This window comes from Streptomyces sp. NPDC013157 (assembly GCF_042899865.1).
Taxonomy (GTDB): Bacteria; Actinomycetota; Actinomycetes; order Streptomycetales; family Streptomycetaceae; genus Streptomyces.
Genome location: NZ_JBIBAK010000012.1, coordinates 204390 through 261487 on the forward strand (window position 1 = coordinate 204390; position 57098 = coordinate 261487).

Annotated in this window: 54 protein-coding genes, 1 tRNA gene and 1 riboswitch (2 of these 56 cut by a window edge); of the genes, 32 read left to right on the forward strand and 23 right to left on the reverse strand. The window is 70.1% G+C overall.

Annotated elements, in window-relative coordinates; genetic code table 11:
* On the forward strand, positions 1 to 737 hold the 3' portion of the coding sequence (locus ACFY6U_RS32090) for an aminopeptidase P family protein (protein ID WP_390043794.1). 733 nt of this gene lie to the left of the window's left edge; the window shows 737 of its 1470 coding nt (coding positions 734-1470); its start codon lies beyond the left edge, outside the window; it ends in the stop codon at positions 735 to 737.
* A gap of 117 nt (positions 738 to 854) precedes the next feature.
* On the opposite strand, the gene ACFY6U_RS32095 is transcribed toward ACFY6U_RS32090, so the two are convergent.
* From ACFY6U_RS32095 to ACFY6U_RS32110, 4 genes are all read right to left on the reverse strand, one after another.
* Complete coding sequence (locus tag ACFY6U_RS32095) at positions 855 to 1676, reverse strand: triphosphoribosyl-dephospho-CoA synthase (RefSeq protein WP_390043796.1); 822 nt, start codon at positions 1674 to 1676, stop codon at positions 855 to 857.
* 10 nt (positions 1677 to 1686) lie between these two features.
* The gene (locus ACFY6U_RS32100; protein ID WP_390043798.1) at positions 1687 to 2604 is read right to left on the reverse strand and encodes an intradiol ring-cleavage dioxygenase; all 918 of its coding nucleotides are present in this window, start codon (positions 2602 to 2604) and stop codon (positions 1687 to 1689) included.
* A 99-nt stretch (positions 2605 to 2703) separates the two neighbouring features.
* Positions 2704 to 3279: a GNAT family protein gene (locus ACFY6U_RS32105; protein WP_351494749.1), complete on the reverse strand. Its 576-nt coding sequence runs from the start codon at positions 3277 to 3279 to the stop codon at positions 2704 to 2706.
* A 38-nt stretch (positions 3280 to 3317) separates the two neighbouring features.
* Positions 3318 to 3767, reverse strand: a complete 450-nt coding sequence (locus ACFY6U_RS32110; RefSeq protein WP_390043800.1) for an ATP-binding protein — start codon at positions 3765 to 3767, stop codon at positions 3318 to 3320.
* Positions 3768 to 4014: 247 nt separating this feature from the next.
* Here ACFY6U_RS32110 and ACFY6U_RS32115 point away from each other — a divergent pair, with 247 nt between their 5' ends.
* The 9 genes from ACFY6U_RS32115 (at position 4015) to ACFY6U_RS32155 (ending at position 14126) form a co-directional block, all read left to right on the forward strand.
* Complete coding sequence (locus ACFY6U_RS32115) at positions 4015 to 4875, forward strand: hypothetical protein (protein WP_390043802.1); 861 nt, start codon at positions 4015 to 4017, stop codon at positions 4873 to 4875.
* Between the two features lie 232 nt (positions 4876 to 5107).
* Positions 5108 to 5857: a YcnI family protein gene (locus ACFY6U_RS32120; protein ID WP_390043984.1), complete on the forward strand. Its 750-nt coding sequence runs from the start codon at positions 5108 to 5110 to the stop codon at positions 5855 to 5857.
* Positions 5858 to 5970: 113 nt separating this feature from the next.
* Complete coding sequence (locus ACFY6U_RS32125) at positions 5971 to 6624, forward strand: SCO family protein (protein WP_390043804.1); 654 nt, start codon at positions 5971 to 5973, stop codon at positions 6622 to 6624.
* A 5-nt stretch (positions 6625 to 6629) separates the two neighbouring features.
* Positions 6630 to 7118: a copper chaperone PCu(A)C gene (locus ACFY6U_RS32130; RefSeq protein ID WP_390043986.1), complete on the forward strand. Its 489-nt coding sequence runs from the start codon at positions 6630 to 6632 to the stop codon at positions 7116 to 7118.
* A 13-nt stretch (positions 7119 to 7131) separates the two neighbouring features.
* On the forward strand, positions 7132 to 9144 hold the full coding sequence (locus ACFY6U_RS32135; protein WP_390043806.1) for a copper resistance CopC/CopD family protein: 2013 nt from the start codon (positions 7132 to 7134) through the stop codon (positions 9142 to 9144).
* Between the two features lie 8 nt (positions 9145 to 9152).
* Positions 9153 to 10433, forward strand: coding sequence for an iron uptake transporter deferrochelatase/peroxidase subunit (efeB, locus tag ACFY6U_RS32140; protein ID WP_390043808.1), 1281 nt, complete (start codon positions 9153 to 9155; stop codon positions 10431 to 10433).
* A 155-nt stretch (positions 10434 to 10588) separates the two neighbouring features.
* Entirely contained in the window at positions 10589 to 11524 is a 936-nt protein-coding gene (pheA, locus tag ACFY6U_RS32145; RefSeq protein WP_351494739.1) for a prephenate dehydratase, read from the forward strand.
* 530 nt (positions 11525 to 12054) lie between these two features.
* Positions 12055 to 13332 carry a serine--tRNA ligase gene (gene serS, locus ACFY6U_RS32150; protein ID WP_351494737.1) on the forward strand — a complete coding sequence of 426 codons (1278 nt, stop codon included), beginning with the start codon at positions 12055 to 12057 and terminating at the stop codon, positions 13330 to 13332.
* Positions 13329 to 14126, forward strand: coding sequence for an HAD family hydrolase (locus tag ACFY6U_RS32155; RefSeq protein WP_390043811.1), 798 nt, complete (start codon positions 13329 to 13331; stop codon positions 14124 to 14126). Before serS ends, ACFY6U_RS32155 begins: the two co-directional genes overlap by 4 nt.
* A gap of 144 nt (positions 14127 to 14270) precedes the next feature.
* Here the strand turns inward: ACFY6U_RS32155 and ACFY6U_RS32160 are convergent.
* From ACFY6U_RS32160 to ACFY6U_RS32185, 6 genes are all read right to left on the reverse strand, one after another.
* Positions 14271 to 14358: transfer RNA gene (locus ACFY6U_RS32160), tRNA-Ser, on the reverse strand.
* A gap of 291 nt (positions 14359 to 14649) precedes the next feature.
* Positions 14650 to 14862, reverse strand: a complete 213-nt coding sequence (locus ACFY6U_RS32165) for a hypothetical protein (RefSeq protein WP_390043813.1) — start codon at positions 14860 to 14862, stop codon at positions 14650 to 14652.
* 81 nt (positions 14863 to 14943) lie between these two features.
* Complete coding sequence (locus ACFY6U_RS32170) at positions 14944 to 15663, reverse strand: ABC transporter permease (RefSeq protein WP_351494732.1); 720 nt, start codon at positions 15661 to 15663, stop codon at positions 14944 to 14946.
* Positions 15664 to 15673: 10 nt separating this feature from the next.
* Positions 15674 to 16585, reverse strand: coding sequence for an ABC transporter ATP-binding protein (locus tag ACFY6U_RS32175; protein WP_351706188.1), 912 nt, complete (start codon positions 16583 to 16585; stop codon positions 15674 to 15676).
* Positions 16582 to 17487: an ABC transporter permease gene (locus tag ACFY6U_RS32180; protein WP_351494728.1), complete on the reverse strand. Its 906-nt coding sequence runs from the start codon at positions 17485 to 17487 to the stop codon at positions 16582 to 16584. The genes ACFY6U_RS32175 and ACFY6U_RS32180 overlap by 4 nt, the downstream gene beginning before the upstream one ends.
* The gene (locus ACFY6U_RS32185) at positions 17477 to 18442 is read right to left on the reverse strand and encodes an ABC transporter ATP-binding protein (protein WP_351494797.1); all 966 of its coding nucleotides are present in this window, start codon (positions 18440 to 18442) and stop codon (positions 17477 to 17479) included. Before ACFY6U_RS32185 ends, ACFY6U_RS32180 begins: the two co-directional genes overlap by 11 nt.
* A 242-nt stretch (positions 18443 to 18684) precedes the next feature.
* On the opposite strand from ACFY6U_RS32185, the gene ACFY6U_RS32190 reads away from it, so the two are divergent.
* The 7 genes from ACFY6U_RS32190 (at position 18685) to ACFY6U_RS32220 (ending at position 25561) form a co-directional block, all read left to right on the forward strand.
* A complete protein-coding gene (locus tag ACFY6U_RS32190; RefSeq protein WP_390043816.1) occupies positions 18685 to 19533 on the forward strand; it encodes a M24 family metallopeptidase in 849 nt (282 codons plus the stop codon).
* A complete protein-coding gene (locus ACFY6U_RS32195) occupies positions 19530 to 21290 on the forward strand; it encodes an SDR family oxidoreductase (RefSeq protein WP_390043818.1) in 1761 nt (586 codons plus the stop codon). Before ACFY6U_RS32190 ends, ACFY6U_RS32195 begins: the two co-directional genes overlap by 4 nt.
* 231 nt (positions 21291 to 21521) lie before the next feature.
* Positions 21522 to 22469 carry a MerR family transcriptional regulator gene (locus ACFY6U_RS32200; protein WP_390043819.1) on the forward strand — a complete coding sequence of 316 codons (948 nt, stop codon included), beginning with the start codon at positions 21522 to 21524 and terminating at the stop codon, positions 22467 to 22469.
* Positions 22470 to 22590: 121 nt separating this feature from the next.
* Entirely contained in the window at positions 22591 to 23166 is a 576-nt protein-coding gene (locus ACFY6U_RS32205) for an RNA 2'-phosphotransferase (RefSeq protein ID WP_390043821.1), read from the forward strand.
* A gap of 7 nt (positions 23167 to 23173) precedes the next feature.
* Positions 23174 to 23659 carry a hypothetical protein gene (locus ACFY6U_RS32210; protein ID WP_390043823.1) on the forward strand — a complete coding sequence of 162 codons (486 nt, stop codon included), beginning with the start codon at positions 23174 to 23176 and terminating at the stop codon, positions 23657 to 23659.
* A 42-nt stretch (positions 23660 to 23701) separates the two neighbouring features.
* Positions 23702 to 24604, forward strand: coding sequence for an LLM class flavin-dependent oxidoreductase (locus ACFY6U_RS32215; RefSeq protein WP_390043825.1), 903 nt, complete (start codon positions 23702 to 23704; stop codon positions 24602 to 24604).
* Between the two features lie 69 nt (positions 24605 to 24673).
* The gene (locus ACFY6U_RS32220; RefSeq protein WP_390043827.1) at positions 24674 to 25561 is read left to right on the forward strand and encodes an HAD-IIB family hydrolase; all 888 of its coding nucleotides are present in this window, start codon (positions 24674 to 24676) and stop codon (positions 25559 to 25561) included.
* A 19-nt stretch (positions 25562 to 25580) separates the two neighbouring features.
* Here the strand turns inward: ACFY6U_RS32220 and cydD are convergent, their stop codons facing one another.
* From cydD to hisC, 4 genes are all read right to left on the reverse strand, one after another.
* Positions 25581 to 29201: a thiol reductant ABC exporter subunit CydD gene (cydD, locus tag ACFY6U_RS32225; protein WP_390043829.1), complete on the reverse strand. Its 3621-nt coding sequence runs from the start codon at positions 29199 to 29201 to the stop codon at positions 25581 to 25583.
* A 59-nt stretch (positions 29202 to 29260) separates the two neighbouring features.
* Positions 29261 to 30268, reverse strand: a complete 1008-nt coding sequence (gene cydB / locus ACFY6U_RS32230) for a cytochrome d ubiquinol oxidase subunit II (protein ID WP_390043831.1) — start codon at positions 30266 to 30268, stop codon at positions 29261 to 29263.
* 18 nt (positions 30269 to 30286) lie between these two features.
* Complete coding sequence (locus ACFY6U_RS32235; RefSeq protein WP_390043833.1) at positions 30287 to 31795, reverse strand: cytochrome ubiquinol oxidase subunit I; 1509 nt, start codon at positions 31793 to 31795, stop codon at positions 30287 to 30289.
* 269 nt (positions 31796 to 32064) lie between these two features.
* Positions 32065 to 33144, reverse strand: a complete 1080-nt coding sequence (hisC, locus tag ACFY6U_RS32240; protein WP_390043835.1) for a histidinol-phosphate transaminase — start codon at positions 33142 to 33144, stop codon at positions 32065 to 32067.
* Positions 33145 to 33615: 471 nt separating this feature from the next.
* Here hisC and ACFY6U_RS32245 point away from each other — a divergent pair, with 471 nt between their 5' ends.
* From ACFY6U_RS32245 to ACFY6U_RS32270, 6 genes are all read left to right on the forward strand, one after another.
* Positions 33616 to 34728, forward strand: coding sequence for a LacI family DNA-binding transcriptional regulator (locus tag ACFY6U_RS32245; protein ID WP_390043837.1), 1113 nt, complete (start codon positions 33616 to 33618; stop codon positions 34726 to 34728).
* A 253-nt stretch (positions 34729 to 34981) separates the two neighbouring features.
* Positions 34982 to 36070, forward strand: coding sequence for a metallophosphoesterase (locus ACFY6U_RS32250; RefSeq protein WP_390043839.1), 1089 nt, complete (start codon positions 34982 to 34984; stop codon positions 36068 to 36070).
* Between the two features lie 181 nt (positions 36071 to 36251).
* Positions 36252 to 37121: a hypothetical protein gene (locus tag ACFY6U_RS32255; RefSeq protein WP_390043841.1), complete on the forward strand. Its 870-nt coding sequence runs from the start codon at positions 36252 to 36254 to the stop codon at positions 37119 to 37121.
* Between the two features lie 405 nt (positions 37122 to 37526).
* Positions 37527 to 39977, forward strand: a complete 2451-nt coding sequence (locus ACFY6U_RS32260; RefSeq protein WP_390043843.1) for an SIR2 family protein — start codon at positions 37527 to 37529, stop codon at positions 39975 to 39977.
* A 236-nt stretch (positions 39978 to 40213) separates the two neighbouring features.
* Positions 40214 to 40537 carry a hypothetical protein gene (locus ACFY6U_RS32265; protein WP_390043845.1) on the forward strand — a complete coding sequence of 108 codons (324 nt, stop codon included), beginning with the start codon at positions 40214 to 40216 and terminating at the stop codon, positions 40535 to 40537.
* Between the two features lie 259 nt (positions 40538 to 40796).
* A complete protein-coding gene (locus tag ACFY6U_RS32270) occupies positions 40797 to 41081 on the forward strand; it encodes a hypothetical protein (protein WP_390043847.1) in 285 nt (94 codons plus the stop codon).
* Positions 41082 to 41240: 159 nt separating this feature from the next.
* Here the strand turns inward: ACFY6U_RS32270 and thiC are convergent, their stop codons facing one another.
* Positions 41241 to 43061 (reverse strand): phosphomethylpyrimidine synthase ThiC, encoded by a 1821-nt coding sequence (thiC, locus tag ACFY6U_RS32275; RefSeq protein ID WP_390043849.1) that lies wholly within the window; start codon positions 43059 to 43061, stop codon positions 41241 to 41243.
* A riboswitch (TPP riboswitch) is annotated at positions 43054 to 43231 on the reverse strand. Its footprint overlaps the gene before it by 8 nt.
* Before the next feature lie 71 nt (positions 43232 to 43302).
* Here thiC and ACFY6U_RS32280 point away from each other — a divergent pair.
* On the forward strand, positions 43303 to 44826 hold the full coding sequence (locus ACFY6U_RS32280; RefSeq protein WP_390043851.1) for a YibE/F family protein: 1524 nt from the start codon (positions 43303 to 43305) through the stop codon (positions 44824 to 44826).
* A gap of 172 nt (positions 44827 to 44998) precedes the next feature.
* On the opposite strand, the gene ACFY6U_RS32285 is transcribed toward ACFY6U_RS32280, so the two are convergent.
* The 4 genes from ACFY6U_RS32285 to ACFY6U_RS32300 form a co-directional block, all read right to left on the reverse strand.
* Positions 44999 to 45436: an SsgA family sporulation/cell division regulator gene (locus tag ACFY6U_RS32285; protein ID WP_093500910.1), complete on the reverse strand. Its 438-nt coding sequence runs from the start codon at positions 45434 to 45436 to the stop codon at positions 44999 to 45001.
* Positions 45437 to 45534: 98 nt separating this feature from the next.
* Complete coding sequence (locus ACFY6U_RS32290; protein WP_390043853.1) at positions 45535 to 46323, reverse strand: IclR family transcriptional regulator; 789 nt, start codon at positions 46321 to 46323, stop codon at positions 45535 to 45537.
* A 211-nt stretch (positions 46324 to 46534) separates the two neighbouring features.
* On the reverse strand, positions 46535 to 46747 hold the full coding sequence (locus ACFY6U_RS32295; protein ID WP_089100495.1) for a DUF5326 family protein: 213 nt from the start codon (positions 46745 to 46747) through the stop codon (positions 46535 to 46537).
* A 165-nt stretch (positions 46748 to 46912) separates the two neighbouring features.
* Positions 46913 to 47230, reverse strand: coding sequence for a cupin domain-containing protein (locus ACFY6U_RS32300; RefSeq protein WP_089100494.1), 318 nt, complete (start codon positions 47228 to 47230; stop codon positions 46913 to 46915).
* A gap of 59 nt (positions 47231 to 47289) precedes the next feature.
* Here ACFY6U_RS32300 and ACFY6U_RS32305 point away from each other — a divergent pair, with 59 nt between their 5' ends.
* The 5 genes from ACFY6U_RS32305 (at position 47290) to ACFY6U_RS32325 (ending at position 51001) form a co-directional block, all read left to right on the forward strand.
* Complete coding sequence (locus ACFY6U_RS32305) at positions 47290 to 47667, forward strand: phage holin family protein (protein ID WP_390043856.1); 378 nt, start codon at positions 47290 to 47292, stop codon at positions 47665 to 47667.
* Between the two features lie 7 nt (positions 47668 to 47674).
* The gene (locus tag ACFY6U_RS32310; RefSeq protein ID WP_390043858.1) at positions 47675 to 48166 is read left to right on the forward strand and encodes a low molecular weight protein-tyrosine-phosphatase; all 492 of its coding nucleotides are present in this window, start codon (positions 47675 to 47677) and stop codon (positions 48164 to 48166) included.
* Entirely contained in the window at positions 48163 to 49296 is a 1134-nt protein-coding gene (locus tag ACFY6U_RS32315) for a cystathionine gamma-lyase (protein ID WP_390043860.1), read from the forward strand. Before ACFY6U_RS32310 ends, ACFY6U_RS32315 begins: the two co-directional genes overlap by 4 nt.
* A 228-nt stretch (positions 49297 to 49524) precedes the next feature.
* Positions 49525 to 50430: a LysR family transcriptional regulator gene (locus tag ACFY6U_RS32320; protein ID WP_390043862.1), complete on the forward strand. Its 906-nt coding sequence runs from the start codon at positions 49525 to 49527 to the stop codon at positions 50428 to 50430.
* A gap of 88 nt (positions 50431 to 50518) precedes the next feature.
* Positions 50519 to 51001 (forward strand): NUDIX domain-containing protein, encoded by a 483-nt coding sequence (locus ACFY6U_RS32325; protein WP_294011603.1) that lies wholly within the window; start codon positions 50519 to 50521, stop codon positions 50999 to 51001.
* Between the two features lie 4 nt (positions 51002 to 51005).
* Here the strand turns inward: ACFY6U_RS32325 and ACFY6U_RS32330 are convergent, their stop codons facing one another.
* Together ACFY6U_RS32330 and ACFY6U_RS32335 are read right to left on the reverse strand one after the other, a co-directional pair.
* Entirely contained in the window at positions 51006 to 52463 is a 1458-nt protein-coding gene (locus ACFY6U_RS32330; protein ID WP_390043865.1) for a globin domain-containing protein, read from the reverse strand.
* A 307-nt stretch (positions 52464 to 52770) separates the two neighbouring features.
* Positions 52771 to 53403 (reverse strand): HAD family hydrolase, encoded by a 633-nt coding sequence (locus ACFY6U_RS32335; RefSeq protein WP_390043867.1) that lies wholly within the window; start codon positions 53401 to 53403, stop codon positions 52771 to 52773.
* Positions 53404 to 53594: 191 nt separating this feature from the next.
* Between ACFY6U_RS32335 and ACFY6U_RS32340 the strand changes: the two genes are divergently transcribed.
* Positions 53595 to 54461 carry a GNAT family N-acetyltransferase gene (locus tag ACFY6U_RS32340; RefSeq protein WP_390043869.1) on the forward strand — a complete coding sequence of 289 codons (867 nt, stop codon included), beginning with the start codon at positions 53595 to 53597 and terminating at the stop codon, positions 54459 to 54461.
* Positions 54462 to 54530: 69 nt separating this feature from the next.
* Here ACFY6U_RS32340 and ACFY6U_RS32345 read toward each other — a convergent pair whose 3' ends face one another.
* Positions 54531 to 54950, reverse strand: a complete 420-nt coding sequence (locus ACFY6U_RS32345) for a heme-binding protein (RefSeq protein WP_390043870.1) — start codon at positions 54948 to 54950, stop codon at positions 54531 to 54533.
* Between the two features lie 45 nt (positions 54951 to 54995).
* Entirely contained in the window at positions 54996 to 56204 is a 1209-nt protein-coding gene (locus ACFY6U_RS32350; RefSeq protein ID WP_390043872.1) for an MFS transporter, read from the reverse strand.
* A gap of 142 nt (positions 56205 to 56346) precedes the next feature.
* Between ACFY6U_RS32350 and ACFY6U_RS32355 the strand changes: the two genes are divergently transcribed.
* Complete coding sequence (locus ACFY6U_RS32355; RefSeq protein ID WP_351491775.1) at positions 56347 to 56805, forward strand: MarR family transcriptional regulator; 459 nt, start codon at positions 56347 to 56349, stop codon at positions 56803 to 56805.
* Between the two features lie 9 nt (positions 56806 to 56814).
* A protein-coding gene (locus ACFY6U_RS32360; RefSeq protein WP_390043874.1) for a GNAT family N-acetyltransferase crosses the window boundary here: on the forward strand, positions 56815 to 57098 show its 5' portion. 169 nt of this gene lie beyond the right edge of the window; only the first 284 of its 453 coding nucleotides appear in the window; its start codon is at positions 56815 to 56817; its stop codon lies beyond the right edge, outside the window.

Consider the following 57098-nt stretch of genomic DNA (forward strand, 5'->3'; position numbering starts at 1 on the left):
AGGTCCTCGACAAGGCCGAGGCCACGAGCGAGCGCTACATCGAGGGCACGTTCTTCCTTCGCGCGCGCGTGGAGGGCAACGACATCGGCTACGGCTCCATCTGCGCGGCCGGCCCGCACGCCTGCACGCTGCACTGGGTCCGCAACGACGGCCCGGTGCGCTCGGGCGACCTGCTCCTCCTGGACGCCGGCGTCGAGACGCACAGCCTCTACACCGCCGACGTCACGCGGACGCTGCCCGTCAACGGCACGTACAGCGAGATCCAGAAGAAGATCTACGACGCCGTGTACGACGCCCAGGAGGCCGGCATCGCGGCGGTGCAGCCGGGTGCCAAGTACCGCGACTTCCACGATGCCGCGCAGCGGGTGCTGGCCGAGCGGCTCGTCGAGTGGGGACTCGTGGAGGGGCCCGTGGAGCGGGTGCTGGAGCTCGGCCTGCAGCGCCGGTGGACGCTGCACGGGACGGGGCACATGCTCGGGCTCGACGTCCACGACTGTGCTGCCGCGCGGACCGAGACGTATGTGGAGGGCGTCCTGGAGGCGGGGATGGTGCTGACCGTCGAGCCGGGGCTGTACTTCCAGGCCGACGACCTCACCGTGCCGGAGGAGTACCGGGGGATCGGGGTCCGGATCGAGGACGACATCCTGGTGACGGCCGACGGGAACCGGAACCTCAGCGCGGGGCTGCCTCGGCGGTCTGACGAGGTCGAGGCGTGGATGGGTTCCCTGAAGGGCTGACGGATGTGAAATGGCCGGGTACCGAGTGGGTGCCCGGCCATTCGTCGGTCTGCGGGTTGTGTGTGGTTGCCCGCGCCCACGCGGCGGCAGCCGCACATCGCATACAGCCCCGCGCCCCTAAAGGGGCGCTCCAGAGAGGCCATCCAGGAACAGTGCGCCGGCCAGGAGGCCCGCGCTGCCCCTCGGGCTCCAGCCGCGTTCGTGCAAGTCGGCGTCCATGGCCGCCAAGGCCTCCGCGCCCGCCTCCGTCGCCGTACCGCCCGCCTCCAGTACCTTCCGCGCCCCTGCCTGGACCTGGCGCAGGCCGAACGGGCCCGCGGTGTAGAGGAGTTCGGTGTCCTGGAGGGTGGATATCACGGTCAGTAAGGCGTCCAAGCGGGCCTGGTTCTCGGTGGCGCCCGCCTTGCGGGCCGTGGCCAGCGTGTCCAGCGCCCTGCGTACGTGCGGAAATCCGGCCCTTGCCTCGCCCCGGGCACCGGCCGCGCCGTACTTGGCGGAGATCGTCGAGCCCCGGGAGGGGCGCTTGGGGGCGCCCTTGTCGGTGAACGCGGCGATCTTCCGCGCGTTCGCGGCGGTCTCGCGGGCCTTGGCCCGGGGGTCCAGGGCGACCGCGGCGACCAGGAAGCCGAGGGCCCACAGGGCGCCCTTGTGGCCGCCGCCGGCCAGGCCGACCGAGTGCTCGGTGCACCGGCCGATCGCGCCGAGTTCCGCCCGCAGCACCGGCGTGGCTTCGCCGGTACGGCGGGCGGAGGCGGCCATTGCCGCGAGGCCGGGCGCCAGCGCCCTGGCCGACCAGCGCAGACTGTCGTGCTCCCGGCGCGTACTGCGGGCGTCCAGGTCACGCGGGTCGGGCAGGCCCGGCTTGGGGGCCAGTGCCAGCTGACCGGTGAGCGCGGTCACGGCGGCCTGCGCCAGCGCGTCGTCCTCGCGACTTGTCATGTCCCTTACCTTATGAGGAGGCGGAGGCCGAAGGGGAGGCGCTGCCGCTCGGGGCACCGCTCGGCGGGGTACCGCCGCCACCGCTGCCGGCGCCCGTGTTCTCCGCGTCCGGGTCGATGCCCAGCGTCAGGAAGCCCTTGTAGCCCTTCGAGGGATCCTTCTTGTGCACGGCCTTCAGGGTCAGCAGGCCGCTGGCGGCGCCACCGCCGTCGTACACCATGTCGTCGGCGAGGACGGTGTAGTCGCCGGTGTGCTTCGAGTAGGGCTCCAGCGTGAAGATCTCCTCGGCGATGTCGTCGGCGAAGAACAGCTGGCCGGTGTAGTTGACCTTGCCGCCCTCGTAGGTGCCGTCCTCCTTCTCGCCGCCCGTGTGCACCTTCACGTGAATGTGGCAGGTGCGCGGGGTGTACCAGCCCGGGAAGATCGTCTCGAACTTGACGACCCCGTTGCCGTTGGCGATCTGGTAGCCGCGCAGGTAGGTGTTGTCGTTGGCGGAGTCGCCCTCCTCGCTCTCCGCGGGGGCGGAGCCGCCGGGGTTGGCGGTGGTGTAGCCGGAGTAGTAACCCCAGGCGTCGCAGTGCCAGATCTCGACCGCCGCGCCCTTGACCGGGGTGCAGCCGTCGGTGGCGTCCACGACGGTCAGGCGCAGGGTCAGCGGAACGCCGGCCTTGCCCTCGGTGATGTCCTTGCGCACCAAGGCACCATCGAGGTAGTACGGCCCTTCCGTGACGCTGCTCATCAGCGTCATGCACTCACTGCTGGTCGAACTCGCGGAGGCGGTGGCGTCCGCGTCGGCGCTGGTGTCGGTCGTGTCGGCGAAGGCCGACTGGAAGCCGGCGACCGCGAGGCCGCCGGCCGCCACCGTGCCGCCGGAGACCGCGAGGGCACGGCGGCGGGTGATCGACGTGTTTTTGTGGTTTCCCGTCATGGCCGACGAAGCTAGGAACGCCGTTTGTCAGGGGCATGGGCGAGAGCTGGCAACGGCCTGTGAACGCCCAGGAAACTGAACCCGTCGGGAAGCCGCTGGTCACAGAGCCGGGGCGCGGTCGTGCAGGATCCGCTGGAACAGCCGGCTGTCCCGCCATTCTCCATTGATGTGCAGATACTGCGGAGCATCGCCGATCGTCTCGAACCCGCATTTCTTCAGCACCCGTTGGGACGTCGTGTTCTCGATCAGAGTGGACGCCTCGATCCGGTGAAGTCCCACCACCTCCCGGGCGATCTCGCAGACCCGCTCCAGGGCGGCGGTGGCCAGACCGCGGCCCTGCTGATCACCGGCCACCCAATAGCCGACGTAGGAACTGCAGAAAGGGCCCAGGGAAATTCCGGAAAGGGTGATCGCCCCGACGATACGGCCGTCCTCGGCCGACTCCATGAGCCAGGGGGCCACGAGACCGTCGGCAGCCTGTCCCAGCAGGCCTTCGATGCGCTCGGTCTGGCCCTCGACGGTGAAGAAGGAATCGGGTCTGACCGGTTCCCAGGGTTCGAGATGGCTTCGGTTGCCGACGTATGCGGCGCACAGCGCTCTGGCATCGCCGACGGCTATGGGACGCAATATCACGCCTGGGATGAGCAGGCATTCTTTAATCTTCCTGAGAATCATGCGCGCACCCTAGCGCGGGTGTTATGCAGGTGCGAGTGTCATGCCGAAAGCAGGGAAGGATCTTTCTTCCACTTGAGGATCTTGTCGAAGCTGACCACGGTGCCGCCGCGGCCCGGCTTGTTGCCGATCTGGACGTGGTCCGCGAGTTCTCTGATGAGACAGAGGCCCCTCCCGTGCTCGGCGTCGGGACGGGCCGGTCTGATGTCCTGGGTACGGGCGAATCCCGGAGCGAGCCCCGGGCCCGAATCGGCCACTTCGATACGGCACTTCTCGCCGTCCAGGTAGGCGGTGACCCGGTACGCCTCCGAGTTAGGTCCGGCCCCGCCGTGCTCGACGGCGTTCGCACAGGCCTCACTGAGGGCGACGGAGAGGTCGTAGGAGATGTCGGGGTCGACGCCCGCCGTCTCCATCGTGCCGATCAGCAGTCGGCGGGCGAGCGGCACGCTCGCGGCCTCACGCCGCAGATGGAGTGACCACCAGATGCTCATGCTCCAGCCTCCCGGCCGCGGCTCGACATACCGATACCTATTGCCACCCGTGCGCGGGTGTAAGCACTCCGTTCATGTGAGAACGCCCATCCGGGGGATGCGCGGGTGGAGGTTTCGGTGTATGAGGGGTGGTTCGGCACAAGAATGATCTTTCGGTTCTTTCTCTCGATCACCGTCCTCGGGCGTAACGGAATCTTCTGGACCTGACGTCAAAGGGGCCCGGGCCCAGTGCGATGATGAGCGCGCCATGACTGCCCCCCACCCGCGCGCGGCGCGCACCGGAAGCGGACTGCGGCTCCTGCGGGCCGCGGTGTTCGCCGCGCTCTGCGTCGTGCTGGCGGCGGCGGGGCACACCCTGGCCTCCTGCGCGGCCGTTCCGCTGTGGACGCTCGGCGCGGGCTTCCTGGGCACCCTGGCGCTCGCCGCCCCGCTGGCAGGCCGGGCCCGCTCGCTGCCGGGGATCGTGGCCCTGCTCGCGGTGGTGCAGACCGTCCTCCACACGCTGTTCGGGCTCGGTCAGCACGGTGGCTCCGCGATGTCCGGCGGCTCGATGTCCGCGTCGTCCATGGCATCCATGTCGTCGATGTCCATGAGCGACGCCTCGCTGGTGGAGCGGGCGGCACGGCTGGTGTGCGGGGCCGGGGCGGCGCAGATCAGTCCCGCCCACGCGTACAAGATCCTCACGGACGCGCATCTCAGCACCTCCGGGGCGGCCACCGGCACGAGCGGGGCGGCCCGTGCCGCGGACGCCACCGGGGCCTCCGGCTCGCTGCTGCCCTCCGTACCCATGCTGCTCGGGCACGTTCTCGCGGCCGTCGTGGCCGGGTGGCTGCTGCGCCGGGGCGATCTGGCGCTGCTGCGGCTGATCCAGTTGTCGGCCGATTCGGCGCACGGGGTCGCCGAGGGGGCGCTGATCCGTTCCCTGCGCGGGGCGCTCGCGCTGGCGCGCGCCCTGTGCGCCGGGCTCGTTGCCGTGCCCGAGGCACCCGCGCGTGGCCGTCGTAGCACCTGGGACATACCGCCGGCCCCGCGCACCGTCGCACTCCAGCACTCCGTGATCCGGCGCGGGCCGCCCGCGGCCGCCGCCGTACTCGTTCTCGCCGCCTGACACGACGCGACCAGAGCACTCCCCGGGGTCTGCCCGGATCGGAGGGGCCTGCCGCCGTCGTGCGGCACGCGCGCGTGCGCTTTCCGACGGACCCTTTCCCGATGGCCCCTTTCGGCTTTCGGCTTCGGGTATCCGGCTTTCCACGCGCCCCTCAACGACAGAACTAACTCGGAGTGGAGTGCTCCCTGCCATGAAGGCTTCCGCCATGTCCGCCGTGTCCGCCGTGTCCGCCATGAAGGCCTCTCGGGTCGCCGCCGTCGCCGCCGTCGCGGGTACGGCCGTACTGGCCGTCTCCTCGCCCGCGTTCGCGCACGTCAGCGTGCAGCCCGAGGGCACCGCCGCCAAGGGCGGTTACGCGGTCATCGACTTCAAGGTCCCCAACGAGCGCGACGACGCCTCGACCACCGAGGTCGAGGTCAACTTCCCCGCCGACCACCCGATCGCGTCCGTGATGCCGCAGCCGCTGGCCGGCTGGAAGATCGACGTCACCAAGTCCAAGCTGGCCAAGCCGCTGGAGATGCACGGCGAGAAGATCGACCACGCGGTCACCAAGGTCACCTGGACCGCCGAGGACAAGGGCATCGAGCCGGGCTACTTCCAGAAGTTCCCGCTCTCCGTGGGCGCCCTGCCCGAGAACACCGACGAACTGGTCTTCAAGGCGGTCCAGACGTACTCCAACAAGGAGGTCGTCCGCTGGATCGAGGTCCAGCAGGAGGGCCAGGACGAGCCGGAGAACCCGGCCCCGGTCCTCGCGCTGTCCGCCGCCACGGACGACCACCACGGGTCCGCCACGGCCGAGGACACGGCCGAGGAGACCTCGGCCAAGACCGAGACCACCGCCTCCGACGAATCCGGCTCCGCCGGCGGCACCGACACCACCGCCCGCGTCCTCGGCGTCGTCGGCATCGTCGTCGGCGCGGCCGGGGTCGCCTACGGCGTCCTCGCCGGCCGCCGCCGGTCCACCACCGGCACCGAGGCCTGAGTTCCGCGTCCGTAACGCGCACAGGGGGCCGTGCGACGCTGTCACGGCTGTCGTACGGCTGTCGTACGGCCCCCCGGTGCGCGCCGGATCTCTCACATCTGGGACATTTTCGTATGCGCAAGAAGACGTTCGCCGCGGCCGCGCTGCTCGCCGCCGCCACCCTGACCCTCTCCGCCTGCGGCAGCGGCGACGACGCGAAGTCACCCGTCACCGTGGTCGCCGGAGACACCTCGAACAAGGCCGCGACCATCCTGGACACGCCGTTCGAAAAGCCGGACCTGGTACTCACCGACACCCAGGGCAAGAAGTACGACCTGCGCGCGGAGACCAAGGGCAGGCCGACGCTGATCTACTTCGGCTACACGCACTGCCCCGACGTCTGCCCGCTGACCATGAACAACCTCGCGGTCGCCAAGAAGGCACTGTCCAAGGCCGACCAGGCGAAGCTGCGGGTCGTGTTCGTCACCACCGACCCGGCCCGTGACACCCCGTCCGAGCTCGGCAAGTGGCTCAAGGGCATCGACCCGAGGTTCGTCGGGCTGACCGGTGACTTTGCCACCATCCAGGCCGGCGCCCGCACCCTCGGCATCTCCATCGAGCCGACCCACAAGGACAAGAAGACCGGCAAGGTCGTCTCGGTGCACGGCACCCAGGTCATCGCGTTCTCGCCGAAGACCGACGGCGGATACGTCCTCTACGGCGAGGACGCCACCGTCGACGACTACACCAAGGACCTCCCCAAGCTGATCAAGGGGGAGAACCCGTGAAGCCCATGACGCCCATAAAGCCCGGAAGGCCCCTCGCCCTGACCGGGATAGCGGTCGCGGGGGCTCTTGCCCTCGCGGGCTGCGGCGGCTCGGGCTCCTCAGGAGCCTCAGGAGCCTCGGGGGCCGAGCTGTCCGTCGGCGCCTCCTACATGCCGCAGCCGGTCTCCGCCGACATGGCCGCCGGGTTCCTGACGATCACCAACAAGGGCGGCACGAAGGACGAGCTGACCTCCGTCACCAGCGACTCCGCCGGTGAGATCACCATGCACGAGACCAACGGCGGGGCGATGGAGGAGGTCACCTCCTTCAAGGTGCCCGCACACGGTCAACTCGTGTTCAAAAGTGGTGGCAACCATCTGATGTTCGAGAAGCTGAAGCGCCGCCCGGAACAGGGCGACACGATCACGTTGAAACTCAAGTTCGCCGAATCCGGTCCGCTCACCGTCGAGATGCCGGTGAAGTCCGCCACGTACAACCCGTCGACCGGACACTGAGGGAGGACCGACCTTGACGCGGACCATCACCCCCCGCCTGCGCACCCTGGTGCTGCTGTTCCTCGCCGTCACCGGCGCGCTGCTGGCCGGTGCCGGGCCGGCCTCGGCGCACGCGGCGCTGACCGGCAGCGACCCCTCCCAGGGGGTGGTGGTCACCAAGGCGCCCGACCAGGTCTCGCTCACGTTCTCCGAGAACGTGTCGCTGAACAACAACTCGATCCGGGTCCTCGACCCCAAGGGCAAGCGGGTCGACCTGGCCAAGCCGGACAACCTGAGCGGCACGACCTACGGCGTGCAGCTCAAGAGCGGACTGGGCAAGGGCACGTACACCGTCGCCTGGCAGGTCGTCTCGGCGGACAGCCACCCCGTTGCCGGCGCCTTCACCTTCTCCGTCGGCGCGCCCTCCAGGACCGTCGCCTCGGTCGGGGACCAGGAGGCGGGCGGCGGTGTCGTCGGCTGGTTCTACGGCTTCGGGCGGTACATGTCGTACGCCGGGTACATCGTGCTCGTCGGCGGCGCCGCCTTCGTCCTCGCCTGCTGGCAGCGCGGCTCCGGGGTGCGGGCCATGCAGCGCCTGGTCGTCGGCGGCTGGCTGACGCTCACCGCCGCCACGTTGTGGCTGCTGCTCCTGCGCGGCTCCTACACGACCTCCGGCAGCGTCGGCGACATCTTCGACCTGAACCTCCTCGGCCAGGTGCTGCAGACCAAGACCGGCGCGGCGCTGGTCTCCCGGTTGCTGCTGCTCGCGGCGGCCGCACTGTTCATCGCCGTCCTCTTCGGCGCCTACGACAAGCGGGAGGACGAGGAGAAGCGCGACCTGACCTTCGGGCTCGCGATCGGCGGGACCGTCGTGGCCGCCGGGCTCGCGGCGAGCTGGGCCATGGCCGAGCACGCCTCCACCGGACTCCAGCCGGGCATCGCGATGCCGGTCGACGTCATCCACCTGCTCGCCGTCGCCGCCTGGCTGGGCGGCCTCACCGCCCTGCTGGTCGCCCTCTACCGGGCGCCCGCCGACACCCCGGTCGAGTCCACCGCCGTACAGCGTTTCTCCCGCGTCGCCTTCGGGTCGGTGCTCGCGCTGGTCGCCACCGGCATCTACCAGTCCTGGCGCCAGCTCGGCTCCTGGTCGGCGTTCACCGACACGGCGTACGGCGAGCTGCTGCTGGTCAAGATCGGGCTCGTGGCGCTGCTCGTCGGCATCGCGGCCATCTCGCGACGGTGGACGGGACGGCTCGCGGATGCGGCGGTGACGGGGACGGAGACGGCCGAAGAGGCGCAGGAAGAAGCGGCGGAGGAAGCGGCGCAGGAGAAGGTGGCGGTCAAGGCGTCCGCCGCCACGAAGGAGGCCTCCGTCAAGGCGGCCAAGTCCGGCACCGGTGTCTCCGGTGTCGCAGGTGTCTCCGGCGGCTCCGACAAGGCCGGGGCCGCCGCCGACGGCTCCGAGCGTGCCGCCCAGCTCGCCCGGCAGCAGTCCGCCATGGACACCGCCCGGCAGAAGCGTCTCCGGGACGCCGACCCGCACCGCTTCGGTCTGCGACGCTCGGTGCTGGCCGAGGCCGGGGTCGCCGTCGCCCTGCTCGCGGTCACGACCGTGCTGACGCAGACCGAGCCCGGCCGTACCGAGCAGGACGCCAAGGCCGCCACCGCGGCCGCCTCGTCCTCCTCCACGTCGAACTCGTCCTCGGGCGCGCTGACCCTCGACATGTCCTTCGACACCGGCGGCAAGGACGGCAAGGGCGTCGTCCGCGTCGACCTGGACCCCGCGGCGGTGGGCAGCAACGAGATGCACGTCTACGTCCAGCGGCCCAACGGCCGGGCCTTCGACATCCCCGAGGTGAAGGTCGCCTTCACCCTCGACGCCAAGAAACTCGGGCCGATTCCCGTGAACCCCGACCACGTCACCACCGGGCACTGGGCGGCCAACGGCGTGCAGATCCCCATCGCCGGCGACTGGAAGGTCTCCGTGACCGTGCGGACCTCCGACATCGACCAGGTGACCGTCTCCAAGAACGCGCAGATCGGCTGAACCGCACCATGCCCGAACAGTCCCAGTCCGTCACCGAGGCCCGTACCGCAGCCGCCGAGGCTCCCCCGGCCGGGGGCGTCAGCCGGCGCGCGCTGCTCAGCACCGCCGGGGCCACCGGGCTCGTACTCGGCGCGGCGGGCGCGGGCGTCGGCTACGCGGCCGCCCCCGCCCAGGCCACCCCGCTCAGCTCGGTGGGCTCCGACCGGGCGATGTTTCACGGGAAACATCAGCCGGGCATCACCGAGGGCCTCCAGGCGCGCGGCCATCTCGTCGCCTTCGACCTGGCGGCGGGCGCGGGCCGCAGCGAGGCCGCCGCGCTGCTGCGCCGCTGGTCGACGACGGCCCAGCGGCTGATGGCGGGCGAGCCGATGACGCAGGACGACACGGACGTGGCCCGGGACGCGGGTCCCTCGGCGCTGACGGTCACCTTCGGCTTCGGCAACAGCTTCTTCGCCCGTACCGGCCTGGAGAAGCAGCGCCCCTCCGCGCTGGACCCGCTGCCCGACTTCTCCTCCGACCACCTCGACAGGTCGCGCAGCAACGGCGACCTCTGGGTACAGATCGGCGCCGACGACGCCCTGGTCGCCTTCCACGCCCTGCGGGCGATCCAGAAGGACGCGGGCAGCGCGGCGAAGGTCCGCTGGCAGATGAACGGCTTCAACCGCACCCCGGGCGCCACCGCGCACCCCATGACGGCCCGCAACCTGATGGGCCAGCTGGACGGCACGCGGAACCCGAAGCCGACGGACTCGGACTTCGACCAGCGGATCTTCGTACCGGCGAGCGGTTCGAGCGACCCCGCGTGGATGGCGAACGGCTCCTACGCCGTCGTACGCCGGATCCGCATGCTCCTCGACGACTGGGAGAAGCTGTCGCTCACGGCCCAGGAGAACGTGATCGGGCGGAAGAAGTCGAACGGGGCGCCGCTGACCGGGGGCACCGAGACGACGGCGATGGACCTGGAGAAGGCCAAGGCGGACGGGGAGTACGTCGTTCCGATCAACGCCCATGCCCGAATCACCCGGCCCGACCAGAACGGGGGCGCGGCCATCCTGCGGCGCCCGTTCTCGTACCACGACGGCATCGAAGCGGACGGGACACCGGACGCGGGGCTGCTCTTCGTCTGCTGGCAGGCGGATCCGCTGCGTGGGTTCGTGCCGCTGCAGCGGAAGCTGGACCGCGGGGACGCGCTGTCGCAGTACATCCGGCACGAGGCGAGCGGCCTGTTCGCGGTGCCGGGCGGTGCGGCCGCCGGGGAGTATGTGGGGCAGCGGCTGCTGGAGGGCTGATAACCGGGTGATATCCATGCGCCCTCCACGTCATTCCGGTTACCACAGTGGTTTCTGATCACTATTGGTGCGTTTCCGCGCTTCAAACCACCCGGTCGAGTGGATCCGATGAGACGAGTGAGCCGCACCTCTCTGCGCCCATTAGGGTGAGGGACATGCCAGCGAGCTATGCGTATCTCGGCCCCGAAGGCACCTTCACCGAAGTCGCCCTGCGCACGCTTCCGGAGGCCGCCACCCGGGAGCTCATCCCATACGTCTCCGTGCAGTCCGCGCTGGACGCCGTGCGCAACGGCGAGGCCGAGGCCGCGTTCGTGCCGATCGAGAACTCCGTCGAGGGCGGGGTCACCACGACCCTCGACGAGCTGGTCGCCGGCAAGCCGCTGATGATCTACCGCGAGGTGCTGCTGTCGATCACCTTCGCGCTGCTGGTCCGCCCCGGCACCAAACTCTCCGAGATCAAGACGGTGACCGCCCATCCGGTCGCCCAGCCGCAGGTCCGCAACTGGCTGCGGGCCCACCTCCCGGAGGCCGTCTGGGAGTCCGCCGCCTCGAACGCGGACGGCGCCCGCCTGGTCCAGGAGGGCCGTTACGACGCCGCCTTCGCGGGCGAGTTCGCGGCCGAGCGGTACGGTCTGGAGGCCCTGGAGACCGGGATCCACGACGCGGAGAACGCGCAGACCCGGTTCGTCCTGGTCGGCCGCCCGGCCCGGCCCGCGGCCCCGACCGGTGCGGACAAGACCTCGGTCGTGCTCTGGCAGAACGACGACCACCCCGGCGGGCTGCGCGACCTGCTCGGCGAGTTCGCCACCCGGGGCATCAACCTCATGCTGCTGCAGTCCCGGCCGACCGGCGCCGGCATCGGCAACTACTGCTTCTGCATCGACGCCGAGGGCCACATCTCCGACCGGCGGGTGGCGGAGGCCCTGATGGGGCTGAAGCGGATCTGCCGCCAGGTGCGGTTCCTGGGCTCCTACCCGCGGGCGGACGTCAGGCCGGGCGAGACCGTGAGGCCCACGCTGCCAGGGACGTCGGACGAGGAGTTCGTGGCGGCCTCGGACTGGGTGGCGCGCTGCCAGGACGGCCGCTTCTAGCCGGTCGTACTCTCATATCTTCGTTATCCACAGGAGTTATCCACAGGTGCCCATCTCGACCTGGGGACAAGTCGACAGCGACGCATGAGCCTGTCGACAAATCGCCCTACGGGCCTTCGGTGCGACCCCGCCCGCCCACATCACCCTTCGTCCACCCGTTTCCCATGGTTCATCTTTTGGAGCGACGCCTTTCCACTCGAAAGAGGGTGTTGTCCCGGTTTGGCGTGGGAATTCCTCTCTTCACACGCCGCTCGCGGAGTGATCGATTCCGGAGTCCACACCCCTTCCACACACCCTGTGGATAACTCTCGGGTGGGTGTGGATTCCTGTGGACAACCGCACCCCCAAGTCCCGCTCTCCACAAGGGATTCCAGTCAACCGCAGGCCGCAGGCGTGCCCCGTCTCGGGGAGTGAGACACTTTTTATTGACACGCTCGGCAATTCCCCCATAACGGAACGTAAGTCGCGATTCGGAACACGTGTCAATAGTGATTCGTGGGGGGCAACCCCGCACCGGTAGCCTTGGCTTCGTGATTGACCTTCGCCTGCTCCGTGAGGACCCCGACCGTGTGCGCGCGTCCCAGCGCGCCCGTGGAGAGGACGTCGCGCTCGTCGACGCCCTCCTCTCTGCCGACGAGCGGCGCAGGTCCTCCGGCGTCCGCTTCGACGAGCTGCGCAACGAACAGAAGCAGCTCGGCAAGCTCATCCCCAAGGCCTCCGCCGACGAGAAGGCCGAGCTGCTGAAGAAGGCCGAGCAGCTGAAAGCCGACGTCAAGACCGCCGACGCCGAGCGCGACGCGGCCGACGCCGAGGCCCATGAGCTGCTGCTCCGGCTCGGCAACCTCGTCCACCCCGACGTGCCCGTCGGGGGCGAAGAGGACTTCGTCACCCTGGAGACGCACGGCACGATCCGCGACTTCGGTGCCGAGGGCTTCGAGCCCAAGGACCACCTGGAGCTGGGCCAGCTGCTCGGCGCGATCGACGTCGAGCGCGGCGCCAAGGTCTCCGGCTCCCGCTTCTACTTCCTGACCGGTGTCGGCGCGCTCCTGGAGCTCGCGCTCGTCAACGCGGCGATCGCCCAGGCCACCGAGGCCGGCTTCACGCCGATGCTGACCCCAGCGCTGGTCCGCCCCCAGTCCATGGCGGGCACCGGCTTCCTCGGCCAGGCGGCCCAGGACGTCTACCACCTCGACAAGGACGACCTCTACCTGGTCGGCACGTCCGAGGTGCCGCTCGCCGCGTACCACATGGACGAGATCATCGAAGCGGAGCGCCTGCCCCTCCGCTACGCCGGTTTCTCGCCCTGCTTCCGCCGCGAGGCCGGTTCGCACGGCAAGGACACCAAGGGCATCTTCCGCGTCCACCAGTTCGACAAGGTGGAGATGTTCTCCTACGTCGCCCCCGAGGACTCGGAGGCGGAGCACCAGCGTCTGCTGGCCTGGGAGAAGCAGTGGCTGACCTCGCTGGAGCTGCCGTTCCGGGTGATCGACGTCGCCACCGGTGACCTCGGCGCCTCGGCCGCCCGCAAGTTCGACTGCGAGGCGTGGATCCCGACCCAGGGCAAGTACCGCGAGCTGACCTCGACGTCGGACTGCACCGAGTTCCAGTCCCGCCGGCTGTCCATCCGGGTCCGCGACGGCAAGCAGGTCAAGCCGCTGGCCACGCTCAACGGCACGCTGTGTGCCGTACCGCGCACCATCGTGGCGATCCTGGAGAACCACCAGCAGGCCGACGGCTCGGTGTACGTGCCCGAGGTGCTGCGCCCGTACCTGGGCGGCCGGGAGGTCCTGGAGCCGGTGTCCCGGTGAGCTTCCCCTACGGGCTCATCGCCACCGACCTCGACGGGACGCTGCTGCGCTCCGACGAGTCCGTCTCCCCGCGCACCCGTGAAGCGCTCGCCGCGGCCACCGCGGCGGGCGCCGCACACATCGTCGTGACCGGCCGGGGGGTCCCCTGGACCCGGCACATCCTCGACAACCTCGGGTACGACGGTCTCGCCGTGTGCGGCCAGGGGGCGCAGGTGTACGACGCCGGCGCGCACCGCCTCCTCACCTCCGTGACGCTGGACCGGCAGCTGGCCGGGGTCGCCCTCGCGAAGATCGAGGCGGAGGTCGGCCCGCTGTACCTGGCGGCGAGCCGTGACGGACTCGACGGCGACGTCCTGGTGGGGCCGGGGTACGCCGCGAAGGGGCACCTGCCGTCGACCCCCTTCACGGACGCGGCCGATCTCTGGTCGGCGCCGCTGAACAAGATCTACATACAGCACCCGGAGCTGTCCGACGACGAGCTCGCGGAAGCGGCCCGGCAGGCGGCCGGGGGCTTCGTCACGGTCGCCATGGCGGGCGAGGGCATCGTGGAGCTGCTGCCTCTGGGGCTGTCGAAGGCGACCGGTCTCTCGCTGGCCGCGCGCCGGCTGGGCCTCAAGTCCGCCGACACGATCGCCTTCGGCGACATGCCGAACGACATCCCGATGTTCGCCTGGGCGGCTCGGGGAGTGGCCATGGCCAACGCGCATGAAGAGCTTCGCGCGGTGGCCGACGAGGTGACGTCCTCCAACGAGGAGGACGGGATCGCGGTGGTCGTGGAGCGTCTGCTCGGCTGAGCCTGTCGGTTTGCTGCGGGCCCGGTGGGGGCTGAGCGCGCAGTTCCTCCCCCAGCCTTCGGCCGGGGGTACCCCCAGCGCCCCTTAAGTGGGACCACTCGCCGGCGCGTGCAAGTTCAGCTCAGTCACAGTGACAACGTCTTGCGGAGGATGCACGGATCGAACGTGCGCGGGCTTTCCAGGCCCGACCACGGCTTAGCAAACCGGTGCCTTACCACTCGGCCAATCCTCCGGGTGGGCGGCCCACGCGAGAGCGACATCGCGTGTTCGAAGCGGCCGCCCCGGGCAGCTACACGGCGATCCGCCGACGGCTGCCCTGACGGGAGCGGGACGTACTGTCGTGCATGGACATCGTCCGGCTCCTCTCCCGGCTCGTGGGCTACACAACAACTGTGCCTGTAAGCCGAGTTGGGTGCCACTCAATTAGCGCGAGGTGGGCGCCCCGCCAGGGGCGCCGGGGGTACCCCCAGCCTTCGGCTGGGGGAGGAACTGCGCGACCGGCCCCCCGCAGCCGAAGAAGCACCTACCGGCGCCACCAACGCCGCCGGCCCTTGCTGAAGAACCACCCCGCCGGCGGCTCGTCCGACCGCCACGGCTGAGGTTCCGGCGCCTCCGCCCGCCACTTCGCGGCCAGCATCCGCGCTCGCGCGGAAGGCTCCGAAGTCCCCGCGGACCGTATGAAGTCCTCGTCCAGGACGACCCCGTCCCAGTCGCCGTCTCCGACAAGCTCAGCCATCCCCGCGCCTCCCGCACAATGCATCCCCTTTGGCCCAGTCTGCCCGGCCCCAGGTGAAGTCCCCGTCAGTAAAGCGGGCGTCTACTCCTCGCCCGCCAGCGTCAGCGAACGCAGCTTCTGGCCCGCGTACCAGGTGGCCAGGACGGTCACCGCGACCAGCAGCACCGTGCCCGTCGTCAGGGACACGTCGGACGTGATCAGGTCGCCGCCGGTCACCTTGTGGGCGACCGCCAGGGACCACTGCTGGACGCTCAGCGTCCGCGCTCCGGGGACCAGGGAGCCGAACAGGGCCTCCCAGACCAGGGCGTAGACGAGCCCGAAGACCACCGCATGCCGCGACACCGTGCCGAGAAGCAGGAAGAGCGCGGCGTAGGCGATGGAGGCGACCAGCGCGGCGACCGTGTAGGCGACGGCGACCTGCTGCCCGTTGCCGTTGAGGATGAAGCCCGCGATCAGGGTCGGCAGGGCGGAGAAGACCATGGTCACGGCGATCGCCACGATCAGCTTGGTGAAGATGATCGTCGGCCGTTTGATCGGCTTGGACAGCAGGTACACCACCGAGCCGTCGTCGATCTCCGGGCCGATCGCGCCCGTGCCGGCGATGACGCCGATGATCGGCACCATGGTGGCGAGCCCGAGGCCGCCGAGCAGGTCGGCGGCCGTCTGGTCGTCGGCGCCCGCGAGGCCGCGGACGACGACGGAGATCGCGATCAGCAGCAGCGGCAGGGCGCCCAGGATGAGGGCCCGACGGCGGCCGAGCAGGGCCCGGTAGGTGAGCCGGGCGACTGTGGGGTCGTACATCTTCGGCCTCCTACGCCGCGACCAGATACGAGAACACGGATTCGAGGGACTCGTCGGACGGCGAGACCGTGTGCAGCCGGATGCCGTGGTCGCGGGCGACCTTGGGCAGCAGGGCGGTGAATCGGCCGAAGTCGACGGCCTGGATGCGCAACGCGCCCTCGGCGAGGTCGACTTCGATGCCCGAGGTGGAGGGGTCGGCGATAAGGGCGGCCGCGAGGGCGCGATCGTCGCTGGAGCGGACCAGGTAGCGGTGCGGGCGGTCGGTCATCAGGCGACGGATCTTGCGGAAGTCGCCGCTGGCCGCGTGCCGTCCGGCGACCACGACCTCGATGTGCCAGGCGAGTTGCTCGACCTCTTCGAGGATGTGCGAGGAGAAGAGGACGGTGCGGCCCTCGTCGCCCATGCGGCGCAGCAGCTCCATGAGCTGCATGCGCTGGCGCGGGTCCATGCCGTTGAAGGGCTCGTCGAGGAGGAGCAGCGACGGGTCGTGGACCAGGGCGGACGCCATCTTCACGCGCTGGCGCATGCCCTTGGAGTACGTCGAGATCTTGCGGTCCTGCGCGTACTCCATCTCGACCGTGGCGAGGGCCTTCTGGGCGGCCTTGGCACCGAGGCCGTGCAACTCGGCGTTGGCGACGACGAATTCGCGGCCGGTGAGGAAGTCGTACATCGCCTCGCGCTCGGGGACGATGCCGATGTGCTTGTAGATCGCCTCGTTGCGCCAGGTCGGCTGCCCGTCGAGGGTGACCGTGCCGGTGGAGGGGGCGAGGAAGCCGCCCATCATGTTGATGAGGGTGGACTTGCCGGCGCCGTTGGGGCCGAGGAGGCCGGTGACGCCGGGCCCGATGGTCATGGTGATGTCGTTGACGGCGACCACGTTGCCGAACCAGCGGGAGACATGGTCGATGGAGAGCGTGGTCACAGTCCCACCTTCTTGTAGCGGCGCAGCAGAAGGCCGTAGCTCGCGGCGATGAGCCCGAGGACGACGAGCAGGTACACCGCCCCCTGGGCGTGGGAGGGGCCGTCGCCGCCCGGGAAGGTGTTGGTGCCGCCGAGGAGGGCGGTGCTCAGGCCGCCGATCAGGGTGACCGGCGAGAACAGGCCGATCCACGCGATGGCACCGGCGCTGCCCTGCGCGTCGGCGATGGCCTGGAGGGTGGAGACCGCGCCGTAGGAGATGGTCAGCACGGCGATCACGGCGGCGATGCCGAAGCCGCGGCGCGGGGTGACCGACGCGATGACCAGGCCGATGCCGGCGAAGAGGAGGGAGAGCAGGGCGACCGAGACCAGTCCCTGGCCGAACCCCTTGCTCTGGTGGGCGAAGTCCATCTTGGCGAGCAGGGCACCCACGTACAGCACGAGCAGCGGGGCGCCGGTCAGGATGAACATCGCGGAGGCCAGGGCAGCGAACTTGGCCTGGACGTAGTCGGCGGTCTCGATGGGCCGCGAGAAGTACAGCGGGATGGTCTTGAAGCGCAGGTCGCGGGAGACGGCCTGGGGCGCCTGCGAGGCGACGTACAGGCTGATGACGGCCTGCATGATGATCGCGTACCGCGTGTAGGTCACCGGCAGGTCGTGCGCCTTGGTGGCGACGGCCACGGCGACCATGATGGCCGCCGGCACGCACATCACCGCGAACAGCAGCATCGGCAGCACCTTGGACTTCACCGAGCGGCCGAGGCCGTAGGAGCCGCGCAGGGTCTGCGAGTAGAGGGACAGGCGGGCGTACGCGCGGCCGAGGCGGGGGCCGTCGTAGCCGCGGTAGCCGATGTCGTGGATGCGGGACTGGTCGCCCGGTCCCGCGATGGGCTGGTCAACCGCCATGGACGGTCGCCTCCTTCCGCTGCTCGTCGTCGCTGGTGAAGACCTCGGAGATGTGGTGCCTGCGCTGTTCCATGCGCACCAGGCCGAGGCCGAGGTCGGCGACGACGTCGCGGACGAGGTCGTACGTCTCCTCGCCCTGGGCGGTGAGCAGCAGGATGTGGCCGGCGCCGGGGAGGCCGCCGCCCTCGTTGTCCGTCTCCACCCCGCGCGCGTGGAGCGCGTCGCGCACCGCACGGGTGCCGTCCGGGTGCTCGTCGCTGTCGGTGACCTCGATGGCGAGGGTGGTCGTGGACTGCGTGAAGTCGGTGGTGGAGCTGGACCGCAGCAGTTTGCCGCCGTCGACCACGACCACGTGGTCGCAGGTGCGTTCCAGTTCGCCGAGCAGGTGCGAGGTGACCAGGACCGAGATGCCGAAGTCGGTGTGGATGCGGCGGATCAGGCCGAGCATCTCGTCCCGGCCGACCGGGTCGAGGCCGTTGGTCGGCTCGTCGAGGAAGACCAGCTGCGGGTCGTGCACCAGGGCCTGGGCGAGCTTCACGCGCTGCTTCATGCCCGTCGAGTAGCCGCCGATGGGGCGGTACCGCTCCTCGTAGAGCCCGACGTGACGCAGGGTGTCGGCGGTGCGCTCGCGGGCGGCGGCGGGCGGCAGGCCTGACATGCGGGCCATGTGCACGACGAACTCGGTGGCCGAGACGTCGGGCGGCAGGCAGTCGTGCTCCGGCATGTAGCCCACGCGCTCGCGGATGGCGGCGCCCTTGGTCGCGACGTCGAGGCCGAGCACTTCGGCGCGGCCCTCGGTCGCGGGGGACAGACCCAGCAGGATCTTGATCAGGGTGGACTTGCCGGCGCCGTTGGCTCCGACGAGTCCGGTCACACCGGGTCCGATGTCCACGGACAGCCGGTCGAGCGCGGTCACCCGGGGGAACCGCTTGCTCAGGCTTTCGGTCGCGATCACAGTCACGCCATAGAAGGTAGTGACCCGCGCCACTGCGGTCGTCAGACCTCGGAGCCGTCTTCACATCACTCTGGAGTATTACGGGGCCCTAGGGGATCCCCTGCTTGAGAGCTACGCAGAGTTATCCACAGGCCTCGGTCCTCCTATTGACGTCGCCTCTAACAACTGTCACATTCACCAGTGTCAAGTTACGGGCACGTACCGCAGTCGACGGAGACGCGGGCGGGGACGGGGCGGGGCGGATGACGACGGCAGTGGCATCGAAGGAAGAACGCACCACGGAGCTCCAGGGTTTCCGGCGGGTGCAGCGGCTCGCGTACGAGTGCGCGGAGGCGGTCGCGGCCAGGCTGGAGCCGGGGATCACCGAGCGCGAGGCGGCCCGGATGCAGCGCGAGTGGCTGCGCGCGCGGGGCGTGCGGGACTGGTTCCACCTCCCCTTCGCCTGGTTCGGCGACCGCACGGCGTTCACGGACTTCCGCATACCGCTGCAGTTCTTCCCGACCGACCGCCGACTGGCGCCCGGCATGCCGTTCATCCTGGACCTGGCTCCCGTGTACGAGGGCTGCACGGCCGACATCGGCTACTCGGGCTCCCTCGGGCCCAACCCCGTGCAGGACCGGCTGATGGACGACCTGGAGGCGCACCGCGAGCTGATCCTGCGCGAGGTACGCGAGCGCCGCCCGCTGCGCGAGATCTACGAGGACGTGGACCGCCTCATGGTCCGCCAGGGCTACGCCAACCGGCACCGCGCGTACCCCTTCGGGGTGATCGCCCACAAGGTGGACCGGGTGAAGCAGCGCCGCTGGTCACCGCACCTCTTCGGGTTCGGCGCCCAGTCCCTGAAGGGCCTCGCGGCCGACGCGCTGCACGGCCACCGCGAGGGCTGGTCGCCCCTGTGGTCGCCGTACCGCTTCTCCGACCACCCGCCCACGCCGGGCCTGTGGGCGGTCGAACCGCACCTCGGTTTCCGGGGCACGGGCGCCAAGTTCGAGGAGATCCTCGTGGTCACCGACTCCCGGGACCCCGAGCAGAGCGCCTACTGGCTGGACGACGATCTGCCGCACGTGCGGCGCTGGGCGGAGGACAAGTGACCGAGATCGAAGGCGCGCGCGAGCGCCGGGTGCGTACCGGCGGCGTCGACCTGTGCGTGGCGGAGCTGGGCGACCCGGCGGACCCGACGGTCGTCCTCGTCCACGGCTACCCGGACAGCAAGGAGGTCTGGTCCGAGGTCGCGACCCGTCTCGCCGGCCGCTTCCACGTCGTCCTGTACGACGTCCGCGGCCACGGCCGCTCCACCGCCCCGAAACCCCTGCGTGGCGGCTTCACCCTCGCCAAGCTCACGGACGACTTCCTGGCCGTGATCGACGCGGTCAGCCCGGACCGCCCGGTGCACCTCGTCGGCCACGACTGGGGCTCGGTGCAGTCCTGGGAGTTCGCCACGGTGGGGCGCACGGAGGGCCGCATCGCCTCCTTCACGTCGATGTCCGGGCCGTCCCTGGACCACTTCGGGCACTGGATCAACGCGCGCGTGCAGCGCCCGACCCCCCGCCGGGTGGGCCAGCTCCTCGGCCAGGGCGCCAAGTCCTGGTACGTGTACCTGCTGCACACCCCCGCCCTGCCCGAACTGGCCTGGCGGGGCCCCCTCGGCAAGGCTTGGCCGAGAATCCTGCAACGGGCGGAGAGGCTCCCCGCGGGGGACTACCCCACGTCCTCCCTGCCCTCCGACGCGGCACACGGCGCCTGGCTGTACCGCGACAACGTACGGGCCCGGCTGCGCCGCCCGCGCGAGGACGCATACGCGCACGCGCCCGTGCAGCTCATCACGCCTCTCGGCGACGCGTTCCTCTCCGAGCGGCTCTACGACGACCTGGAGCGCTGGGCGCCCCGGCTCACCCGCCGCACCCTGCCTGACAAGCACTGGATCCCGCGCACCCGGCCGGACCAGGTGGCGGCCTGGATCGAGGAGTTCGCGAGGTCGGTGGAGGACGGCCGGGGGGCGGAGCAGAAGCCCGCCGACCGCCATGCCCAGCGGTTCGGAGGCCAGTTGGTGCTGGTCACCGGGGCGGGCAGCGGCATCGGACGGGCGACGGCGTTCGCGTTCGCGGAGGCGGGCGCGCGGGTGGTGGCGGTGGACCGGGACGCGGAGGCGGCGGCCCGCACCGCCGAGCTCTCCCGACTGGTCGGCGCGGCGGACGCGTGGGCGGAGACGGCCGACGTCTCCGACGAACAGGCCATGGAGAAGCTCGCGGAGAAGGTCCACCGCGATTACGGCGTCCTGGACGTGCTGGTCAACAACGCGGGCATCGGGCTGTCGGGCTCCTTCTTCACGACGACGACGGAGGACTGGCGGCGGGTCCTGGACGTCAACCTCTGGGGCGTGATCCACGGTTGCCGCCTCTTCGGGGCCCGGATGGCGGACCGCGCCCAGGGCGGCCACATCGTGAACGTCGCGTCGGCAGCGGCCTACCAGCCCTCCCGCGCCCTGCCGGCCTACAGCACCTCCAAGGCGGCGGTCCTGATGCTGTCCGAGTGCCTGCGCGCCGAACTGGCAGGCCGGCGCATCGGGGTGACGGCGATCTGCCCCGGCTTCGTCAACACCAACATCACCTCGACGGCGCGCTTCACAGGTGTCGACGAGGAGGAGCAGCGCCGCCGGCAGAAGCGCTCGGCCCGGCTGTACGGCATGCGCAACTACCCGTCGGAGAAGGTGGCTTCGGCAATCCTGGAGGCGGTGGAGCACAACCGCGCGGTGGTACCGGTGACGCCGGAGGCACGGGGGATGCGGTTGCTTTCGCGGGTGGCGCCGGGGGTGCTGAGGACGCTCGCAAGAGTGGAGCCGAAGTTGTAGAGGGTCGTCGTCCAACCGCGGGCCGGTAGGGGCTCCCCGCGCCCCTTACGGGGCTGCATAGCTGCGGGCAGTCGTGCCTCCCCCAGTGCCTCAAGGGCCTGGGAGGTGCCCCCAGGGCGGCACGGGTGGGCGCTGGGGGTCCCCCGGCCGAAGGCTGGGGGGACACCCGGCCGGCGCCGGTAAGCGTCCCCACCCCCGCCCCCACCCCGGTCACCACTCAAGGAACCCCACATGACCGACCCCCCGGCCACCCCCACCCACCGCATCGAGGACCTCGCCCGCCTCTCCCGCACCACCGTCCGAACCATCCGCGCCTACCAGGACAAGGGCCTCCTCCCCCGCCCCGAACGCCAGGGCCGCGCCAACCTCTACTCCGACGTCCACCTCACCCGCCTCCACCAGATCGCCGACCTCCTCTCCCGCGGCTACACCCTCGCCTCCATCAAGGAGTTGCTCGACGCCTGGGACACCGGCCGCGGCCTGGCCGGCGTCCTCGGGCTGGTCACCGAGGCCGAGGGCCCCTGGACCGACGAGGAGCCGGTGCGCCTGACCCGCGCCGAACTGGACGCCCGCTTCGGCGGCACCCCCGACGACGCGGCCGTGGCCGAGGCCGTGGCACTCGGCGTACTGGAACCGGTGGCCGGCGACCCCGGCTCCTTCCTCGTCCCGAGCCCCCAAGAGCTGGCCGTGGCAGCCGAGTTGCACGCGGCCGGCGTGCCCCTCATGGCGATCTCCGAGCATCTGCGGGAGTTGAGACTCCAGGTCGAGCACATCGCTGCCCGTTTCCTGGAGTTCACCGCCGAGCACGTCTTCGCGCGCTACCTCGACGACCCCGGCCACCGCACCGACGCCGGCGCGGCCGAAGCGGCCTCGCTCGTACGGCGCCTGCGCCCCCTGGCCCGGCAGACGGTCGACGCCGAACTGGCCCGCGCCATGCGTCTGTTCGCGACCCGTGAGGTGCGCCGGCAGCTCGGCGCAGGGGAACGGCAGAAAACCCCGGACGGGACACGTCCCGTGTCGCTCCCCACCGAGACGATCGGGGCCGTACGACGCCTCGTTGGCCCGGACCGCATCGCGGAGTTCATCGCGCTCGCCGCCGAACGCGAGGTCCGGGCACGGCGGTTGGACGCCCTCGCCACAGATCACGGCCCTGTTAACGATCTTGACGAAACACCCTGAAATGCCCAGCACTTGTCCACAACTCGGCCAATTTCCTTGTGGATAACCGCACTTGGTTGTGGATCAAACCTGCGACGAAAAATATCTGCGTGATCCGCGTCTCGCCCGGCACGCTGATGGCATGAACGCGAGACACAACGAAGGAACACCGGACGAGCGGCGCACCGTGAAGGTGTCGAAGTACCTCTCGAAGCACCTGCGCCACCAGCCCGAACGCATCGGGCTCAGCCTGGACGAGGCGGGCTGGGTGGAGATCGACACGCTGCTCGCGGCGGCAGCGGCGCACGGTTTCCCCGTCAGCCGCGAGGAACTGGACCACGTCGTCACCGCCAACGACAAGCAGCGGTTCGCGATCGAGGGCACCCGGATCCGCGCCAGCCAGGGCCACAGCATCGACGTCGACCTCGGACTGCCCCCGGCGACCCCTCCGCCGTACCTCTACCACGGCACCGTCGCACGGAACCTGGAGGCGATCCGGGACGAGGGCCTCAGGCCGATGAACAGGCACGACGTGCATCTGTCGGCGGACCGGGAGACCGCGACCCGGGTCGGTGCCCGGCGCGGGCGCCCGGTCGTGCTGTCGGTGGACGCGGCGGCGATGCACCGGGACGGGCACGTCTTCCACATCAGCGCGAACGGGGTGTGGCTGACGCGGGCGGTACCTCCGCGCTACCTGCGCTTCCCCGATCCGCACTGACCCCGGCATGATGGATGGTATGGACCATTCCGAGCGCCGGGAACACCAGAGGCACCTTCCGACCACCGAGGCTGCCGTCACCGCACTCCACACGGTCGCGGCCGAGCACGGACGCGAGATCGAGGTCACGCACGACATCGGCGCCGACCTGACCTCGCGGCGCAGCGCGGCGGGCTTCGGTGTCACCACGGACCCGGACGGTTCGCTGCCGCACGAGGCGTACGCCGAGTTCGGCGGGGTGCCGAGGGTGAGCGTGCGGCTCTACCCGGACGACGACGCGCTCATCACGGTCGAGGGCGTCGAGTTCCACGACGTCCCGCGCGACGACGTGCCCGCCTTCCTCCACTCCGTCTTCGGCGGCCTGGCCCACGTGCGGGCCCGCCGCTTCCCGCCCACGAGCTCGCTGGTCGTACCGCTGCCCGGGGACCGCACCTACCGGGAGCACTTGGCCGCATACCTGCTCACGCCGTGGCTGAGCAGCCGCATACGGTGACCGTTTCGGCCGTTGCCGGCGGACCCCTTTAGTCTCGGACGCATGAGTCTGCGTCTGAGCACCGTGATCCTCCCGTACCGCCGCTGGAGCGAGGGCGGCGGCACCGCCTGGACGCGGGCCGAGGAACTGGGCTTCCACACCGCGTACACCTACGACCACCTGTCCTGGCGCAGCTTCCGGGACGGCCCGTGGTTCGGGGCGATCCCGACGCTGACCGCCGCCGCGTCCGTCACCGACCGACTGCGCCTCGGCACACTCGTCACCTCGCCGAACTTCCGGCATCCGGTGCCCCTCGCCAAGGAGCTGATCTCCCTCGACGACATCTCCGGCGGCCGCGTCACCCTCGGCATCGGTGCCGGCGGCAACGGCTTCGACGCCACCGCGCTGGGCCAGGAGCCGTGGACCCCGCGCGAGCGCGCCGACCGGTTCGCCGAGTTCGTCCCGCTCCTCGACCGGCTGCTCACCGAGGACTCGGTGACGTACGAGGGCGGGTTCTACTCGGCCTACGAGGCGCGCAACATCCCGGGCTGTGTGCAGCGGCCCCGGCTGCCCTTCGCGGTCGCGGCCACCGGCCCGCGCGGGCTGAAGCTGGCCGCGCGGTACGGCCAGGCGTGGGTGACCACCGGCGACCCGAAGCTGTACGAGAACGGCACGCCCGAGCAGTCGGTCGAAGCGCTGCGCGGCCAGGTGGGGAAGCTCACCGAGACCTGCGCGGAGGTCGGCCGGGACGTGGCGGAACTGGACAAGGTCCTCCTCACCGGGTTCACCCCGGACCGTGGCCGCCCCCTGGAGTCCCTGGACGCCTTCGTGGACTTCGCCGGCCGCCACCAGGAGCTGGGCTTCACCGAGCTGGTGATCCACTGGCCCATCCCCGACTCGGACTTCGCGGCCGAGCAGAAGGTCTTCGAGCAGATCGCCATGGAGGCCCCGGCCCAGCTCGGCTGAGGCGGCAGAGGACGCTGCGGAGTCGTCTGTGTCTCGTCTGTGCGCCCGCCCGCACGGCCGTGCGGGCATATGCGCGAGAATGGCGCGGTGACCTCAGCGACCCGACAGCCCGAGACCCCTGCCTTCGCAACCCCGCCCCGGCTGATCGCCACCGATCTCGACGGCACCCTGCTGCGCGACGACAAGTCGGTCTCCCCGAGGACGGTCGCCGCGCTGGCCGCCGCCGAGGAGGCGGGTATCGAGGTCTTCTTCGTCACGGGCCGCCCGGCCCGCTGGATGGACATCGTCAGCGACCACGTCCACGGCCACGGCCTGGCGATCTGCGGCAACGGCGCGGCCGTGGTCGACCTGCACGGCGGCCCCGGCGCCCACCGCTTCGTGAAGGTGCGCGACCTGGCCCGGGAGAACGCGCTGGACGCCGTACGGCTGCTGCGCGAGGCCGCGCCCGGCACCGTGTACGCGATCGAGCAGACCTACGGCTTCCACCAGGAGCCGGCCTATCCCAAGCTGCACCTGGAGATACCGGACCATCTGCTGGCCGCCGAGGAGATCCTGGCGGCCGACGGTCCGAGCGCCGGCGAGCCCGTGCTCAAGATCCTCGCCTACCACCCCGGCCTCGACCCCGACGCCTTCCTCACCCTCGCCCGCCTCGCCGTCGGCGACCACGCCACCGTCACCCGGTCCAGCCCCAGCGCCCTGCTGGAGATCAGCGGCCCGGGCGTCTCCAAGGCCAGCACACTCGCCCTGGAGTGTGCCGATCGTGGCATCTCGCACGAGGAGGTCGTCGCCTTCGGGGACATGCCCAACGACGTCGAGATGCTGACCTGGGCCGGCCAGTCGTACGCCATGGGCAACGCCCACCCCGCCGCCGTCGCCGCCGCCTCCGGCCGGACGGTCGCCAACAACGAGGACGGGGTCGCCGTCGTGATCGAGCAACTCCTGGCCGCGCGCGCCTGAGTCCGCCCGCGGCACCGGGCTACCGCACTCCCGCCAGCGACTCCGCCGCCGCCTCCCGCTCCGCCATGTCGCGCAGCGGTCCGGCCACGGCGGCGAGCTCCGCGTAGCTCCCGCGCTGCACCACCCGGCCCGCGTCGAGGACGATCACCTCGTCCACGGCCTCCAGGCCCGCGAGCCGGTGCGTGATGAGCAGCGTCGTACGGCCCTCGGTGGCCGCCAGCAGATCCGCCGTGAGCGCGTCCGCCGTCGGCAGGTCGAGATGCTCGGCCGGCTCGTCCAGCACGAGCACCGGGAAGTCCGCGAGCAGCGCCCGGGCGAGGGCCAGCCGCTGCCGTTGCCCGCCGGACAGCCGTGCCCCGTGCTCACCGACCAGCGTGTCGAGTCCGTCGGGCAGCCCGTCCGCCCAGTCGAGCAGCCGGGCCCGGCCCAGCGCGTCCCGCAGGTCCTCCTCGGTGGCGTCCTTCCGGGCGAGCAGCAGGTTCTCGCACACGGAGCTGTCGAAGAGGTGCGCGTCCTGGGCGCACAGCCCGACGAGCCGCCGCACGTCGTCGCTGTCCATGCCGTACGCGTCCACGCCAGCGACCGTGTAGGAGCCCGCGTCCGGGTCGAGGAACCGCAGCAGGACCTGGGCGAGGGTCGACTTGCCGGCGCCGGAGGCACCGACGACGGCGACCCTGTGCCCCTCGTGCAGGGTGAGGTCGAGCCCGCCGAGCGCGTCCCGCGCCTGCCCCGGGTACCGGGCCGTCAGGCCCTTCAGGACGACGGGGAAGGGCGCGGCGGGTGCCTGACGCGGCCGCTCCGGCTCCCGCACGGGTTCGGGCGCGTCCAGCACCTCGTAGATGCGCTCGGCGCTCCTGCGCACCCGCTGCCGGTGCCGCACGGCCAGCGGCAGTCCGAGTACGGCCTCGAAGGCGGCCAGCGGAGTGAGCACCACGACCGCCATCGCCACGCCGCTCAGCCGGCCGTCGGTGACCCCCTGGGCGCCCAGCAGCGCGGCGGCCACGACGGTCAGGCCGGTCAGCAGCGCGGTCAGCCCGTCACCGAGTGCGGTGGCCGTGGCCCCTCGCGAGGCGATCCGGGTGAGCGTGCCGTCGGCCCGCCGTGCCGCGTCGGTGCGGGCGGGCAGGGCGCCGGCGACGGTCAGTTCGGCGGTGCCGGTGAGCAGGTCGGTCACCCGGGTGGCGAGCAGCCCGCGGGCCGGTGCCAGCCGGTGCTCGGCGCGCCGGGCCACGGCCGAGGTCACCAGCGGAACGCCGACACCGGCCGCCAGCAGCCCCACCGCGAGCGCGGCCCCGGCCTCGGGCAGGAGCCAGGCAGTGAAACCCACGGCCCCGGCGGACACCGCCACCGCCACCCCGGCGGGAAGCAGCCACCGCAGCCAGTAGTCCTGCAGGGTGTCCACATCGGCGACCAGCCGGCTGAGCAGGTCGCCCCGCCTGGTCGCCCGCAGCCCGGCGGGCGCGAGCCGCTCCAGCCGCCGGTACACCGCGACCCGCGTGTCGGCCAGCATCCGCAGCACCGCGTCGTGCGACACCAGCCGCTCGCCGTACCGGAACACGGCCCGCCCGATCCCGAAGGCCCGCGTGGCCGTCACGGCAACCATCAGATACAGCACCGGCGGCTGCTGTGAGGCCCGCGAGATCAGCCACCCGGACGTCGCCATCAGCCCGACGGCGCTGCCGAGCGCAAGAGCCCCCAGCAGAAGCGCAAGCAGCAACCGCCCCCGCCGGGCCCGGGAGGCGGCACGCACGCGGGCGAGAACACCCTGCTGACGCCCGGCCACCGGCTCCACAGCACGCCCTGCGGACTGCCCGAGCACGTCCCCTTGAGCACCGTCCAACTCACCACTCCGCTCGGCGCGCCCACTCCCCACCCCACCGAGCGACCCCACACCCTCACCTTCCAGCCCACCGAGCCCCTCCGCGATCTCGCCTTCCCATTGACCGAGTCGGGTGGTGGGTGGGCAAAGGCTCTGGGATTCCAGGGGGCGGAGTCCCCTGGGGACCTCGCCGCCGGAGAGCCGCACCACCCGGTCCGCCGCCGACAGCAACGCCGGCCGGTGCACCACCAGCACCACGGTGCGCCCCTCGGAGAGCCGCCGTACCGCCGCCACGACCTCCCCCTCGGTCACCCCGTCCAGCGCAGCCGTCGGCTCATCCAGCAACAGCACGGGCCGGTCGGCCAGAAACGCCCGCGCCAGCGCCAGCCGCTGCCGCTGCCCCGCGGACAGACCCGCCCCGTCCTCGCCGAGGACCGTCTCTGCTCCCTCCGGCAGCGCATCCACGAACTCCAGCGCCCCGGCGTCCCGCAACGCCCCCCGGACGGCGTCGTCGTCCGCGTCCGGACGCGCGAGCCGTACGTTCTCGGCGATCGTCCCGGCGTACAGATGCGGCCGCTGCGGCACCCATGCGATCCGTGACCGCCACTCCGCCAGGTCGACGTCGGCGAGATCGGCGTCCCCGATCCGCACCCGGCCCCGCGTCGGCCGCACGAACCCCAACAGGACGTTGAGCAGCGTCGACTTGCCCACACCGCTCGGGCCGACCAGCGCGACGGTCTCCCCGGGTTCGACCGTGAACGACACATCGGTCACCGCGTCCGCAGAGCGCCCCGGATAGCGGACCGTCACCCCCTCGAAGGCGAGGGCAGCGCCGCTGGGCACCGTACCGGCCCCGGACACCGGTACCGGGGTCTCCAGCACCGCGAAGATCTCCTCCGCCGCGGCCAGCCCCTCCGCCGCCGCGTGGAACTGCGCTCCCACCTGCCGCAACGGCAGATACGCCTCGGGCGCCAGCACCAGGATGACCAGCCCGATGTACAGGTCCATGTCGCCGTGGACGAGCCGCATGCCGATGGTCACGGCGACCAGCGCCACCGACAGCGTGGCGAGCAGCTCCAGCGCGAACGAGGAGAGGAAGGCGATCCGCAGCGTCCGCATGGTCGCCTGCCGGTACTCGCCGGTGATCCGGCGGATGGACTCGGCCTGCGCCTTGGCCCGGCCGAACACCTTCAGCGTGGGCAGCCCGGCGACCACGTCCAGGAAATGCCCGGAGAGCCGGGACAGCAGCCGCCACTGACGCTCCGTCCGGGACTGGGTGGCCCAGCCGATCAGGACCATGAAGAGCGGGATCAGCGGCAGGGTGCCGACGATGATCGCCGCGGACACCCAGTCCTCGGTGACGATCCGCGCCAGCACCGCGACCGGCACGACCACCGCCAGCCCCAACTGCGGCAGGTAGCGGGAGAAGTAGTTGTCGAGGGCGTCGACACCGCGCGTGGCGAGGTTGACCAGCGAACCGGTCCGCTGGTCACTCAACCAGCCGGGACCCAGTGCCACCGCCCGGTCGAGGAGACGGCCGCGCAGCTCGGACTTGACCGCAGCGCTCGCCCGGTGCGCGGCAAGCTCGGTGAGCCAGGAGACCAGCGCCCGGCCGACGGCCACGGCCGCCAACAGCAGGAGGGGGGTGCGGAGTTCGGAGACCGAGTGACCATGCTGGAAGGCGCCGACCACGACGTCGGCGATGAGCATGGCCTGGGCGATCACCAGCCCGGCACCGACGGCACCGAGGCCGACGACGGCCACCAGGAAGACGCGGGTGGCACTGGCGTAACGCAGCAGACGAGGATCGATTGGTTTCACGTGAAACATGCCCTTCGGCCCGGAGAGGGTGTTTCACGTGAAACACCCCATCCTCGGACTCAGTGCGCGGCTTCGGTCGCGATGTGCTGCGTACCGATCCGCTTGCGGAACACCCAGTAGGTCCACCCCTGGTAGAGCATGACGAGCGGCGTCGCGATCGCCGCGAGCCACGTCATGATCTTCAGGGTGTACGGGCTCGACGAGGCGTTGGTGACCGTGAGGCTCCAGTCCCCGTTGAGCGACGACGGCATGACGTTCGGGAAGAGCGACAGGAAGAGCATCGCCACGGCGGCCACGATGGTCACGCCGGACAGGGCGAACGCCCATCCCTCGCGGCCCCGGAGATTCGCCCCGAGAGCGGCCACCAGCGCGGCGACCGCCACGACCAGTGCCACCAGGCTCTTGCCGTCACCGCTGTCGGCCTGGGTCCACACCAGGAAGACCAGTGCCAGTGCGGCGGTGAGGACACCGACCTTGGTCGCCAGCTTCCGCGCCCGCACCCGGATGTCGCCGACTGTCTTGAGCGCGGTGAACACCGAGCCGTGGAAGGTGAACAGGGTCAGCGTGACGAGTCCGCCGAGCAGGGCGTACGGGTTGAGCAGGTCCCAGACGGTGCCGACGTACTCGAAGTTCCGGTCGATCTTCACGCCATGCACGATGTTCCCGAAGGCCACGCCCCACAGGAACGCCGGGATCAGCGAGGTCCAGAAGATCGCGGTCTCCCAGTTGCGCTGCCAGTTCTCCTCGGGCCGCTTGGCCCGGTACTCGAAGGCGACGCCCCGGACGATCAGGCAGACCAGGATGACCAGCAGGGGCAGGTAGAAGCCGGAGAAGAGCGTGGCGTACCACTCGGGGAAGGCGGCGAAGGTTGCGCCGCCCGCGGTGAGCAGCCACACCTCGTTGCCGTCCCAGACCGGGCCGATCGTGTTGATCAGCACCCGCTTCTCCAGGCGGTCCCGGGCGAGCAGCTTGGTGAGGATGCCGACCCCGAAGTCGAATCCCTCCAGGAAGAAGTAGCCGGTCCACAGGACGGCGATCAGGACGAACCAGACGTCGTGAAGTTCCATGACTGCGTCTCCCTCGGCCTAGTACGAGAAGGCCATCGGCTTGTCGGCGTCACGGGTCTGGCCGCCGATCTTCGTGGGCGGGTTGAGATCGTCCTCCGTGAGCTCGGGCGGGCCCGCCTTCACGTACTTCACGAGCAGCTTGACCTCGACGACGGCGAGAACGGCGTAGAGCGCGGTGAAGGTGATCATCGAGATGAGGATCTCGGTCTGGGAGACGCCGGGGGAGACCGCGTCGCGGGTCTGCAGGACGCCGTAGACGACCCAGGGCTGGCGGCCCATCTCGGTGAAGATCCAGCCCCAGGAGTTGGCTATCAGCGGGAAGCCCAGCGTCCATATCGCCACCAGCCAGTACAGCCTGCCGAGCTGGGGGCTGAGCGCCTTGTTCCTGAAGAGGACCAGGTTCGGCACCTCGTCCTCACCCACCCGCAGGTGCTGCGGCAGCATGAACTTCTTGCGGGTCAGCCAGAGTCCGGCGAGGCCGATGGCGAAGGACGCCATACCGAAGCCGATCATCCAGCGGAACGCCCAGAAGGTGACCGGGATGATGGGCCGGTAGTCGCCGGCGCCGTACTTCTGCTGCTCGGCCTTGTTGGTGTCGTTGATGCCGGGCACGTACGAGTTGAAGTCGTCGTCGGCGAGGAACGACAGCACGCCCGGCACGGAGAGTTCGACGGTGTTGTGGCCCTTGCTCACGTCGCCGTAGGCGAAGATCGAGAACGGGGCCGAGTTCTGGCCGTCCCACAGGGCCTCGGCCGCGGCCATCTTCATGGGCTGTTGCTTGAACATGACCTTGCCGAGGGTGTCGCCGCTGACCGCGGTGAGCAGACCGCCGATGACCACGGTGATCAGGCCGAGCCGCAGCGAGGTCTTCATCACGCTGATGTGCTTCTTGCGGAACAGGTGGAAGGCCGCGATGCCGACCATGAACGCGCCGCCGGTGAGGAAACAGGCGCTCAGCGTGTGGAAGGCCTGGGCCAGCGCGGTGTTCTGGGTGAGGACGGCCCAGAAGTCGGTGAGTTCGGCCCGCCCCTTCGCCTTGTCGATCTTGTAGCCGACGGGGTGTTGCATCCACGAGTTGGCCGCGAGGATGAAGTACGCGGACAGGACCGTGCCGATGGAGACCATCCATATGCAGGCCAGGTGGATCTTCTTGGGCAGCTTGTCCCAGCCGAAGATCCAGAGCCCGATGAAGGTGGACTCGAAGAAGAAGGCGATCAGTGCCTCGAAGGCGAGCGGGGCACCGAAGATGTCGCCGACGAACCGCGAGTAGTCGGACCAGTTCATGCCGAACTGGAACTCCTGCACGATGCCGGTGACCACGCCCATCGCGATGTTGATCAGGAAGAGCTTGCCCCAGAACTTGGTCGCCCTGAGGTACTTCTCCTTCTCCGTGCGCACCCAGGCGGTCTCCAGGCCGGCCGTGAGGGCGGCCAGCGAGATCGTCAGCGGGACGAACAGGAAGTGGTAGACGGTGGTGATGCCGAACTGCCAGCGCGCCAGTGTCTCCGGCGCCAGAGCCAGGTCCACGTCGTCAGTCTCCTTACGTCGCCGTGGTACAGCGGCATGTGCCCCCTTTGTCACGTACATCACGGAGCAAACGGGACGCGCTTGTGAATGCATTCACATTCACAAGCCATTATGGCGCACTCACTCTCGAGCATCGAAGGGGGGTCGCGCTTGAGCCGTCCGGCCCCTCCGGAACATGCGAACGGGGCCGCTCGGCCCTCATCCCGGCCGTACGACCCCGCACACCTGACACCCGTTGACCGCGGGGCCTCCCTAAGGCCCCGCGGACGCTACAGATCCTTGCGGAACGCCTCCGCCACCTTCAGGAAGATGTCGTTCGCCTCGGTCTCGCCGACCGTCACCCGCACACCCTCGCCCGGGAACGGCCGGACGACCACCCCGTGCTCCTCGCTGAGCTGTGCGAAGGCGGTCGTACGCTCCCCCAACCGCAGCCACACGAAGTTGGCCTGGGACTCGGGCACCGTCCAGCCCTGCCCGCGCAGCGCTTCGACCACGCGCTGCCGCTCGCACACCAGTGAGCCGACCCGGCCCAGCAGCTCGTCCTCGGCCCGCAGCGAGGCGATCGCCGCCTCCTGGGCGAGCTGGCTCACGCCGAAGGGGACCGCCGTCTTGCGCAGCGCCGCCGCCACCGGCTCGTGCGCGATCGCGAAGCCGACGCGCAGCCCGGCCAGTCCGTACGCCTTGGAGAAGGTCCGCAGCACGCAGACGTTCGGCCGCTGCCGGTAGATCTCGACGCCGTCGGGCACCTCGGGATCGCGGATGAACTCCCGGTAGGCCTCGTCGAGGACCACCAGCACGTCGCTCGGCACCCGGTCCAGGAACCGCTCCAGCTCGGCCCGCTTCACGACCGTACCGGTCGGGTTGTTGGGATTGCAGACGAAGACCAGGCGGGTGCGGTCGGTGATGGCGTCCGCCATCGCGTCCAGGTCGTGCACATCACCGGGCGTGAGCGGCACCTGAACGGACCGGGCGCCGCTGATCTGCGTGATGATCGGGTAAGCCTCGAAGGACCGCCACGCGTAGATCACCTCGTCGCCGGGCCCGCTGGTGGCCTGGATCAGCTGCTGGGCGACACCGACCGACCCGGTGCCGGTGGCCAGGTGACCGAGCGGAACGCCGAAGCGGTCCGAGAGCTCGTTCATCAGACCGGTGCACGCCATGTCCGGGTAGCGGTTGAAGGAGGAGGCGGCCGCGGTGACGGACTCCATCACGCCGGGCAGCGGGGGATACGGGTTCTCGTTGGAGGAGAGCTTGTACGCGACCGGGCCGCCGGCCGCCGCCGGCTTGCCCGGCTTGTAGGTCGGGATCCCCTCCAGCTCGGCGCGCAGCTTGGGGCTCGTCTCGCTCACCGCAGTCCTCCTCGCGACCACCGGCGGACCGTCCGCGCCGCCGGCATCCAATACTGCTCACCTTATGAGGATTCGGCGCCGCTGCGTACAGCGGAAGAGGGCGCGAAGAGCCGGGCCGGCAGAGCGGCCGGGGGGACGAGGAGCCGGAACGGCGAACCTCATCCGTACCACCGGCATCACGGGCATCACCGCACGAAGGCGCATTTATCGGGGGCGCGCCCTACATATATCTACGCGCCGGTGGCTCACGCCGTAGCGCGCATCACCCGTGCAGGTGAGTTGAGACCTCTTCGAAACATCGGGCACTTGGCAGGCCCATCCGTGCCGACAAGTCACGTCTTACCATTGGATCGTTCAACTGACTTTCTTTCTAAGGCAGTTGACCCAAATTGACCTTGCAGAAACGTGCCTGTCAACGCGTGCATATGCGTCCGCACTACCCCACCGCATGAGCCCTACTATCGGCTCGCCATGACAGCAGCAGGGAAGCACCAGGTGAGCCGCGCGGAAACCTCTCGGCGAGGCAGCCGGCCGGGCCGGGCGGGCATCAGAGACGTGGCCGCCGCCGCCGGAGTCTCCATCACGACCGTCTCCGACGCCCTGAACGGCAAGGGGCGGCTCCCGGACGCCACCCGCCGCCATGTCAGAGAGGTCGCCGACCGGCTGGGGTACCGCCCCTCGGCCGCCGCGCGCACCCTCCGTACCGGCAAGTCGGGGCTCATCGGCCTGACCGTGACGACGTACGGGGATGAACCTTTCACCTTCACCGAGTTCGCGTACTTCGCCGAGATGGCGCGGGCCGCCACCTCGGCCGCGCTCGCCCGTGGCTACGCTCTCGTCATCCTGCCCGCCACCTCACGGCACGACGTGTGGTCGAACGTCGCCCTGGACGGCACGGTCGTCATCGACCCCTCCGACCAGGACCCCGTGGTCAGCGAACTGGTCCGGCAGGGCCTGCCGGTGGTCTCCGACGGCCGCCCGGCCGGCTCGCTCCCGGTCACCGCCTGGGTGGACAACGACCACGAGGCCGCCGTACTCGGCATCCTCGACCATCTCGCCGACGCGGGCGCCCGCCGGATCGGCCTGCTCACGGGCACCTCGACCGACACGTACACCCACCTGTCGACCACCGCCTACCTGCGCTGGTGCGAGCGCGTCGGCCAGGACCCGGTCTACGAGGCCTACCCGGCGCACGACCCGTGTGCGGGCGCCGTCGCCGCCGACCGGCTGCTGGCCCGCCCGGACCGCCCCGACGCCGTCTACGGACTGTTCGACCCCAACGGCACCGACCTGCTCGCCGCCGCCCGCCGCTACGGGCTGCGCGTCCCCGACGACCTGCTGCTGGTGTGCTGCAGCGAGTCGACCGTGTACGCCAACACCGAGCCTCCCATCACCACGCTCTCCCTGAAGCCGCGCCGCATCGGCACGGCGGTGGTGCAGCTGCTCATCGACGCGATCGAGGGGGTCGAGTCGGACCATCCGGTCGAGCAGGTGATACCGACCGAACTGATCGTGCGTACCTCCTCCCAGCGACGCGCGCAGCGCACCACGGTCAGCCCGCCGCGGGCACCGGAGGAGGAGTAGCACGGACGCGCGGAGAACGGGGCGGCACGGCTGCCACGTCGTCGGACGGCGGCCGGCAGCCGAACGCCGGGTGGTCGAACCCCTGCCCAACCGGGGCGAAAGCCACGCTGAACTGGAGTCCTGCCCGGATTCACCACCCCTGGGTCATCACACGGCGCGACGGGCATTCCTATGATGGGCCCACGACACCGCGGGCCGCTGCGACCAGGCAGTCCGAAGCGGTGCAGATGCGGCGCGATGGTGGAGGGGTCTGATGACTCAGGGGGCCGGTCAGGGACCCGAGACGGAGCGGACGGCGACGTTGCGCGACTTCCGGGTGCCCGGGTACGTCAACGAGACCGGTCCGTACGCCCCCAGCACCCACCCCGGCGACGTCGTCCCGCCCTTCGACGACGCATACCCCGAGGGGCATCCGGACGGGTACACGCCCACCCAGCGGGACCTGCCGGTCATCAACCGCGGCGACACGCTCCAGGTGCCCGTCGAACCGGCCGGCGCCCCGGCCGCGCAGCCCGCGGACGGCCCCGGCCCGCTGTACGTCGTCGGTGACGTACACGGCTATTTCGACGAGCTGATGGCCGCGCTGCGCGAGCAGGGCCTGATCGACGCGGACGGGCACTGGTGCGCGGGCGTCGCCCGGCTCTGGTTCCTCGGCGACTTCACCGACCGGGGTCCGGACGGTATCGGCGTCATCGACCTGGTGATGCGGCTGTCCGCCGAGGCGGCCGCGGCCGGCGGCTACTGCAAGGCCCTCATGGGCAACCACGAGCTGCTGCTGCTCGGCGCCAAGCGGTTCGGCGACACCCCCGTCAACTCCGGCGCGGGCACCGCCACCTTCCAGGCGGCCTGGCTGCTCAACGGCGGCCAGAAGACCGACATGGACCGGCTCCAGGACCACCACCTGCAGTGGATGGCCCGCCTGGACGCCGTCGAGGAGGTCGACGGCTACCTGCTGGTCCACTCCGACACCACCGCCTACCTCGACTACGGCGACTCGATCGAGGCGGTCAACGACACCGTCCGCGAGACCATCACGCGTAATGACGCGGACGAGGTGTGGGATCTCTTCCGCAAGTTCACCAAGCGCTTCTCCTTCCGCGACGAGGGGGGTGCAGACGCCGTCCGTTCCCTTCTCGATACGTACGGCGGTACCCGCATCGTTCACGGACACAGCCCGATTCCCTATCTGCTGGGCGAAGTCGGCTCCGAGGAGGGCGAAGAGGGCACCGGTCCCGTTGTGGAAGGGCCGCACGTCTACGCCGACGGGCTCGCCATCGCCATGGACGGCGGCGTGACCATGGCCGGAAAGCTGCTGGTGAGGCAACTCCCGCTCAATACCTGAGCGTTAACCGGGCGGTTTCATCCCCTCGACGTCACACACGGGCCGCCCCCAATTTCCGGCAACCCCCTGTCACCGCGTGCCGTAACGGCTCTACCATCGGTTTATCCGTAGCAGGCTCCCCTCCGTTTCTGCCCGACGGCTCGCCGGCGTGCGAGCCACCAGCCCTACGGAGCATCGGGGGATGCACATGAACAGCGTTCCGCAGCACCTGCACAGCGAGGACCGTCAGGAGTACGAGCGGATCCTCGACGAGGCGCTGCGCTCCGCCCCGTACCGTCCCGAACTGGCCGGTATAGGCCAGCACTTGAATACCGAACAGCTGCGCACCATGGCGCTCAACGCCACCGCACTGATCACGGCGGCCGCGGCGACCGAGTACCAGCACTATGTGAAGGTCCGCGAGGAACTGCGCAATCCGGCGCGGTCCACCCCGGCCACCGTCCAGGAGTCCGGCTCCGCAGAGCCGGGCACGGGCGGCGCGATGGGGCTCGCCACCACCCTCGGCGAGGCCGCCGAGACCACCGGCGCCGGGGGCTTCGCCCTCGCGCTGGTCCTGGCACCGGTGCTCGCCGGCACCGCCGCCGCGATCTTCCTGCTCGTCGGCTACGTCCTGAAGATGCTGGACCCGGCCCCCGCGTTCGCCCAGACCATGCTCACCGCGGGCTGGGTGTTCGGCGTCGTGGCCGCGGCCGCCATCGTCATGGCCGGCGCGGGACTGCTGCTCACCGCACTGCGCAACAGCCCCTCGCTGGAGGCCGGAGCCTACGGCGAACCCGGCGGGGAGGTGGCCAAGGCCCGGGAGGCCTGGCGGGACGCCCTGCTGGAGCGCGGCATCGTGCCCTTCCTGCGGGAAGCACTGGCCGCCGACTCCGGCACGGCCGGACTGCGCCGTACCGCCCCGTCGGGCCCGGCGGGCCGGATGCCGCGTCTCGGTTACGACCGTCCCGGCTTCAGCACCGACGACGGCGCCGCACCCGCCCCCCGCCCGAGCTTCACCAGCCCGGACTACACCAGCCCGGACTTCGGAGGCCCGGAACACCAGCCGGAATAGCCCGGCTTGCGCCCCCGGCCAGGGGGCGCAGGCCGGACACCCGGCCAACGCGTCCACGCCGGGGAACCGACGGACACCACACCCGCCAGCCCCCTCCCGCACGCTCCCCGGGCCCGCCGTGCCTCCGCGATCGGCAGATACACCCGATTGCCCGCGGCCGCGAACTCCTTGCACCGGCAACGCCCTCGGCCTGCACTCTTCCGGCACGATGACGCCGCAGGGCATGAACGCGGTCGTCCTGGCCGTCGCATCCGCCTCGTCCAAGGCCCGGACTCGATACGATTTGCCCGACCGGAGGATGCGCGTTCCCCATGAACAGGGCTGACTGACCGCTCGAACCCGTCATGGGCGTGCTCACGATCCGGCACAGCACCGCGCTCACGCATCTCAGGAAGGGGACGGGTCGTGTCAACGCCGTGGATGTCGGTCGAGCAGTGGGACAGCATGATGCGGGCCATCACCGAGTCGAAGTACCAGCTGCTGCTGGGCGCCGGGGCCAGCCTGGACTCGGAGGGGCCGCTGGGGCCACTGCCCGGCGGCTGGGACCTCGCGCAGGAGATGGGCAAGGCGTTCTCGCTGCCCGGCAATCCGCGCGGGAACCTGCGCCAGGTCTTCTCGATGGCGAGGTCACGCGTCACGGCGGACGGCCAGAACGTCCTGGCCTACATGGCGGACCGCTTCGCCAACTGCACCGCACCGTCGTGGTACGCCGACCTCGTCTCCATCCCGTGGCGGTACATCTGGTCGCTGAACATCGATGACTCGGTGGAGAACGCCTACAACAAGCAGTTCACCGACCACACCGCCAAGGAACTCGTCCCCGTCTCCTGGACGGACCCCCACCGCGTGCCCTCGGGCCACCAGGTCATCCTCGTCCATCTGCACGGTGTCGCCTGGGCGAAGAAGATGGACGACCTCGTCTTCGACATCTCGTCCTACCTGTACGCGGTCACCCAGCGCCACCGCTGGCACAGCATCTTCGCCGACAGCTACCTGGAGACGCCCACCATCATCCTGGGCGCGAGCCTCAACGACGAGATCGACCTGGAGAACGTCCTGGAGAAGGGGCGTGTGCAGGGCAGCTCCGAGCCCTCCGTCATCGTCATGCCGACGATCGACGAGTTCGACAAGGAACGCTTCCGTGCGTGGGGCCTCATCCCGGTCGAGGCCACGGCCGAGGAGTTCCTCGCCAAGGTCCGGGCCAGCTGGCCGAAGTACTTCCAGCAGGCCGACGTGTCGGCCGACAACCCCAGCCGCATCAACCCGAACCTGCTGAGCTTCCTGAGCCAGTGGCATCCCATCCGCGCGGGCGACGAGTACCGCCTCGACGACCGGCACGACTTCTACGCCGGGCACGAACCCCTGTACTCCGACATCCTGCGCGACCTCGACTCACACCGCGTCCTCACCGACAGCGTCTTCCGCGAGGCGATGTCGGACGAACAGCAGAAGGTCATCTGCCTGACCGGCTCCGCGTTCACGGGGAAGAGCACGATAGCCCTGCGGGTCGCGAGGAAACTCGTGGAACAGGACTGGACGCCGTATCTGCTCGATCCCGAACTGCGCCCGTCCCAGGAAGCCACCCTGTGGTGGCTCAGACAGCATCCGAGGACCCTCCTCATCGTGGAGGGCGCAGCCGACTTCGCGAGCGACCTCGCCGACATGGCGCTGCACGCCAAGGAGCGGGGCATCCCCTTCAAACTGCTGGCCGTGGAACGGCGTTCGCGCGCCCGGGAGGTGCGCCGCAGCTTCACGGGTGGGGTTCGCCGACGCGGAGGTCTCCGACAAGCTGAAGGACACGGAGATCGAGGGTCTGATCCGACAGCTCAAAGGGCACGGACGGCTCGGCATCGTGGCCGCCGCAGGCCACACCGAACAGGTCGAGTACTTCACGCAGCAGCACCGCAGGAACCTCTTCTCGGCGATGTCGAACCTGGAGGAGGCAGACGGGTTCCGCACCAGGGTACGGACGGGCTACTCGCGCCTGAAGAGCGAGACCGAGCGAGCGGTGTTCCAGGCCGTGTGCATCACATCCGCCCTCGGATACGGGCTGCCGATCGGCGCTGCGGCGTCCGTCTGCGGACTGTCGGCGAGCGAGCTGAACGCCCTGCTGCACTCCGAGTCGGTGCTCGCCGATTTCATCCGCGTCGCCGGGGGACGCCTCCACCCGCGGCACCGGGCATTTGGCTCGTACATGCTGGAGAGCTCCTTCAGCGCGCAGGAGAACTACAACGTCACCCTGAAACTCGCCCAGCACTATGGCGTGCAGATCTCCCCGGCGGCCATCTCGTCGCGCACGTTCGCCTACCGTATGGTGCGCCAACTCCTCGACCACGAGATGCTGACCGTGTGGCTGGGCGAGGAACGCCTGGACGCCTGGTACGAGGCACTGCAGGAGACGTACGCCTGGAAAACGCACGGTACTGGGAGCAGCGGGCTCTCGGGGCGAGCAAGCGAGGCCGGCACGCCCCGGCCAGCTCGTGGGCCCGGCAGGCCATCGCCCAGCACCGTGACGCGTTCGCGCTGAACACGCTGGCCACCGTGCTGTTCCGAAGGTACCTCGCCGAGGGCGGGCCGGAGCACAACAGGACGGAGAACCTGCTGGAGGTCGCCGCGTACCTGGAGGAGGCGCGCGCCATGGCCGCCGAGGACTCGGAGTACCCGTACATCACCTTTTTCAAGTACACCCTCAAATGGGTGGACCGGGCCAAGAAGGCGAACGGGTCCATCGACAGGCGCATCGTCCGCCGGTGGAACGACTGGACGTACCTGGTCAACAACTCCCCGATCACGCGTTCGCCGGAGGTCAGAGACCAGTTGCAGTCGTTCCGCAGGAGGTGGCTCATGCTGGCCTGAGGACCATCACCTCCGGTTCGGGTCAGCCCGCGCTCTCCGGCGAGCGCAGGCTCCGAGTCGAGAGCGGACCGGCACACGGTGGCCTGCACGTCCGTATAGGCGAGCAGGTAGACGACGCGGATGCGCGATGCCGCGTGGGAACGGAAGTAGCTCACGGTCGCGGTCAACAGGGTATCCACGGTCTTGCCGAGGTCGCTGTTGCCGCCGCCGGTCCCGGGGAGCGGCAGCACCACCGAGTGCAGCGGCTCCCCGGCGGCGGCCAGCCGGTCCACCTCGGCGAGGACGTTGCGCACGCACCGCTCCAGGTCGATGACCTGCCGGTACCCCGAGCCGGGTTCTCCCTCCACGGCAGCGACATGCAGGATGCGCCGGACCTGGTGGCTCTCCCGCAGCTCTCCCGGCCCCGTGACCAGCACGGAGCCCGCCGTCACATGGGACCGGCCCGCCATGTGCTCGGCCAGCTCCAGGGCGATGGTGTCGTGTACCAGATGGCCCGCAGTGTCCCGGCAGCCGCCGTGGTACCGGATCGTCGCGGAAAGGGTGGGTTCGTCGACACGTGACATCTCCATCCGTGTGTTCTCGGAGTTGACCCACACGTCCGTCCCCAGCACGTTGACGACGTTCCCGGTGATCATCCCGATGCGATGGCGCCGGTTGCCCTGCAACGGCAGCTCGTACCGGGTGCACTGCAGGACGGGCCCCGGAGCGTCCTCCGCCGGCCGCTGCTGCGACAGTTGCCTGCGCAGCGCGGTGTTCTCCCGCGTCGCCTTCTTCAGCTGCGCCGAGACCTCGTCCAGACGCCGAGTCTTGCTGAGCCATGTGAACGACGCCAGCAGGAAGAAGGCGGCGAACCCGGCCGCCCCGCCGATCCCGAAGCCCAAGGCCCGACCCTCGGTCATCGAGTCCGGGAAGGCGGAGAACAGGAAGAGGGCCGCGGCCAGGGAGTACAGAAGGATCACCGGTAGCTGGAGAGAGTACTGGCGCCCGGCCCGGTCCGGCGCGGAGGACCAGATGTGCAGGGCGATGCCGGAGATGCAGAGGGCGGCAGTGATGGAGAGCTGCAGCGGACTCATCGGCCACGACTCCTTTTGGTCGCGTCACTGAACGGTCGATCGCTGTGCGGGGCAGCCCGCCTTGCCTCCGAGCATATGACTCGCCGTAGAGGACCAACTCGGATCGACACACTCAACTGCCCTGGCTACGACCGAGCTTGACCCTGTGTGTGTGGGGGGGCAGGCCTTCGGGTCTGCCCCCTTCACCATGTCAGTCGGCGATCGGCAGGTACACCCGGTTCCCGCTCGCGGCGAATTCCTTCGACTTCTGGAGCATCCCCTCCGCGACCTCCTCCGGTGTCGCCCCCTCGGCCGCCGCACCGCCGAACCGCTCTGTGATGCTTTGGCTAATCTTCATCGAGCAGAACTTCGGCCCGCACATCGAGCAGAAGTGAGCCGTCTTCGCCGGCTCCGCCGGGAGCGTCTCGTCGTGGAATTCGCGGGCGGTGTCCGGGTCCAGGGCGAGGTTGAACTGGTCCTCCCACCGGAACTCGAAGCGAGCGTCGGACAGTGCGTCGTCCCACTCCTGCGCGCCGGGGTGGCCCTTGGCGAGGTCGGCCGCGTGGGCTGCGATCTTGTAGGTGATGACGCCGGTCTTGACGTCGTCCCGGTTGGGCAGGCCCAGGTGTTCCTTGGGGGTGACGTAGCAGAGCATCGCCGTGCCCCACCAGGCGATCATCGCGGCACCGATGCCGGAGGTGATGTGGTCGTACGCCGGCGCGACGTCCGTGGTCAGCGGGCCGAGCGTATAGAACGGAGCTTCATCGCAGATCTCCTGCTGAAGGTCGATGTTCTCCTTGATCTTGTGCATCGGGACGTGGCCCGGGCCCTCGATCATGGTCTGTACATCGAAACGCCTGGCGATCCGGTTGAGTTCCCCGAGCGTGCGGAGTTCCGCGAACTGGGCCTCGTCGTTGGCGTCCGCGATGGAGCCGGGGCGCAGCCCGTCGCCGAGCGAGTACGTGACGTCGTAGGCGGCGAGGATCTCGCAGAGTTCCTCGAAGTTCTCGTACAGGAACGACTCCTTGTGGTGCGCGAGGCACCAGGCCGCCATGATCGAGCCACCGCGCGAGACGATGCCGGTCTTGCGGTTGGCGGTGAGCGGCACGTACGGCAGGCGCACGCCTGCGTGGACGGTCATGTAGTCCACGCCCTGCTCGGCCTGTTCGACGACCGTGTCCTTGTAGATCTCCCAGGTCAGTTCCTCGGCCCTGCCGTCGACCTTCTCCAGGGCCTGGTAGAGCGGCACCGTGCCGATGGGGACGGGGGAGTTGCGCAGCACCCATTCACGGGTGGTGTGGATGTTGCGGCCGGTGGAGAGGTCCATGACCGTGTCGGCGCCCCAGCGGGTCGCCCAGGTCATCTTCTCGACCTCCTCCTCGATGGAGGAGGTGACCGCGGAGTTGCCGATGTTGGCGTTGACCTTCACCAGGAACCGCTTGCCGATGATCATCGGCTCGATCTCCGGGTGGTTGACGTTGGCGGGCAGTACGGCCCTGCCCGCCGCGATCTCCTCACGGACCACCGCAGGAGAAACGTTCTCGCGGATGGCCACGTACTCCATCTCCGGGGTGATCTCGCCCCGGCGGGCGTACGCGAGCTGGGTCACCGCCTCGCCTTCCCGGCTGCGACGCGGCTGGCGCGGACGGCCCGGGAAGACCGCATCCAGGTTGCGCAGGCCACCGCGCGGCGAGGTGTGCTTGATTCCGTCGTCCTCAGGACGGACGGGCCGGCCCGCGTACTCCTCGGTGTCGCCGCGGGCGACGATCCAGTTCTCCCGCAGCGGCGGCAGGCCCCTGCGGACGTCGGTCTCGACGAGCGGATCGGTGTACGGGCCTGAGGTGTCGTAGAGCGTGACCGACTGCCCGTTGGTGAGATGCACCTGACGGACCGGCACCCGCAGGTCGGGGCGGGAGCCCTCGACATACCCCTTGTGCCAGCCGATGGACCTCCCGGCCTCCGGGGACGGTTCGCCCGTAATGGACTGTTCGTCCTGGCTGAAGGCAGGCGTGCGTGCGTCCTTGTTGGTCATAAGACCTACTCCCTACGCCGGCATTACCCGGTAACAGGTTCGGCGGTCGACGCAGCGGCTTCCGTCGGGCGGCGTTTCCTGCGAAACATCACACGTTCCACGTGAAACATCGCGAATACGGAGGTCAGCGCCCTCTCAGCCCGGTGCTCCGAGCTCCCGCGTGTGCAAAGGTGCCTCCACGCTAGCGTCAATTCGGGCGCGGTGAACAGAGGGCCCCTACCGTTCTTGCGATGATCGGGCGGTGACCTCGACACAGCAGCACCCCTATCCGCCCCCGGACCCGCGGCGCGGCAACGGCGCCCCGCAGGGCGGCGGACCCGGCCACGGGGGCCGTGGTGCCGGTGACGGACACATCCATGAGCAGGCCCTCAGCCATGCCCACCATCACGACAACGGCCATGCCCACGGCCACCGCGAGGCCCAGGACGGATCCGGACCCGGCGGGGGTCACGGCCATTCGCACGGGCACAGTCACAGCCACGGTCCCGCCGCGCCCGTCTCCAAGCATCTGCGCAAGGTCATCGCGGCGATCCTCATCCCCTTCACCGCCGCGGTCGTGGTCGGTCTGGTGGTGCTGTGGCCCGGCGGTGCCCCGCCGCACGAGCGCACCGGCGTCGGCTTCGACCGCCAGACGCAGGCGGCGACGGTCACCAAGGTCGTCTCGGTCAGCTGCAAGTCGGTCAACGCCTCCGGAGGCGGCTCGACCGCCGACACCGCCACAGCCGACGGCACTTCCTCGAAGGAGGGGGACGGCACCTGCAAGAAGGCCACCGTCCGGGTCGACACCGGCAAGGACAAGGGCCGTACCTTCACCGAGATCGTGCAGCCCGACCAGTCGCGGCAGTTGCACGAGGGCGAGCAGGTCGTGGCCGCGTACGAGCCCTCCGCACCCAGGGACCTGCAGTACTCGGTCACCGACGTGAACCGGAAGTTCCCGATGGCGCTGCTCGCCGGGATCTTCGCGCTCGCCGTCGTGGTGGTGGGCCGCCTGCGCGGTGTGATGGCCCTGGTCGCGCTGGCCGTCAGCTTTCTGGTGCTGACGCTGTTCATCCTGCCGGGGATCCTGCAGGGCTCGAATCCGCTGCTGATGGCGGTGGTCGGGTCGAGCGCCATCATGCTGATCGCCCTGTACATCTGCCACGGGCTGTCAGCCCGGACCTCGGTGGCGGTGCTCGGCACGCTGGTCTCCCTGTGCCTGATCGGCCTGCTCGGCTCGGAGTTCATCGACTGGGCCGCGCTCACCGGCAACACCGACGACAACACCGGCCTGATCCACGGCCTGTACCCGTCGATCGACATGAGCGGCCTGCTGCTGGCCGGTGTCATCATCGGTTCGCTGGGCGTCCTGGACGACGTGACGGTGACCCAGACCTCGGCCGTCTGGGAACTGCACGAGGCCAACCCGACGATGGGCTGGCGCGGGCTGTACCGGGCGGGCATCCGCATCGGCCGCGACCACATCGCCTCCGTCGTCAACACCCTCGTGCTGGCCTACGCGGGCGCCGCGCTGCCCCTGCTGCTGCTCTTCTCGATCGCGCAGAGCAGTGTGGCCACGGTCGCCAACAGCGAGCTGGTGGCCGAGGAGATCGTGCGTACCCTGGTCGGCTCGATCGGCCTGGTCGCCTCGGTGCCGGTCACCACGATGCTCGCGGCCCTGGTGGTGTCGGCCGACCGGCCGGGCACCGGGCCGGCCGCGTCCGTGGAGGCCGCACCGACCGGGCCGCCCACGGCACGCGGCGGGCGGGGGCGGCGCCGGAAGCGGTGACGGCGCGGTGGACGGCCCGGGAGGAGGCCGTCCACGACGTGGGGGCGCGGATGGTGCGCCGGTTGGGGAAGCGTTCCGGCAAGGGCCGCACACGGACACGCAGAAGCGTTCCTGCCCGTCCTCACGCTCACGCGGCTCGGACGAGCGGCGCGCGACTCCGTGCCGTAACGCTTCAGCCAGTGCTTGGCTCCTCGGCCAGGATGCGGTCCAGAGCCTCGTCGAGGTGGGCGTCGAAGTCGGCGAGCGAGCCCTCCTGGCCGAGCGGCACCAGCTTGTCCGTACGGTCGAGGAAGGCCACCAGCGGGGGCGCCGAAGACCGGAACACCGCCTGGTCGCCGCCGACCTGAAGCCGGATCAGCACCTCGCCCAGCACCTCGGAATCGGCGGGCGCGATGTGCACATCGCCCTCGCCGCACGGCCGCCCCACCCCGTCGATCAGCAGCTCCCGGCCGAAGGCCCAGGTCACCGGCGCGTCCCCGGGCAGGTGGAAGGTGAGCCGGACGGCATAGGGATCACAGGTCTCGTAGCGCAACTCCACGGGGATGCGGAAGGAGAGCTCCTCCGAGACGAGAAAGCTCATCATGACTTCTGCTTGTACGGACTCGCGCATTGCCTACCCCGTCATATGACACCGACTGGCCGGGATTTATCCCTTGCTGGTGGTCAAATCTTGCTGAAAGTACACGGGAGATCACAAGGAGTGAGTTTTCAGATACTGATAGCGATGGCCAGGGACCCCAGATGCCGACCCACTTCGGTCTGCAACTGCCGGACGGCGGGCAGCAGCCGGTCGGCCTGGTGGAGAGGGAGGGAGATGGCGATCGTGGCGGCCGTGGTGCCGACGGTGAGGGGGATCGCCGCACACACCGTCCCCAGCCCGTACTCCTGGCGCTCCAGCACCGGCTCCATCCGCCGCGTCCGCTCCAGCCGTCGCAGCAGCGTCTGCTCGTCACGGACCGTGTACGGGGTGAGGGGCCGCACGGGGTAGCGGTGGAGATGGTCGCGCCGGACGTCCTGGTCCAGCTGGGAGAGGAGACACTGGCCGACGGCGTGCGCGTGCCCGGTCTCGCGGAAGCCGGCCCACTCCTCGACCGCCGGGGTGGCCGGGGAGTCGGAGATGCTCATGACCTCGATCTCGCCGTCCCGGTACATGGCGTAGTACACCGGGGCACCGATCGAATCGCGCCAGTGAGCGAGGGTGTCGACAACCGCGCTGCGACGTTTCTGCTGCGCTCCGCTGCTACTCAGCCGCTCCGCCGCGTCACCGAGGAAGAACAGCCCCCTGTCACGGCGCAGATAGCCCTCGTGGACCAGGGTGCGCAGCAGGTGGTAGGCGGTGGGCAGGGCGAGGCCGGTTTCGCGGGCGAGTTGTTTGGCGGGTGCACCGTGTTCGTGTCCGGCGACGCACTCCAGCAGGCGCATCGCGCGCTGTACGGAGCCGATGAGGGTGGCCGAATGCGGCTGTGCGGAGTCGGCCGGGGAAGCCGGCCTCTGCACGGGGGGTGTGCCGGAACTGCGTTGGGTCGGGGGCGGGGGATGTTCCGTGGGTGCGGAGGTGGCGTCAAGCGTGGCCAAGAGTCACTCCCGGAGCGCGAGGGGGTCAGCGACTCTAACCGTCCGCCGCCGCTCCCGGTCGGCCCGTACGCGAAACTTCCCTCGCCCGAGGGAACCGGTGATTCCTGTTACCGGTCACCGATTCCCACGGTCCTCACCAGTCGCTCTTCGACGAGGAGTTCGACATGAACTTCCGCACGATGTAGATCAGTCCGCCGACCAGGGCCACGAAGATCAGCAGCTTGAAGAGCAGGAAGACCACCCAGCTGATCACGGCCGTGATCAGACCGCCGAACACCACCAGCGCGATGACCGGCACCGCGATCCACTTCACCCACCACGGCAGACCTGTGAAGATCTCTCGCATTGCCCTGTCCTCCGCCTTCTCGTGCGCTCCGGCACGTACGGTCTCGTGCGTCCCGCACGATGCGATGTCCTGCACCCGATGCTAGAGCCGCGAAGGGGTCGTACGGGGGCCCTGGATCCCTTGTCCTCCCCTGACCCGTCCCCTAGGGAACCCCGAGGCCCGAGGTCAGGCCTCGGGGGGAGAGAAGACGACCAGAACCCGCAGATCCTCGCTGATGTGATGGAACTTGTGGGCCACCCCGGCCGGGACGTACACCACGCTGCCCCGCGCCACCTGAGTGGTCTCCATGCCGACGGTGATCGCGGCGCGGCCGCTGACGACGAAGTAGACCTCGTCCTGGTTGTGCGGCTGCTGCGGGTCGTGCGAGCCGGCGTCGAGGGCGTAGAGGCCGACCGACATGTTCCGCTCCCGCAGGAACTGCAGGTAGGCCCCGTCGTTGGCGGCGCGCTCCGCCTCCAGTTCGTCCAGCCGGAATGCCTTCATCGCCTTCGTCGCCCTCGCCCCACTGCTCGTATCCGATCTCTTCTGCCACGATCAGACACATGAAGAATTTCGTAGTCAAGACGATCGCCAACGCGGGCGCCCTGGCGGTCGCCGTATGGCTGCTCGACAAGATCACCCTGACCGGCGACAGCACCGCCAAGAAGGTCTGGACGCTGATCCTGGTCGCCCTGGTCTTCGGCTTGGTCAACTTCCTGGTCAAGCCGATCATGAAGGTCCTGACCTTCCCGCTGTTCATCCTCACTCTCGGCCTGATCACCCTGGTGGTCAACGCGCTGATGCTGCTGCTGACGTCGTGGGTGTGCGACAAGCTCGACCTGAGCTTCCACGTGGAGGGCTTCTGGACGGCCGTCCTCGGCGGTCTGATCATCTCGGTCGTGTCCTGGGCTCTCAACATGATCCTTCCCGACGCGGACTGAGCCCCCGATGACCTACCGCGTCTGCTTCGTCTGCACCGGCAACATCTGCCGTTCCCCGATGGCCGAATCCGTCTTCCGTGCCCGCACAGCCGAGGCCGGACTCGACGACCGCGTCGAGACCGACAGCGCCGGCACCGGCGGCTGGCACGAGGGCGACGGCGCCGACCCGCGCGCCGTCCGCGTCCTCGCGGAGCACGGCTACGACAGCGAGCACACCGCCCGCCAGTTCCAGGCGTCCTGGTTCGCCCGCCTCGACCTCGTGATCGCCCTCGACTCCGGCCACCTCAAGGCGCTGCGCCGCCTCGCGCCCACCGAGGAGGACGCGCGCAAGGTGCGGCTGCTGCGCTCGTACGACCCGGCCGCCGCTGACGACCTGGACGTACCGGATCCGTACTACGGCGGTCTGGACGGGTTCGAGGAGTGTCTTGAGATGGTGGAGGCGGCGAGCGTGGGCCTGCTCGCCGCGGTGCGGGCCGAGGTGGAGGGAACAGCGGGATGAGCGAGGCGACCATGGGCGAGGGCACGCGGGCCGTGCGCGCGGGGCTGCCCGAGCCGGTCAAGAACGAGCCGACCCTGCCCGGGCCGGTCTTCGCCGCGCACTTCCATCTGCCCGGCGAGGTGAGCGGGCCGTACGCCTACGGCCGCGATGAGAACCCGACCTGGACCCATCTGGAGCGGGCGATCGGCGAGTTGGAGGCACCCGGTGATGCGGGTGTCGAGACGCTGGTGTTCGCCTCCGGCGTGGCGGCCGTCGCGGCGGTGCTCTTCTCCCAGCTGAGCGCCGGGGACGCGGTCGTGCTGCCCTCCGACGGCTACCAGGTGCTGCCGCTGATCCGTGCCCAGCTGGAGGCGTACGGCATCGAGGTGCGCACCGCGCCGACCGCCAGCGACGCCCAGCTCGACGTCCTGGACGGCGCGAAGCTGCTGCTGATCGAGTCGCCGTGCAACCCCGGGCTGGACGTCTGCGACATCCGGCGGCTCGCCGAGGAGGCACACGCGCGTGGCGCCCTGGTCGCGGTCGACAACACCCTCGCCACCCCGCTCGGCCAGCGGCCGCTGGCGCTGGGCGCCGACTTCTCCGTGGCCAGCGGCACCAAGCAGCTCACCGGCCACGGGGACGTCCTGCTGGGGTACGTCGCCGGGCGCGACGCGGAGGCCATGGCCGCCGTGCGCCGCTGGCGCAAGATCATCGGGGCGATCTCGGGGCCGATGGAAGCCTGGCTGGCCCATCGCTCCCTCGCCACCCTCCAGCTGCGGGTGGACCGGCAGACCGCGACCGCCCTGCTGCTCGCGGAGGCGCTGCGCGAGCGGTCCGAGGTGACGGCCCTGCGCTACCCGGGGCTGTCCGACGACCCTGCGCACAAGATCGCCTCGCAGCAGATGCGCCGCTACGGCTCGGTGATCTCCTTCACGCTGCCCACGCGTGCGCGTGCCGAGCGTTTCCTCGAGTCCCTGCGGCTGGTCGACGATGCGACGAGTTTCGGCGGGGTGCGTTCCACTGCCGAGCGGCGGCGACGCTGGGGCGGGGACGACGTACCGGAGGGCTTCATCCGGCTCTCGGTCGGGGCGGAGGATCCCGCAGATCTCGTGGCCGATGTGCTGCGGGCGCTCGACGAGTCGGACCGGTGACCGGATTGCGGACGCCCCCGCGGGCTGGGTTACGCATAACGGACGGTCCGAGCCTCCCCCCTCGTGGCTCGGACCGTCCCGGTTCTCGCGCGCCAAGAACCGCGCGACCAAGGCTAGTTGACTCTGCGTCAGTGTCCAATCACTGTAGCGACAGAGACCTATCGACTTATTTATAGTTGGGGCCTGCCCGAGGGCCGGAAAAGGGCAGGCCGAACGGGAGGGCGTGCGATGGATCTGGCCTTGCTGCGCACCTTCGTCACCGTGCACCGGGCCGGCTCCTTCACCCGCGCCGCCGCCCTGCTCGGCCTCTCGCAGCCGGCCGTGACCTCCCAGATCCGGACTCTGGAACGGCAGCTGGGACGACCGCTCTTCCTGCGCCAAGCCCGCGGGGTGACCCCCACGACCATCGGCGACGAACTCGCGCACAAGGCCGCACCGCATCTCGACGCCCTCGTGGAGATAGCGGAACGCGGCCTCGACGACGACTCCTCGGTGCGCACCCTGCACCTGGCAGGCCCGCCAGAGTTCACCGCCGAGCGCGCGCTTCCCGCGCTCACGGAGCTCGCCGGGGACGACGGTCAGGGCTTCGCGCTGCGTGCCTCGTTCGGAAACGCCGAGGAGACTCTGGAGGGGCTGTCCGCCGGTCACCATGACCTGGCCATCAGTACGGTCCGGCCGCGCGGCCCCCTGCTCACCGCCACCGCGCTGTGCGACGAGGAGCACGTACTGGTCGCCGCTCCGCGCTGGTCCGAGGAGATCGGCCGGGACGCGGTACGCGGCAAGGGCGCGGGCGTCCTGGAGAACCTCCCGGTCGTCGAGGTCCACGAGTCGCTGCCGTTCGTCTCGCGCTACTGGGGCTCCGTCTTCGACATGCGTCCGGCCGCCTCGGGCACGGTCGTGGTGCCGGATCTGCGCGCGGTCCTCGCCTGTGCGGCCGCGGGTGCCGGCCTCGCCGTGCTGCCCCGGTATCTGTGCACGGCCGCCCTGGAACGTGGTGAGGTCGTGGCACTGCACGATCCCGCGGTGCCCCCGCTTCGGACGTACTTCCTTGTGGTGCGCACCGGCACGCTCGCCATGCCCCATGTGGCACGGGCGCACGAGTGGCTCCAGCACGCGTCCGCGGACTGGGGCTGAGGACCGTTCCGCGAGGGTTGACGCAATGCGGCCGTACGGTGGCGCCTCGCGATGTTTCACGTGGAACCAGCTGGGCCACATTTCTCCCATGACCGTCCGACCCGTGGTCAAGCGCACCGCCCGTGCCGTTCTCCTGGACGGCGACGACCTGATTCTGATCAAGCGCACCAAGCCCGGTGTCGATCCCTACTGGGTTACGCCCGGTGGCGGGGTCGAGCCGGAGGACACCACCGTCGTCGACGCCCTGCACCGCGAGGTGGACGAGGAGCTCGGCGCCAAGATCACCGACGTGGTGCCCTGCTTCGTGGACACCGTGGAACACATCGGTGACAGCGGCAGCGCGACCGGTGTGAAGGTGCAGCACTTCTTCGTCTGCCGGCTGGAGTCCATGGACCCGGCCCTGCGACACGGCCCCGAAGTCGACGAGCCCGCCGGCGAGTACGAGATCGTGCGGGTCCCCTTCACGCGTGTCGGGATCGCCTCAGTCCATCTCGTACCGCTGTCGTTGCGGCACTACCTGGACGGCAACATCGAGGGCGTGCGGGCCATGCACGCTCCCGATCTCGGGTAACGGGTCAGTCTCCGGCGACGACCAGTTCCTCGACCGAGTCGTGCCGGATGCGGTGCGCGGGGATGCCGGCGGCCCGGAGCGCGGCGATCCCGTTGCGGATCATGCCGGGCGGCCCGGAGAGATAGGCGTCGCACTCGATCCACGGCCCGTATCCGCGGATGGCGTCGGGAAGCTGGAGGTGCGCCTGCTGGTCGACGACCGCACGGACCGCGAGCCAGGGATGGCTCTGCTGGAGCCGGAGCAGGGTGTCGATGTCGTACAGGTCGTGGTCGGTACGGGCGCCGTAGAACACCTCGACCGGACGGCGCGAGCCGCGTTCGGCGAGGTCCTCGACCATCGCCTTGATGGGTGCGATGCCGGTGCCGCCGCCCAGGCAGAGCAGTCCGTCGTCCCGCGTGTGGTCGACGGTCATCGAACCACCGGCCGGGCCGAGGCGGACGACGTCACCGGGGCGGGCGCGATGCACCAGCGAGTTGGAGACCCAGCCGGCCGGGACCGCCTTCACATGGAACGTGAGCAGGCCGTCCGAGCGGGGCGCGGAGGCGAAGGAGAAGTGCCGCCACACCCGTGGCCACCAAGGTGTCTCCAGACTCGCGTACTGCCCGGCGAGGAAGGGGTACGGCTGGTCCGGACGGAGCGTGAGTACCGCGACGTCGGCGGTCCTCAGCTCGTGGGCGACGATCTCCGCGTGCCACCACGCCGGCGCACGCAGTTCGTCCGTGGCCGCCGCGTCGATCATCACCTGGGACATGGTCGTGTACGCCCGGACCCAGGCCGCCTCCGTCTCGCGGTCCCAGATGCCCGTGGCGTACTTGCTCAGTGCGCCGATGAGGCACTCGCCGACGGCCGGGTAGTGCTCGGGCCGGGTGCCGTACTTGCGGTGACCGCGGCCCAGGTTCTGAAGGTACTCGACCAGGACGGGCGGGTTGTCGATGTGTTCGGCCGCGGTGAGCAGCGCCTTCAGCAGCCGGTCCCGCTGGGTGTCCATCGCGGCCGGGAACAGCGAACGCAGTTCGGGGTGGCGGACGAAGAGCAGGGCGTAGAAGTACGAGGTGACCTTGTCGGCGATCGGACCGATCTCGGCCATGGTGCCGCGGATCCGGATCGCGTCCGGGGAGGCGTCCTGCGGCTGCTGTGCGCTGCGCTGCGGCGGGACGCGCTGGCCGAAAGAGCCGGATGCGGGGTGCCCGGTCGCGGGAGCGAAGGGGCCGGGTGCCGCGTGCTGTCCGGCGGGCGGGGCCTGAGGGGCTCCCTGAAGGCGCGTCGGCTCCGCTGTCGACCGTATTCGCTCCCGGGGCTCCGCGGGCACGAGAGGGCGGCTCTGGGGCGGTTCCTGCCCGCTCCCCGGCGCCACGCCCGGAGGCCCGGCGGAAGAGTCGACCGCGGGCCTGTCGTGGGACGTGAACCAGTGGCCCCCGCCGGCCCCGTCGTTGCCCGCCGACGTGGTGGTCGGAGCGTCCATGGTGTGCCCTCGCCTCGAACATCTTGCGGTCGGTCTGCGCACTTCACTCGGAAGGTGCTTGCTTTCCCCCGTTGACGGCCAGCTCTCCCCGGTCGGGCCCCGTGGCCGACACGACCACATTCAACCCGCGATTCCCCCGTGTACGGACAAGTAAGGCGGGAGTGTGACATGGGCCGCAATCACTCCCGCAGGGAGCGTCCCGCCCCGGACGTTAACCGGAGTCGACCCTACCGGCCGTCGCCGTGCACACAAGTCCCCCCTGTCTCCCCCGTGAAACTGGCAACGGGCGAACCATCGGTTCCTTCAATTACCGGGCGCCGCGCGCCAATTCATAGGCATCCCACAGATCACGGCCCGTGTAGGAGTACGTCGCGAGACCGGCGAGATGTCCGTCCGCATTGACCGCCACGGACACCGGAACCGCGCCGAACAACTCCCTGTCCGACATCGAGTCGCCGTAGGCGACGCAGTCCGCCCGGCCGACCCCGAACTGCTCGCACAGGCGGTCCGCGATCGTCACCTTCGCCGCGGCGGTGAGGGCCCCCGCCGGGTCCACGGGCTCGACGAACGGCACCGCCGGGAAACGCGAACCGAAGGCCGCGTGGGCTCCCCAGTCCAGCAGACGCTCCACGAAGAACGAGGGTGAGAGCGAGACCACCGCGCAGTAGTCCCCCGATTCCCTGATCTCGGCCCAGACGTCCCTGATACGGGCGAGCCACGGCGCGCTGTCGAATGCCGCCGTCACGTGGGCTTCGGTCAGCTCGGCCCAGAGGGTGTACACCCGCGCCGCGTACTCCGGCGGATCTATCCATCCCGCCGAGATCGCCCGATCAAGCTCCATGGTCTCCGCTTCCAGGCCGAGTTGACGGGATATCTCGACGGGTGCGGAGCTGCCGTGCAGCAAGGTGCCGTCAAGATCGAAGAGGTGAAGTCTCGCCATGGGCGCGAGGCTAACGGGCAGCGTATGGATCCTCGGTGCGGCAACCCGACGGGGACCATACGGCGATGTTTCACGTGAAACGTCCTGCGTCTGTCCAGGGACTGAGCCGCGGACTACACATGGCCAAAAGCGCGTGCATCTCCCCTGAAACAGGTGGACGCCGGGGGTGTCGGTCGGCAAGCCTGACCTGCGTGTCAACTCCTTCCGACGCCCCTCTGCCCATTCGCCGACTGACGCCACGCGATCTCAGCGCCTGCGCCGACTTGTCCGAGGATCGGGGGTGGCCCCGTGAGGAACACAAGTGGCGCTTGCTCCTCACGGCCGGGAAGGGATACGGCATCGACGACCCCGGCGGGGGCCTGGTCGCCGCCTGTGTCATCACGGAGTACGGCCCGAGGGAACGCCCGCATCTCGGCGCGGTCGGCATGGTCCTGGTCGCCGCACGGCATGCCCGCCAGGGCATCGGACGTCGGCTGATGCGGCACATCGTCTCGGCAGCGGGAACGACTCCGCTGACCCTGTACGCGACACCGAACGGTCGGTCGCTCTACGAGGAGCTGGGATTCAAGGTCACGGGGCGTTCGGAGATGCTCCGCGGCTCCTTCACGCCGGGCGGACCCGAGCCGCGGATGGTGACCCGCGCGGCCACCGCCGAGGACCTCGGTTCCATCCTCCGGCTGGACGAGGAGGTGTTCGGCGTCGACCGCACTCTGCTCATCACCCGGCTGCCCGCGTTCTCGGACCTGCTGCGCGTCGCCGTGGACGACGGGCGGATCGTCGGGTACGCGGCCGCCTGGCCCAACATGGACACACATGTCGTCGGACCGCTGATCGCCCGCGACACGGGGACAGCGAAGTCCCTGATCGCCTCGCTCGCCGCCCACACCGACCGCCCGCTGCGTACCGACATCGACGTCCGCCACGAGGAACTGCTGGCCTGGGCGAAGGCCCGCGGGCTGGCCTCCGTCGCCATGAACTCGGTGATGACCTACGGGATCACGGAGTCACCGGGGGACTGGACGCGACGGTTCGCGCCACTGACGGTCGCGGCGGGCTGAGAAGCCTTCGATCGTGGCGAACGCCGGCTCCCTGGAAGGACCCGGCGTTCGCGGTCGAGTGAGGTGCGGTCAGGCGAGTGCGGCTACGGCGGCGGAGGCGAAGCCGTGGTCCTGGTCGGGCGCACCGCCGCCGACACCGATCGCCCCGATGAGCCGGCCGTCCCGCCGGACGGGGACACCACCGGCGATGAACAGCAGCGGCCTGTCGAGCGCGGTGGGGAGGGTGTGGAAGGGGCCGCCGGGCTGGACCGCGTCGACGAGGTCGGCGGTGGGGGTGTTCAGCTGGAGCGCCGTGTAGGCCTTGCGGGTGCTGGTCTCGCCGGAGATCAGCACGGCGTGGTCGTCCCGCCGGAAGGCGAGCAGATGACCCCCGGCGTCCAGGACGGTGACGCTGACGGTGACCCCGGCGACCTCGGCGGCGCGACCGGCTTCGGCGATGAGGAGCTCGGCGTCCTGGGTGGTGAGCGGGGCGACGGTGGTGGTGGTCATGGTTCTCCTTGGATGGTGCTGACGTGCGGTGAGAGATGCGGGCGGTCAGTGGTGGACCGACGCCCGCTGTCCTGCGGGTGTACCGCCGGCGACCACCGCGCTAGGGACGCTGTCGCGGCGCTCCAGTGCGGCCGACAGGAAGGCGAGGACGAGGGCGGCCGCGGCGAGGGCGGCACCGACCCAGTTGGGGGAGGTGTAGCCGAAGCCGGCGGCGATCACCATGCCGCCGAGCCAGGCGGACAGGGCGTTGCCGAGGTTGAAGGCGCCGATGTTCACGGCTGACGCCAGGGTGGGAGCGCCGTGCGCCTGGTCCAGGACACGCTTCTGGAGCGGCGGGACGGTGGCGAAGCCCAGGGCACCGATCAGGGCCACGGTGACGGCGGCCGCGATCTTGCTGTGCGCGGTGAGCGTGAAGAGGGCGAGAACGACGGCCAGGGAGCCCAGGGACACGTACAGCATGGGCATCAGGGCGCGGTCGGCGAACTTCCCGCCGACCAGGTTGCCGCCGACCATGCCGAGGCCGAAGAGGACCAGCAGCCAGGTCACGGAACCGTCGGCGAAGCCGGTGACATGGGTCATCATCGGCGCGATGTAGGTGATGGCCGCGAAGACCCCGCCGAAGCCGAGGACGGTCATCGCCATGGCGAGCAGGACCTGAGTGTTCTTGAAGGCGGCCAGCTCGTGCCGCAGGTGCACGCCCTGCGGCTTGGGCAGCTCGGGGACCAGCTTGGCGATGCCGACCAGGCCGACGACGCCGAGGGCGGCGATGATGCCGAAGGTGACCCGCCAGCCGGCGTGCTGTCCCACGAAGGTGCCCAACGGGACGCCGATGACGTTGGCGACCGTGAGGCCGGTGAACATCATCGCGATGGCCCCCGCCTTCTTGCTCGGGGCGACCAGCTCGGCCGCCACGACCGAGCCGATGCCGAAGAAGGCGCCGTGGGCGAGGGAGGCGACCACCCGGCCGATCAGCATGACGGCGAAGACGGGGGCCACGGCGGTGAGCAGGTTGCCGGCGATGAAGAAGCCCATCAGCAGCATCAGCATCCGCTTGCGGGGAACCTTCGTGCCCAGCACGGTCATCAGCGGGGCGCCGATGACCACGCCGAGCGCGTAACCGGTGACAAGCAGGCCGGCGGTCGGGATGGAGACCCCGAAGTCACCCGCGACCTCGGGCAGCAAGCCCATGATCCCGAATTCGGTCGTTCCGATTCCGAAGGCCCCGATCGCGAGGGCCAGAAGCGCGAGAGGCATGGAGGTACGACCTTCCCAGACGATTGCAGGTGCGCTTTGCGTGCGTTCACAATAATTGCAGACGCGGGCTATATGCAAGCGAGGGATATTGCGAGCCTGCTCTATCCTGGGTTCAGCAGCTCCGGGACGGAGGAAAACGCCCATGACAGCGACGGACCCCGCGCTCACCGCCCTAGCCCAGGGCTGGTGCGCCCTCTCCCTGCTCCACGGCAGGATCGAGGCGCACATCGAGCGCGCCCTACAGGCCAAGCACGACCTGAGCGTCCGCGAGTACTCCCTGCTCGACGTGCTCAGCCGGCAGCACGACGGCGAAGGGGGCCATCTGCAGATGAAGCAGGTGGCCGACGCGGTCGTACTCAGCCAGAGCGCCACCACCCGGCTGGTCACACGCCTGGAGGACCGCGGCCTCCTGGAGCGCTACCTCTGCCCGACCGACCGTCGCGGCATCTACACCAACGTCACCGAGGCGGGCCTACGCCTGCTGGAAGAGGCTCGCCCCACCAACGACACGGCGCTGCGCGAATCCCTCGACGAAGCCGCCAGGAACGCAGATCTGGCTCCCCTGGTCCGCGCCGTGGAGTCACTGCACGTGCCCGCATAGGCTGCGGATATGGGAGACCTTGACATACGTACCGCGGTCGCCGACGACGTCCCGGCCATCGTCGGCATGCTCGCCGACGACCCGCTGGGCGCCCGGCGGGAGACACCGGACGACCTGGCGCCCTATCTGAGCGCCCTGGAACGGCTCAGCGCCGATCCCAACCAGCATCTGGTCGTGGCCGTCCGTGAAGGCCGCGTCGTCGGCACACTCCAACTCACGGTCATTCCCGGGCTGTCGAGGCGCGGTGCCACCCGGTCCATCATCGAAGGTGTGCGTATCCACGCCGACGAGCG

Coding starts and splice junctions, on each gene's coding strand:
- ACFY6U_RS32125 (WP_390043804.1), top strand. CDS start 5,971: ATGCGCAAGAAGACGTTCGCCGCGGCCGCGCTGCTCGCCGCCGCCACC.
- ACFY6U_RS32335 (WP_390043867.1), bottom strand. CDS start 53,403: ATGGCGAGACTTCACCTCTTCGATCTTGACGGCACCTTGCTGCACGGC.
- ACFY6U_RS32220 (WP_390043827.1), top strand. CDS start 24,674: ATGCGCGAGAATGGCGCGGTGACCTCAGCGACCCGACAGCCCGAGACC.
- ACFY6U_RS32350 (WP_390043872.1), bottom strand. CDS start 56,204: ATGCCTCTCGCGCTTCTGGCCCTCGCGATCGGGGCCTTCGGAATCGGA.
- ACFY6U_RS32180 (WP_351494728.1), bottom strand. CDS start 17,487: ATGGCGGTTGACCAGCCCATCGCGGGACCGGGCGACCAGTCCCGCATC.
- ACFY6U_RS32170 (WP_351494732.1), bottom strand. CDS start 15,663: ATGTACGACCCCACAGTCGCCCGGCTCACCTACCGGGCCCTGCTCGGC.
- pheA (WP_351494739.1), top strand. CDS start 10,589: ATGCCAGCGAGCTATGCGTATCTCGGCCCCGAAGGCACCTTCACCGAA.
- ACFY6U_RS32325 (WP_294011603.1), top strand. CDS start 50,519: ATGACCGTCCGACCCGTGGTCAAGCGCACCGCCCGTGCCGTTCTCCTG.
- ACFY6U_RS32100 (WP_390043798.1), bottom strand. CDS start 2,604: ATGACGGGAAACCACAAAAACACGTCGATCACCCGCCGCCGTGCCCTC.
- ACFY6U_RS32115 (WP_390043802.1), top strand. CDS start 4,015: ATGACTGCCCCCCACCCGCGCGCGGCGCGCACCGGAAGCGGACTGCGG.
- ACFY6U_RS32165 (WP_390043813.1), bottom strand. CDS start 14,862: ATGGCTGAGCTTGTCGGAGACGGCGACTGGGACGGGGTCGTCCTGGAC.
- ACFY6U_RS32210 (WP_390043823.1), top strand. CDS start 23,174: ATGATGGATGGTATGGACCATTCCGAGCGCCGGGAACACCAGAGGCAC.
- ACFY6U_RS32330 (WP_390043865.1), bottom strand. CDS start 52,463: ATGGACGCTCCGACCACCACGTCGGCGGGCAACGACGGGGCCGGCGGG.
- ACFY6U_RS32120 (WP_390043984.1), top strand. CDS start 5,108: ATGAAGGCCTCTCGGGTCGCCGCCGTCGCCGCCGTCGCGGGTACGGCC.
- cydB (WP_390043831.1), bottom strand. CDS start 30,268: ATGGAACTTCACGACGTCTGGTTCGTCCTGATCGCCGTCCTGTGGACC.
- efeB (WP_390043808.1), top strand. CDS start 9,153: ATGCCCGAACAGTCCCAGTCCGTCACCGAGGCCCGTACCGCAGCCGCC.
- ACFY6U_RS32245 (WP_390043837.1), top strand. CDS start 33,616: ATGACAGCAGCAGGGAAGCACCAGGTGAGCCGCGCGGAAACCTCTCGG.
- ACFY6U_RS32295 (WP_089100495.1), bottom strand. CDS start 46,747: ATGCGAGAGATCTTCACAGGTCTGCCGTGGTGGGTGAAGTGGATCGCG.
- ACFY6U_RS32095 (WP_390043796.1), bottom strand. CDS start 1,676: ATGACAAGTCGCGAGGACGACGCGCTGGCGCAGGCCGCCGTGACCGCG.
- ACFY6U_RS32305 (WP_390043856.1), top strand. CDS start 47,290: ATGAAGAATTTCGTAGTCAAGACGATCGCCAACGCGGGCGCCCTGGCG.
- ACFY6U_RS32255 (WP_390043841.1), top strand. CDS start 36,252: ATGCACATGAACAGCGTTCCGCAGCACCTGCACAGCGAGGACCGTCAG.
- ACFY6U_RS32205 (WP_390043821.1), top strand. CDS start 22,591: ATGAACGCGAGACACAACGAAGGAACACCGGACGAGCGGCGCACCGTG.
- ACFY6U_RS32310 (WP_390043858.1), top strand. CDS start 47,675: ATGACCTACCGCGTCTGCTTCGTCTGCACCGGCAACATCTGCCGTTCC.
- ACFY6U_RS32250 (WP_390043839.1), top strand. CDS start 34,982: ATGACTCAGGGGGCCGGTCAGGGACCCGAGACGGAGCGGACGGCGACG.
- ACFY6U_RS32285 (WP_093500910.1), bottom strand. CDS start 45,436: ATGCGCGAGTCCGTACAAGCAGAAGTCATGATGAGCTTTCTCGTCTCG.
- ACFY6U_RS32355 (WP_351491775.1), top strand. CDS start 56,347: ATGACAGCGACGGACCCCGCGCTCACCGCCCTAGCCCAGGGCTGGTGC.
- ACFY6U_RS32200 (WP_390043819.1), top strand. CDS start 21,522: ATGACCGACCCCCCGGCCACCCCCACCCACCGCATCGAGGACCTCGCC.
- ACFY6U_RS32130 (WP_390043986.1), top strand. CDS start 6,630: ATGACGCCCATAAAGCCCGGAAGGCCCCTCGCCCTGACCGGGATAGCG.
- ACFY6U_RS32110 (WP_390043800.1), bottom strand. CDS start 3,767: ATGAGCATCTGGTGGTCACTCCATCTGCGGCGTGAGGCCGCGAGCGTG.
- ACFY6U_RS32190 (WP_390043816.1), top strand. CDS start 18,685: ATGACGACGGCAGTGGCATCGAAGGAAGAACGCACCACGGAGCTCCAG.
- ACFY6U_RS32345 (WP_390043870.1), bottom strand. CDS start 54,950: ATGACCACCACCACCGTCGCCCCGCTCACCACCCAGGACGCCGAGCTC.
- ACFY6U_RS32315 (WP_390043860.1), top strand. CDS start 48,163: ATGAGCGAGGCGACCATGGGCGAGGGCACGCGGGCCGTGCGCGCGGGG.
- ACFY6U_RS32105 (WP_351494749.1), bottom strand. CDS start 3,279: ATGATTCTCAGGAAGATTAAAGAATGCCTGCTCATCCCAGGCGTGATA.
- thiC (WP_390043849.1), bottom strand. CDS start 43,061: ATGACCAACAAGGACGCACGCACGCCTGCCTTCAGCCAGGACGAACAG.
- ACFY6U_RS32300 (WP_089100494.1), bottom strand. CDS start 47,230: ATGAAGGCATTCCGGCTGGACGAACTGGAGGCGGAGCGCGCCGCCAAC.
- ACFY6U_RS32320 (WP_390043862.1), top strand. CDS start 49,525: ATGGATCTGGCCTTGCTGCGCACCTTCGTCACCGTGCACCGGGCCGGC.
- ACFY6U_RS32215 (WP_390043825.1), top strand. CDS start 23,702: ATGAGTCTGCGTCTGAGCACCGTGATCCTCCCGTACCGCCGCTGGAGC.